Genomic DNA, 56,896 nt, shown 5'->3' with positions numbered 1-56,896 from the left:
GGTGGGCCGCCCCACAGTGCATCGACCGGCGGTGTCGGTTTCACGTGAAACATCGGCGAACGGCAAGCATCCGGCAATGACCCGGGGGAGCCAAACTGGGCGCCACTAGCCTCTGGAGCCATGGCGAGACTTCATCTCTTCGATCTCGACGGCACTTTGCTGCACGGCACGAGCGCGCCCGTGGAAATCTCGCGACAGCTCGGTCTGGAAACAGAGACGCTGGCTCTGGACGCGGCCGCTCTTGCGGGTCTGGTCACGCCGCCCCAGTACGCGGCACGGATACGGGAGCTCTGGACGGACCTCACCGACGCCCACGTGACGGCGGCCTTCGAGAGTGCGCCGTGGCTGGCTCGTATCCGCGAGGTGTGGGCGGAGATCGGACAGCAGGGCGACTACTGCGCGGTCGTGTCGCTTTCGCCGTCCTTCTTCGTGGAACGCCTGACCGGATGGGGTGCGCATGCCGCCTACGGGTCGCGGTTCCCCGCTGTGCCCTTCACCGAACCGGTGGACCCGTCGGGTGTCCTCAGCGCGGCGGCCAAGGTGCTGATCGCCGAACGGCTCTGTGCGGAGTTCGGAGTACGGCGGGCCGACTGTGTCGCTTACGGGGATTCATCGTCGGACAAGGATCTCTTCGGTGTCGTGCCCGTCTCCGTCGCGGTGAATGCCGACCATCATCTTTCCGACGTCGCCACTCATTCCTACCGGGGGACGGACCTGTGGGAAGCGTATGAACTGGTGCGTCAAGCGCAGGCCGGCTGACCTCGTGTTGGCCGGCGGCACGGTGTCTGAGGGACCTCGGCCGGGGTCATGGCAGGCACGGCACCGGTCGGCCCGCGTCAGCCGAGGTCCGGGGCGTGCAGCGCGCGCACACCCTCGATGTTTCCGTCCAGGTAGTGCCGCAAGGACAGCGGTACCAGGTGGACGGTGGCGATCCCGACACGGGTGAACGGCACCCGTACGATCTCGTACTCGCCGATGGGCTCGTCCACCTCGGGGCCGTGCCGCAGCCCGGCGTCCATGGACTCGAGGTGGCAGACGAAGAAGTGCTGCACCTTCACACCGGATGTGCCACTGTCCTCACCGATGTGCTCGACGGTGTCCACGAAGCAGGGCACCACATCGGTGATCTTGGCGCCGAGTTCCTCGTGGACCTCGCGGTGCAGGGCATGCACCACGGTCGGGTCCTCCGGCTCGACGCCGCCTCCGGGCGTGACCCAGTAAGGATCGACACCAGGCTTGGTGCGTTTGATCAGGATCAGGTTGTCGCCGTCCAGCAGAACGGCACGGGCGGTGCGCTTGACCACGGGTCGGACGGTCATGGGAGGAATGTGGCCCGGCTGGTTCCACGTGAAACATCGCGAGAGGTCACCGACCGGGATCGGGGCGCGATCGACAGGGGCCCGGCCCCTCCAGTCGTCCCCCGGAGCGCGGCTCAGCACCAGTCGGTGGCCGCGTGCAGCAGCCACTCGTGGGCCCGTGCGATGTGCGGCATCGCCAGCGTGCCGGTACGGACCACCAGGAAGTACGTCCGCAGGGGCGGCACCGCCGGATCGTGCAGCGCCAGCACGTCACCCCGCTCCAGCGCCTGGCCGCAGAGATAGCGGGGCAGTACGGCGAGGCCCGCACCCGCGACCGCGCACGCGAGGACGGCGCGCAGGTCGGGAACGATGACGGTGCCGGGAGCGGGCGGGCGGGAGTCGAAGACGGAGGCCCAGTAGCGGGAGACGAAGGGCAGGGACTCGTGCACCTCGATCAGCGGGACCTGCTCCAGCGCGAGCGCGCCCTTGCTGTGAGGATCCGCCGGGTCGAACTCCCCTGCCCAGCGCGGGGCGGCCACCAGCACGTGTTCCTCGTCGCACAGCGCAGTCGCCGTGAGCAGCGGCCCGCGCGGACGGGCCGTGCAGATGGCCAGATCATGATGTCCGGCGGCCAGCCCCTCCAAAGTCTCCTCGGCGTTCCCGAAGGACGCCCGCAGGGCGAATCCCTGGCCGTCCTCGCCGGTCAGCTCCGTCAGGGCGGGCAGCGCCCGCTCGGCGGTGAACTCGGGAGGCCCGGCGAGGTGCAGGGTCCGTACGGAGGACTCGTCGTCGAGACCGGTCTCGGCGATCTCCACCAGGGCGTCGAGATGCGGCGCGGCCTTGTGGGCGAGTTCGTCCCCGATGGTCGTCGGTGTCACACCGCGGGCCCGGCGCAGGAAGAGCGGGCGGCCCAACTGCCGCTCCAGCGTGCGGATCTGGGAGGTCACGGCGGGCTGGGAGAGGCCCAGCAGGGCGGCGGCGCGGGTGAAGGAACCGGCCCGGTGCACGGTCACGAAGGTGCGCAGCAAGGCCAGATCCATGAACGCCCTCCCCTTCCCTGCCCTTCCCCCGGCCCCCGGCCGCGCCCAACTATAAATAAGTCGATAGGGACCTGTCGCTACTGTGATTGGACACTGACACAGAGTCAACTAGCCTTGTGCGCGCGGTTCTTCGCGCGCAGAACCGGGACGGTCCGAGCCACGAGGGGGGAGGCTCGGACCGTCCGCCGTGCACAGCCGGACACGGCGGCGCGTGAGCGTGCCGACGGTTTCCCCTGCGCCCGGGCCGGTCAGTGCGCCGACTCGTCCAGCGCGCGCAGCACGTCTGCCACCAGGTCCTCGGGGTCCTCGGCTCCGACGGAGAGACGGACGAACCCCTCGGGCACCGCGTCCCCGCCCCAGCGGCCACGCCGTTCGGCGGTGGACCGCACCCCGCCGAAGCTGGTCGCGTCGTCCACGAGCCGCAACGCGTCGAGGAAACCGTCGGCCCGCTCGCGTGAGGGCAGCGTGAAGGACACCACGCATCCGTAGCGGCGCATCTGCTGCGAGGCGATCTTGTGCGAGGGGTCGTCGGGCAGTCCGGGATACCGCAGCCCGGTCACCTCCGGCCGGCTCCGCAGGGCCTCGGCGACGACGAGCGCGCTCGCGTTCTGCCGGTCGACCCGCAGCTGGATCGTGGCGATGGAACGGTGGGCGAGCCAGGCCTCCATGGGCCCCGGGATGGCCCCGACGATCTTCCGCCAGCGCCGTACGCCGGTCATCGTCCCGGCGTCGCGGCCGGTGACGTATCCGAGGAGCACGTCGCCGTGCCCGGTGAGCTGTTTGGTGCCGCTAGCGACCGAGAAGTCTGCGCCGAGTTCCAGCGGGCGCTGCCCCAGCGGTGTGGCGAGGGTGTTGTCGACGGCCACCAGCGCGCCGCGCGCGTGTGCTTCGGCGGCGAGCCTGCGGATGTCGCACACGTCCAGCCCGGGGTTCGACGGGCTCTCGATCCACAGCAGTTTCGCGCCGTCCAGGACGTCGAGTTGCGCGTCGCCGCCGGTGGGAGCGTTGCGCACCTCGATGCCGTACGCCTCCAGCTGGGCGCGTACGAGGGGCAGCACCTGGTAGCCGTCGCCCGGCAGGACGACCGCGTCCCCGGCGCTCAGCTGGGAGAAGAGCACCGAGGAGATCGCGGCCATGCCCGAGGCGAACACGAGCGTCTGGGCGTCCCCCCGTCCCGGCGCCTCCAGCTCGCTGATCGCCCGCTCCAGCAGGGTCCAGGTGGGGTTCTCGTCGCGGCCGTAGGTGTAGGGGCCGGTGGGATCGCCTGGCAGGTGGAAGTGGGCGGCGAAGACCGGCCCGGGCAAGGTCGGCTCGTGCTTGACCGGTTCGGGCAGCCCGGCCCGCACCGCGCGCGTGCCGTCACCGCCGCCGTCCGACAGCCCCCGTGTCTCCGTACCGCTCATGCCGCTCGTCCTCCCACGTGCTCACTCACCGCGGCGAGCAGACCGTCGCTCGCCGCCTCCACCATCTCAAGACACTCCTCGAAGCCGTCCGTCCCCCCGTAGTACGGGTCCGGAACGTCCAGGTCGTCCGGGTCGGCGGGGTCGTACGAGCGGAGCAGGCGCACCTTCTCCGCGTCCTGCCCGGTGGGCGCGAGGCGGCGCAGCGCCCGGAAGTGGCCGATGTCGAGGGCGACGACGAGGTCGAGCCGGGAGAACCAGGACGCCTGGAACCGCCGGGCGGTGTGGGCGCTCCCGTAGCCGTGGGCCTCCAGGACGGCGACGGTGCGCGGGTCGGCACCGTCGCCCTCGTGCCATCCGTCGGTGCCGGCGCTGTCGACTTCGACCAGGCCGTCGAGGCCGGCCTCCCGCACGCGGGCACGGAAGACGGATTCGGCCATGGGTGAGCGGCAGATGTTGCCCGTGCAGACGAAGCAGACGCGATAGGGCATGGCGGGCTCAGTCCCCGTCCGGCAGGACCACGTTGAGGGCCCAGGAGACGATCGAGATGATCAGGCCGCCCAGGACGGCGGTCCAGAAGCCCTCGACGTGGAAGCTGAGGTCGAGCTTGTCGGCCAGCCACGAGGTGAGCAGCAGCATCAGCGCGTTGACCACCAGGGTGATCAGACCGAGCGTCAAGACGAACAACGGGAAGGTCAGTACCTGCACAACCGGCTTGACCAGGACGTTCACCAGGCCGAAGACCAGGGCGACCAGTATCAGGGTGGCGACCTCCTTGCCCGTGCTGTCACCGGTCAGGGTGATCTTGTCGAGCAGCCACACCGCGACCGCCAGTGCGCCCGCGTTGGCGATCGTCTTGACTAGGAAATTCTTCATGTGTCTGATCGTGGCAGAAGAGATCGGTGACGAGTACGGCGAGGGCGGACGAAGTCGATGAAGGCATTCCGGCTGGACGAACTGGAGGCGGAGCGCGCCGCCAACGACGGCGCCTACCTGCAGTTCCTGCGTGAGCGGAACATGTCGGTCGGTCTGTACGCGCTGGACGCCGGCGAGCACGACCGGCAGCAGCCGCACAACCAGGACGAGGTGTACTTCGTGGTGAGCGGCCGCGCCGCGATCACCGTCGGCATGGAGACCACCCAGGTTTCGCGCGGCAGCGTCGTGTACGTACCGGCCGGGGTGGCCCACAAGTTCCACCACATCAGCGAGGACCTGCGGGTCATGGTGGTCTTCTCTCCGCCCGAGAGCTGAGCCGCGGCCTCAGGGTTCCCTAGGGGTTCGGTCAGGGGACGACAAGGGGTGCGAGGCCCCCGCCGGGGCCCCTCGCGGCTCTAGCATCGACCGCAGGACACAAGCAGGACCCGGCGGCGGACGTGCGGGGGTCGACAGGACCCGGCACCGCCCACGCGGGTCGTCGACAGGAACCCGGCACAGCGACGGGCGGAGAGGTAAGGACGAGAGCGATGCGAGAGATCTTCGCGGGACTGCCCTGGTGGGTGAAGTGGGTCGCGGTGCCGGTCATCGCCCTGGTCGTGTTCGGCGGACTGATAGCCAGCGTCGTGGGCTTCTTCATCGGTCTGCTCTTCAAGGCACTGGTCTTCGTGGCCCTGGTCGGCGGACTCATCTACGTCGTACGGAAGTTCACGGCGAGTTCTTCGTCGCGTGGCGACTGGTGAGCCTGCCGGGAAACCGGTGAGCGGTAACAGGAATCACCGGTTCCCTCGGGTGGGGGAAGTTTCCCGGACAGGCCGTCCGCAAGCGGTGGCAGGCGGTTAAAGTCCGGGAACTCGACGCGGGGACCATCCCCGCGAGGCGTACACCCCCTCCCGTGTCACCGGCACGGGCTGCCCCCTCGCTACGGGAGTGCCCCTTGGCCACGGTAGACACCGCCCCCGCGGAAGCCCACGCTCCGCCCACGGCGGCCCGCACCACCCTTTCCCCGCCGGGAGCCCGCACCGCCCTCCCGCGACCGGAAGCCGGCCGCCGGCCCCCCGAGCAGGCCGCGCCCCCACCACGGACGCGCCCCCAGGCAGCCGCGGCTCCGCGGCGCTCGCCGGTGCTGCCCGAGCAACCGCACACCTCCCCGTCCCTCCCCGCCGCACCGCACGCCGCCACGCTCATCGGCTCCGTGCAACGCGCGATGCGTCTGCTGGAATGCGTCGCCGAGCACACCCACGGGGCACCCGCCAAACAGCTGGCCCGCGAGACGGGACTGGCGCTCCCCACTGCCTACCACCTGCTGCGCACCCTCGTGCACGAGGGCTATCTGCGCCGCGACAAGGGGCTGTTCTTCCTGGGGGAGGCCGCCGAGCGGCTGTCCGGCGAGGGAGCCCGGCAGAAACGTCGCAGCACGGTCGCGGACACGCTCGCGCACTGGCGGGACGCCATCGGCGCACCCGTGTACTACGCGATGTACCGCGACGGTGAGATCGAGATCGTGTGCGTCTCCGACACTCCGGGCAATCCCGCGGTCGAGGAGTGGGCCGACTTCCGCGAGACCGGGCACGCGCACGCCATCGGGCAGTGCCTGCTCGCCCAGCTGGACGAGGACGCGCGGCGCGACCACCTCGACCGCCATCCTGTCCAGTCCGTCACGCCGTACACGGTGCGTGACGATCACACCCTCCTGCGGCGCCTCCACCACATGCGGCGTACCGATCCGGTGACCGAACAGCAGGAGTACGCATTGGGGACGGTGTGCGCGGCGATCCCCGTCACGGTGGGTGCCACAGCGGCGTCGGTGGCCATTTCTCTCCCCTCCCACCAGGCACATCGTCTCCTGGCGGCAGCCCGCCAACTGCAGGACGAGGCGGACCGGCTGCTCGGGTCACTGGCCCTCTCTATCAGTATCTGAAAACTCACTCCTTGTGATCTGTTGTGTACTTTCTGCAAGATGCCTTCAATGTCAGAGGGTTGATTCCCGGCCAGTCGACGGCATATGACGGGGTAGGCGATGCGAGAGTCCGTACAGGCAGAGGTCATGATGAGCTTCCTCGTCTCCGAGGAGCTCTCCTTCCGCATCCCGGTGCAGCTGCGTTACGAGGCCGGTGATCCCTACGCGGTCCGGCTTACCTTCCATCTCCCCGGTGACGCTCCCGTGACCTGGGCTTTCGGTCGCGAGTTGCTGATCGACGGCGTGGGCCGGCCGTGCGGAGAGGGGGACGTGCGGGTCTCACCCGCCGACCCCGAATCGCTGGGCGAGGTCCTGATCCGACTTCAGGTCAGTGGCGACCAGGCGTTGTTCCGTTCCTCGACGGCCCCGCTCATCGCCTTCCTGGACCGCACCGACAAGCTGGTCCCGCTGGGCCAGGAGGGTGCGATCGGCGACTTCGACGCCCACCTCGACGAGGCACTGGACCGCATCCTGGCCGAGGAACAGAGCGCGGGCTGAGGCGGTACGGCGACGAGGTGGCGGAACGCTTCAGCGCGTTGTCGGCGGAACGCTTCGCCACACCGCCCGCGACGGCGACCCGTGCGACGCGGACCGCTACCGGAGGGTTCGGCGGACCGGGCGCAGAGCCGTGCAGTAACGCTTCGCCCGCCCGACAGCCTCACGGCCGGGCGGGCGGAGGAACCGCGGCGAACGGGCCGAGGGGCCGACGGGCTCAGGGAAGCGGGCCGAGTGCATCGAACGGTCCGAGCGGATTGGGCGGCCCGAGCGGCCCGGACCCGACCGGGTGGGTCCGGCCGACCGACCGTCCCGCCCCGACTCCCCGCCCCCGTCCCGCCGTCACCGCGTCCTCAGCGCTTGCGTCGCCTGCCTCTGCCACCGTGTGGCGGCGCCGGCCGGGATTCCGCCGTCACCGCCTCGGTGTCGGGCCGGTCGGCGGCTACCACCAGGGCCGCGAGCGCCGTCGTGACGGGCACGGAGGCGACCAGCCCGATCGAGCCGACGAGCGTGCGCACGATCTCCTCCGCGACGAGTTCGCTGTTGGCGACCGCGCCGACGCTGCTCTGCGCGATGGAGAAGAGCAGCAGCAGAGGCAGCGCGGCGCCCGCGTAGGCGAGGACGAGGGTGTTGACGACGGAGGCGATGTGGTCGCGGCCGATGCGGATGCCCGCCCGGTACAGCCCGCGCCGGCCCATCGACGGATTGGCCTCGTGCAGCTCCCAGACCGCGGACGTCTGGGTGACCGTCACGTCGTCGAGGACACCGAGCGAACCGATGATGATGCCGGCGAGCAGCAGACCGCTCAGGTCGATCGACGGATACAGGCCGTGGATCAGACCGGTGTTGTCGTCCGTGTTGCCGGTGAGCGCGGCCCAGCCGTTGAACAGCGAGCCGAGCACACCGATCAGTACCAACGAGATGAGGGTGCCGAGCACGGCCACCGACGTACGGGCCGACAGACCGTGACACAGGTACAGGGCGATGAGCATGATGGCGCTCGCCCCGACCACCGCCACGACCAGGGGATTCGAGCCCTGCAGGATCGCCGGCAGGATGAAGAGGGTCAGCACCAGGAAGCTGGCGGCCAGTGCGACCAGCGCCATGACGCCACGCAGCCGGCCCACCACCACGACGGCCACCGCGAAGATGCCGGCGAGCAGGGCCATCGGGAACCTGCGGTTGACGTCGGTGACCGAGTACTGCAGTTCCTTCGGCGCGGAGGGCTCGTAGGCGACCACGACCTTCTCGTCCTCGTGCAACTGCCGTGACTGGTCCGGCTGGACGACCTCGGTGAAGGTACGGCCCTTGTCGTCGCCGCTGTCGACCCGGATCGTCGCCTTCTTGCAGGTGCCGCCGGACTGTTGCTGGGCGGCCGAGCCCCCGGCGGTGGGGGTGCCACCGGTGGAACTGCCCGCCGAGGCGTTCACCGACGCGCAGCTCACGCTCACGACCTCGGTGACGGTGGCGTGCTGGGTCTGCCGGTCGAAACCGACGCCGGTGCGCTGGTGCGGAGGGGCACCGCCCGGCCACAGCACCACGAGCCCGACCACCACCGCCATGCCGAACGGGATGAGGATCGCGGCGATGACCTTGCGCAGATGCTTCGACACGGGCGCGGCCGGCCCATGACTGTGTGAGTGTCCGTGCCCACCGGTGGACCCGTGCTCGTGCCCGCCGCCGGAGCCCGGGTCGTGGCCACCGGAGCCCGGCCGGTGGTCGTGACCGCCCCCGGACCCCGGTCCGGGCTGGTGCCCGCCACCGCCTCGGGAGCCCGGTCCATGGTCGTGCCCGTCACCGAAACCCGGCCCGTGCTCGCCGCCGGGACCCCGGCCGTAGCCGTTCCCGCCCCCGTCGCCATGGCCGTTGCCGTAGCCGTTGCCCTGGCCGGGCTCGCGGCGCGGCTCGTGCGGGGGGTAGGGAGGCTGGTGTGTCGTGGTCACCGCCCGATCATCGCAAGAACGCCGGGGGCCCTCTGTTCACCGCGCCCGAATTGACGCTAGCGTGGAGGCACCTTTGCACACGCGGGAGCTCGGAGCACCGGGCTGAGAGGGCGCTGACCTCCGTCTTCGCGGTGTTTCAGAGAGACGTCACCCGAACCGAGTGATGTTTCACATGAAACATCGGCAGACGGACATCGCTGCGTCGACCGCCGAACCTGTTACCGGGTAATGCCGGCGTAGGGAGTAGGTCTCATGACCAACAAGGACGCACGCACGCCTGCCTCCACACAGATTCCGACGGAGCCTCCGAAGGAGAGCGCGACGAGCGGAGAGAACGGCGAGAGCGGGAAGTCCATCGGCTGGCACAAGGGATACGTCGACGGTTCCCGCCCCGATCTGCGGGTGCCGGTCCGTCAGGTGCACCTGACCAACGGGCGGTCGGTCACGCTGTACGACACCTCGGGGCCGTACACCGATCCTCTCGTCGACACCGATGTCCGGCGGGGACTGCCCCCACTACGGGAGAACTGGATCGTCGCCCGCGGTGACACCGAGGAGTACCCGGGCCGGCCTGTCCGGCCCGAGGACGACGGCCTCAAGCACACCGCGCCGCGCGGCGGCCTGCGCAACCTCGACGCGGTCTTCCCCGGCCGGCCGCGCCAGCCGCGCCGCAGCCGGGACGGCGGGGCGGTCACGCAGCTCGCGTACGCGCGGCGCGGCGAGGTCACACCCGAGATGGAGTACGTGGCCATCCGGGAGAACATGTCGCCCGAGGTGGTTCGCGAAGAGATCGCGGCCGGGCGGGCGGTGCTGCCGGCCAACGTGAACCACCCGGAGATCGAGCCGATGATCATCGGCAAGCGGTTCCTGGTGAAGGTGAACGCCAACATCGGCAATTCGGCGGTGACTTCCTCCATCGAGGAGGAGGTCGAGAAGATGACGTGGGCGACCCGCTGGGGCGCCGACACGGTCATGGACCTGTCCACCGGCCGCAACATCCACACCACCCGCGAGTGGGTGCTGCGCAACTCCCCCGTCCCCATCGGGACGGTGCCGCTCTACCAGGCGTTGGAGAAGGTGGACGGCCGGGCCGAGGAGCTGACCTGGGAGATCTACAAGGACACGGTCGTCGAACAGGCCGAGCAGGGCGTGGACTACATGACGGTCCACGCGGGCGTGCGCCTGCCGTACGTACCGCTGACGGCCAACCGCAAGACCGGCATCGTCTCCCGTGGCGGCTCGATCATGGCCGCCTGGTGCCTCGCGCACCACAAGGAGAGCTTCCTGTACGAGAACTTCGAGGAACTCTGCGAGATCCTCGCGGCCTACGACGTCACGTACTCGCTGGGCGACGGCCTCAGGCCGGGCTCGATCGCGGACGCCAACGACGAGGCCCAGTTTGCGGAGTTGAGGACACTCGGGGAACTCAACCGGATCGCGAAGCGTTTTCATGTACAGACGATGATCGAAGGCCCGGGACACGTCCCGATGCACAAGATCAAGGAGAACATCGACCTTCAGCAGGAGATCTGCGATGAAGCTCCGTTCTATACCCTCGGCCCGCTGACCACGGACGTCGCGCCGGCGTACGACCACATCACCTCCGGCATCGGTGCCGCGATGATCGCCTGGTGGGGCACGGCCATGCTCTGCTACGTCACGCCCAAGGAGCACCTGGGCCTGCCCAACCGTGACGACGTCAAGACCGGTGTCATCACCTACAAGATCGCCGCCCACGCGGCCGACCTCGCCAAGGGTCACCCCGGTGCCCAGGAGTGGGACGACGCGCTGTCCGACGCCCGCTTCGAGTTCCGCTGGGAGGACCAGTTCAACCTGGCTCTCGACCCGGACACGGCAAGGGAGTTCCACGACGAGACCCTGCCCGCCGAACCCGCCAAGACGGCCCACTTCTGCTCCATGTGCGGGCCGAAGTTCTGCAGCATGAAGATCAGCCACAGCATCACGCGGCAGTTCGGCGGCGCGGCGGCAGAAGGGGCTTCGCCCGACGAGATCGCCGAGGGGATGCTGCAGAAGTCGAAGGAGTTCGCGGCGAGCGGGAGCCGGGTCTACCTGCCGATCGCCGACTGAGCCCCACCGCCGACCGGCCCGCGCACGCGGCGTCCAGGGCCGGCGGGTGCGGACCGGTTCTGGACGAGGGCCCGGTCCGCGACCCGGGACACCTCCGAAGCCGGGGAGGTGTCCCTCCGGCGTCCCGGCCCGCAGACTGGCCGTATGACAGCGAGATCAATGAGCAAGGGCGCCAACCTGCCGATCGGCTCCTCGTCCGTGCGCGCCGAGCTCGCCTGGTCCGAGGGGCCCGGCGTGCCGGACGCCGACGCCTCGGCGCTGCTGCTCACCGGCGCCGGACGCGTGCGTGACGACGGTGACTTCGTCTTCTACAACCAGCCGCAGCACGCGTCGGGTGCCGTACGGCATCTCGGGAAGCGGAAGGCTGCCGGCCTCACGACCGACACGGTCGAGGTGGACCTGCGGACGGTGGAACCCGCCGTGGAACGGGTCGTGTTGTGCGCGTCGGCCGACGGCGGCACGTTCGGTCAGATGCCCGGACTGACGCTGAGGCTGCTCGACTCCGGCACCGGGGAGGAGCTGGCCCGCTTCGATCCGCAGGCCACGACGGAGACTGCGTTCATCGGCGGCGAACTGTACCTGCGGCAGGGACAGTGGAAGTTCCGTGCGGTAGGGCAGGGGTACGCGTCGGGACTCGCGGGGCTGGCCACCGACTTCGGCATCTCCGTGGAGGCCGACTCCCCGGCCACGGCCGCGTCCCCCGTGCCGGCCGCGCCGCCCGTACCGGCCTCACCACCGGTACCGTCCGCGCCCCCGGTCCGCGCCTCGCCGCCCTCGCCGGCGGCACCCACAGCCAAGCCGGCCGGCCCCACCGCGCCGACGGCCGACACCCGCCCGGCGCGGGATGAGGCGCGCCTGCCCGTGGACATGCGCAAGCGGCTGTCCCTGCGCAAGGAGCAGGTGGCGGTCAGTCTGCGCAAGCACGGCGCCGCCGGTGTCACCGCGCGGATCGTGCTGGTCCTGGACGCCTCGGGCTCCATGTCCTTCCTGTACTCGAAGGGCGTGGTCGCCGACGTGGTGGAGCGGATGGCCGCGGTCGCCGCGCAGCTGGACGACGACGGGGAGATGCAGGCGTGGACGTTCGCCTCGCAGGCGGCCCGGCTGCCCGACCTGCGTCTGGGTGAGCTTCCCGACTGGCTGCGCCTCCATGTCCGGGTCGGAGAACTGAGTCTCTTCCGCCGCAACCGCAAACCGAGGAAGGGACTGGAGCCCGGGCAGGTGGACATGCGGGCGGTCGGTATCCAGAACGAGGAGCAGAAGGCGATCGCCCAGGTACGGCAGTACGTCCGTGAGAACCCGACCACGGCTCCCACGCTGGTGCTGTTCTTCTCCGACGGAGGCGTCTACCGCAACGCCGAGATCGAGCGGGAGCTCCGGGAGGCGGTGGAGGAGCCGATCTTCTGGCAGTTCGTGGGTCTCGGCCGGTCCAACTACGGCGTGCTGGAGCGACTCGACACCATGCCCGGCCGCAGGGTCGACAACGTCGGGTTCTTCGCCGTCGACGACATCAGCACCGTGCCCGACCCGGAACTCTACGACCGGCTGCTGTCCGAGTTCCCGGACTGGATGACCGCCGCCGGCCGGGCCGGCATCCTCTGATCCGGCTCCGCCGGGCCCCGCACGGTGCCGTGGACGGCCGGTCGTCGGCTTGCGCTCCCGAGGCGGGGCCCTCCGTGCGGAGGGATGCCCCGGGGCGGGGGCGCAAGCCGGCCGCTACTCCGGCTGGTGGTCCGGCCCTCCGAAGTCCGGGCTGGTGTAGTCCGGGCTCGAGAAGCTCGGACGCGGGCCCGCGGGACCGTCGTCGGGGCTGCTGAAGCCCGGTCGGCCGTAACCGAGGTGCGGCATGCGGCCGGTGGGTGCCGGCGGGGCCGCACGGTGCAGTGCGCCGCTGTCGGGGTCGGCCAGTGCCTCCCGCAGGAACGGCAGGAGGCCGCGCTCCAGGAGGGCCTCGCGCCAGGTGTCCCCGGCCCGGGCCACTTCCGCGCTCATCTCGCCGTACGGTCCGGCGCTGAGCGAGGGCCTGTTGCGCAGCGCCGTCAGCAGGAGCCCGACGGCGGCGACCAGGATCGCGGCCGCGGTGACGGCCCCGAACACCCAGCCTGCGGTGATCATGGTCTGGGCGAACGCCGGCTCGGGGTCCAGCATCTTCAGGATGTACCCCACGAGCAGGAAGATCGCCGCGGCGGTTCCGGCGAGGACGGGGGCGAGGACCGCGACGACGGCGACGGCGCCCGCGCCGGCGGTCTCGGCGACCTCCCCCATGGTGGTGGCGAGCCCCATCGCGGTCGCGCCCGGCTCCCCCGGGCCGGTTTCGCGAACGGCCGAGGGGGTGGACGGCGCCGGCTGGCGCAGTTCCTCGCGGACCTTGACGTAGTGCTGGTACTCGGTCGCCGCGGCCGCCGTGATGAGTGCGGTGGCGTTGAGCGCCATGGTGCGCAGCTGTTCGGTGTTGAGCCGCTGTCCGACAGCGGCCAGTTCCGGGCGGTGTGGGGCGGAGCGCAGCGCCTCATCGAGGATCCGCTCGTATTCCTGGCGGTCCTCGCTCAGCAGGTGCTGCGGAACGCTGTTCATCTGCATCCCCCGATGCTCCGTAGGGCTTGTGGCTCGCATGACGACGAGCCGTCGGGCAGAAACGGAGGGGAGCCTGCTACGGATAAGCCGATGGTAGAGCGGCGACGGCACTAGGTGACAGGGGGTTTGCAGAAATTGGCCCCCGGCCGGCGCCGCCGCCCGTGGGTCCGCCGCGGGGTGTTTGCCGGGTGAATACTCAGTTGTCCAGGGGAAGTTGCTGGACCAGCAGCTTTCCGGCCATGGTCACTCCGCCGTCCATCGCGATGGCGAGTCCGTCGGCGTAGACGTGCGGGCCCTCGACCAGGGGATCGGTCGTGTCCTCGTCGTCCTCGGAGCCCACCTCGCCCAGCAGGTACGGGATGGGGCTGTGGCCGTGAACGATGCGGGTACCGCCGTAGGTGTCCAGCAGGGAGCGCACCGCGTCGGCGCCGCCCTCGTCGCGGAAGGAGAAGCGCTTGGTGAACTTGCGGAACAGGTCCCACACCTCGTCCGCGTCGTTGCGGGTGATCGTCTCGCGGACCGTGTCGTTGACCGCCTCGATGGAGTCGCCGTAGTCGAGGTAGGCGGTGGTGTCCGAGTGGACGAGGAGATGGCCGTCGACCTCCTCCACGGCGTCGAGGCGGGCCATCCACTGGAGGTGGTGGTCCTGAAGGCGGTCCATGTCGGTCTTCTGGCCGCCGTTGAGGAGCCAGGCCGCCTGGAAGGTGGCGGTGCCCGCCCCGGAGTGGACGGGGGTGTCGCCGAACCGCTTGGCGCCGAGCAGCAGCAGTTCGTGATTGCCCATCAGGGCCTTGCAGTAGCCGCCCGCCGCGGCGGCCTCGGCGGACAGCCGCATCACGAGGTCGATGACCCCGATGCCGTCGGGGCCGCGGTCGGTGAAGTCGCCGAGGAACCACAGCCGGGCCGTGCCCGCGCACCAGTTCCCCTCGGCGTCGACGAGGCCCTTCTCCCGGAGCGCGGCCAGCAACTCGTCGATGTAGCCGTGCACGTCGCCGACGACGAACAGGGGCCCCGGCCCGTCGCTGGACTGCGGGGCCGCTGCGGGCGCCGGGTCGACCGGCACCTGAAGCGTGTCACCGCGGTTGATGACGGGCAGGTCGCGCTGTGTGGGCGTGTACCCGTCCGGATGCTCCACCGGCTCCTCCACGGGTCTGACGGCGCCCTCGGCGTGCGCGCTGTAGGAGTACGGCCCGGCCTCGTGGACGTACGCCGGTACCCGGAAGTCGCGCAACGTCGCCGTCCGCTCCGCCTCGGGTCCCTGACCGGCCCCCTGAGTCATCGACCCCTCCACCATCGCGCCGCATCTGCACCGCATCGGACTGCCTGGTCGCAGCGGCCCGCGGTGTCGTGGGCCCATCATAGGAATGCGGATCGCGCCGTGTGATGACCCAGGGGTGGTGAATCAGAGCGGGACTCCGGTTCACCGCGGCTTTCGCCCCGGTTGGGCAGGGCTTCGGCCGCCTCACGACCGCCCGTCTACTTCTCCTCGGGCGATCGCGGCGGGCTGACGGTCGTGCGCGGAGGACGTCGCTGGGACGAGGTACGCACGATCAGTTCGGTCGGTATCACCTGTTCGACCGGCTGGTCCGAGTCGACGCCCTCGATGGCGTCGATGAGGAGCTGGACCACCGCCGTGCCGATCCGGCGCGGCTTGAGGGAGAGCGTGGTGATGGGCGGTTCGGTGTTGGCGTACACGGTGGACTCGCTGCAGCAGACGAGCAGCAGTTCCTCGGGGACGCGCAGCCCGTAGCGGCGCGCGGCGGCGAGCAGGTCGGTGCCGTTCGGGTCGAACAGGCCGTAGACCGCGTCTGGCCGGTCGGGACGGGCGAGCAGCCGGTCGGCGGCGACGGCGCCCGCGCACGGATCGTGCGCCGGGTAGGACTCGTACACCGGGTCCTGGCCGACCCGCTCGCACCAGCGCAGGTAGGCGGTGGTCGACAGATGGGTGTAGGTGTCGGTGCTGGTCCCGGTCAGCAGGCCGATACGGCGGGCGCCCGCGTCGGCCAGGTGGTCGAGGATGCCGAGGACGGCGGCCTCGTGGTCGTTGTCGACCCAGGCGGTGACCGGGAGCGAGCCGGCCGGGCGGCCGTCGGAGACGACGGGTAACCCCTGCCGGACGAGCTCGCTGACCACCGGGTCGTGGTCGGACGGGTCGATGACCACGGTCCCGTCGAGGGCGACGTTCGACCACACGTCGTGGCGCGAGGTCGCCGGGAGGATGACGAGGGCGTAGCCGCGGGCGAGCGCGGCGGAGGTGGCGGCGCGCGCCATCTCGGCGAAGTACGCGAACTCGGTGAAGGTGAAAGGCTCGTCCCCGTACGTCGTCACGGTCAGGCCGATCAGTCCGGACTTGCCGGTACGGAGCGTGCGTGCCGCCGCCGACGGGCGGTACCCGAGCCGGTCGGCGACCTCCCGGACATGCCGGCGGGTGGCGTCCGGGAGCCTGCCCTTCCCGTTGAGGGCGTCGGAGACGGTCGTGATGGAGACTCCGGCGGCGGCGGCCACGTCCCTGATGCCCGCCCGGCCCGGCCGGCTGCCTCGGCGTGAGGTTTCCGCGCGGCTCACCTGGTGCTTCCCTGCTGCTGTCATGGCGAGCCGATAGTAGGGCTCATGCGGTGGGGTAGGGCGGACGCATATGCACGCGTTGACAGGCACGTTTCTGCAAGGCCACAGCTACCGAATTGCCTTTGATATCAAGGGACTTGAACGGTTCAATGCCAGGACGTGACGCGACGGCCCGCACCGGCCTGCCAAGTACCCCATGTCTCGAAGAGGTCTCAACTCACCTGCACGAGGGATGCGCGCCACGGCGTGAGCCACCCGCGCATAGATATATGTAGCCGCGCCCCCCGATTCGTGGGGCTTCGTACGGTGATGCCCCTGGTGCTGGTGTGACTCGTGAGGTTTCCGGCCCGGACCTGCGGGAGGCCGTCGCCCACCTGTACGCAGCGGAGCGGAATCCTCATAAGGTGAGCAGTATTGGAAGCCGGCGGTGGTGACGGTCCGCCGGTGGTCGCGAGGAGGACTGCGGTGAGCGAGACGAGCCCCAAGCTGCGTGCCGAGCTGGAGGGTATCCCCACCTACAAGCCGGGCAGGCCCGCCGCGTCCGGTGGTCCGGCCGCGTACAAGCTGTCCTCCAACGAGAACCCCTACCCTCCACTGCCGGGCGTGATGGAGACGGTGACGGGCGCCGCCTCCTCGTTCAACCGGTACCCGGACATGGCGTGCACGGGCCTGATGGACGAACTGGCCGAGCGGTTCGCGGTGCCCCTCTCCCATCTGGCGACCGGGACCGGCTCGGTCGGCGTCGCCCAGCAGCTGGTGCAGGCCACCTCCGGACCGGGCGACGAGGTGATCTACGCCTGGCGGTCCTTCGAGGCGTACCCGATCATCACGCAGGTCAGCGGCGCGACCGCGGTGCAGGTGCCGCTGACGCCGGGGGACGTGCACGACCTGGACGCGATGGCGGCCGCCATCACCGACCGGACGCGGCTGATCTTCGTCTGCAACCCCAACAACCCGACGGGCACGGTCGTGCGGCGGGCCGAGCTGGAACGGTTCCTCGACCGGGTGCCCGGCGACGTGCTGGTGGTGCTGGACGAGGCGTACCGCGAGTTCATCCGCGACATGGAGGTCCCGGACGGTGTGACGCTGTACCGGGACCGGCCCAACGTCTGCGTCCTGCGCACCTTCTCCAAGGCGTACGGCCTCGCCGGCCTGCGCGTGGGGTTCGCCATCGCCCACGAGCCGGTCGCGGCGGCGCTGCGCAAGACGGCCGTGCCGTTCGGTGTGAGCCAGCTCGCCCAGGACGCGGCCGTCGCCTCGCTGCGCGCCGAGGACGAGCTGCTCGGCCGGGTCGGCTCGCTGGTCTGCGAACGGACGCGGGTGGTCGACGCGCTGCGGGGCCAGGGCTGGACGGTTCCCGAGACGCAGGCCAACTTCGTGTGGCTGCGGCTGGGGGAGTCCACGGTCGCCTTCGCGGCCGCCTGTGAGCAGGCGGGCGTGGTGGTGCGGCCCTTCGCGGGCGAGGGCGTGCGGGTCACGATCGGCGAGAACGAGGCCAACGACATCTTCCTGCGCGTGGCGGAAGGTTTCCGCAAGGAGCTCTAGCGGCGGCGGCGCGGGCCCGAGCGGCCGACCGGGTCCGAGGTTCGAGGCTCCGGGCGGGGGCCCACCGGTGAACTCACCGGTGGGCCCCCGCCCGTTTCCGGTTTCCGGTGGACGTCGGGGACCTCCGGGGGACCTCGGGGACCCGTGCGAGGGCCGAAGGGCCCTAGAGGGACCCCCTGTCGATTGTCGAAAATCAGTGCGCCATAATGGCTTGTGAATGTGAACGCGTTCACAAGCGTGTCCCGGTTGCTCCCGTGATGCGTATGACAAAAGGGGCAGACTGCTGCCGTGTGGCGGCAACGTAAAGGAGACTGACGACGTGGACCTGGCTTTGGCGCCGGAGACTCTGGCGCGTTGGCAGTTCGGCATCACCACCGTCTACCACTTCCTGTTCGTCCCCCTGACGATCTCGCTTGCCGCTCTCACGGCCGGGCTGCAGACCGCCTGGGTGCGTACCGAGAACGAGAAGTACCTCAGGGCGACCAAGTTCTGGGGCAAGCTCTTCCTGATCAACATCGCGATGGGCGTGGTCACCGGCATCGTGCAGGAGTTCCAGTTCGGCATGAACTGGTCCGACTACTCCCGCTTCGTCGGTGACGTCTTCGGAGCCCCGCTCGCCTTCGAGGCCCTGATCGCCTTCTTCTTCGAGTCCACGTTCATCGGCCTGTGGATCTTCGGCTGGGACAAGCTGCCCAAGAAGATCCACCTGGCCTGCATCTGGATGGTCTCGATCGGCACGATCCTGTCGGCGTACTTCATCCTGGCGGCCAACTCCTGGATGCAGCACCCCGTCGGCTACCGGATCAACAAGGCCAGGGGGCGCGCCGAGCTCACGGACTTCTGGCAGGTGCTGACCCAGAACACCGCGCTGGCCCAGGCCTTCCACACGCTGGCCGCCTCCTTCCTGACCGGCGGCGCGTTCATGGTCGGCATCGCGGCCTTCCATCTGTTCCGCAAGAAGCACGTGCGGGTGATGAAGACGTCACTGCGGCTGGGCCTGGTCACCGTGGCGATCGCCGGCCTGCTCACCGCGGTCAGCGGGGACACGCTGGGCAAGGTCATGTTCAAGCAGCAGCCGATGAAGATGGCCGCCGCCGAGGCCTTGTGGGACGGCCAGAACGCCGCGCCCTTCTCGATCTTCGCGTACGGGGACGTCAGCAAGGGGCACAACTCCGTCGAACTGTCGGTCCCGGGAATACTGTCCTTCCTCGCCGACGACGACTTCAACTCCTACGTCCCCGGCATCAACGACACCAACAAGGCCGAGCAGCAGAAGTACGGTCCCGGCGACTACCGCCCGATCATCCCCGTCACCTTCTGGGCGTTCCGCTGGATGATCGGCTTCGGCATGGCGTCCTTCGCGATCGGCCTGGCCGGGCTGTGGCTGACCCGGGGGAAGTTCCTGCTGCCCCAGCACCTGAGGGTCGGCGAGGACGAGGTGCCGCACCTGGTCCTGTTCAGGAACAAGGCGCTCGGCCCGAAACTCACCAGGCTGTACTGGCTGGTCGCGATCTGGACCCTGGGCTTCCCGCTGATCGCCAACTCCTGGGGCTGGATCTTCACCGAGATGGGCCGCCAGCCGTGGGTCGTCTACGGCGTGCTGCAGACCAGGGACGCGGTCTCCCCCGGTGTCTCCCAGGGCGAGATCCTCACCTCGATGCTCGTCTTCACCGCGCTGTACGCCGTTCTCGCCGTCATCGAGGTCAAGCTGCTCGTGAAGTACGTCAAGGCCGGGCCGCCCGAGCTCACCGACGCCGACCTCAACCCGCCCACGAAGATCGGCGGCGACACCCGTGACGCCGACAAGCCGATGGCCTTCTCCTACTAGGCCCAGGGAGCTGCTGAGTCATGGAACTCCACGACGTCTGGTTCGTCCTCATCGCGGTCCTGTGGACCGGCTACTTCTTCCTGGAGGGCTTCGACTTCGGAGTCGGCATCCTCACCAGGCTGCTGGCCCGGGACCGTCCCGAGAAGCGGGTGTTGATCAACACGATCGGCCCGGTGTGGGACGGCAACGAGGTGTGGCTGCTCACGGCCGGCGGCGCGACCTTCGCCGCCTTCCCCGAGTGGTACGCCACTCTCTTCTCCGGGTTCTACCTCCCCCTGCTGGTCATCCTGGTCTGCCTGATCGTCCGGGGCGTCGCCTTCGAATACCGCGCGAAGCGGCCCGAGGAGAACTGGCAGCGCAACTGGGAGACCGCGATCTTCTGGACCTCGCTGATCCCGGCGTTCCTGTGGGGCGTGGCCTTCGGCAACATCGTGCACGGCGTGAAGATCGACCGGAACTTCGAGTACGTCGGCACCCTGTGGGACCTGCTCAACCCGTACGCGCTGCTCGGTGGACTGGTGACGCTGACGCTGTTCACCTTCCACGGTGCCGTGTTCACGGCGCTCAAGACGGTCGGTGACATCCGGGAGCGGGCCCGCAAGCTGGCCCTGCGGGTCGGCCTCCTCGCCGCCGTGGTCGCACTGGTCTTCCTGCTCTGGACGCAGGTGGACAGCGGGGACGGCAAGAGCCTGGTCGCGATGGCCGTGGCGGTCGCCGCACTGGTCGCGGCGCTGCTGGCCAACCAGGCCGGACGCGAGGGGTGGTCGTTCGCCCTGTCCGGGGTCACCATCGTGGCCGCTGTGGCGATGCTGTTCCTGACCCTCTTCCCGAACGTCATGCCGTCCTCGCTCAACGAGGACTGGAGCCTCACGGTCACCAACGCCTCGTCGAGCCCGTACACCCTCAGAATCATGACCTGGTGTGCGGGGATCGCCACGCCGCTCGTCCTGCTCTACCAGAGCTGGACCTACTGGGTGTTCCGCAAGCGGATCGGCACCCAGCACATCGCCGAAGCCGCACACTGAGTCCGACGTGGAGGGGTGTGTCCGGTGTTTCACGTGAAACACCCCTCTCTGGGCCGAAGGGCATGTTTCACGTGAAACCGATCGATCCCCGTCTTCTCCGGTACGCACACGCCACACGTCACTTCCTGGTGGCGGTCGTCGGGCTCGGAGTCGTCGGTGCGGGACTGGTCATCGCGCAGGCGATGCTCATCGCCGAGATCGTCGTGGGGGCGTTCCAGCACGGGATGTCGGCCACCGAACTGCGCTCTCCGCTGCTGCTGTTGGTGGCCGTGGCGGTCGGTCGTGCCCTGGTCTCCTGGCTCACCGGACTCGCCGCGCACCGGGCGAGCGCGGCGGTGAAGTCGGAGCTGCGCGGGAGGCTGCTGGAGCGCGCGGTGGCGCTCGGTCCCGGTTGGCTCGGCGGACAGCGCACCGGGTCGCTGGTCGCTCTCGCCACCCGAGGCGTGGACGCCCTCGACGACTACTTCTCGCGCTATCTGCCGCAGTTGGGGCTCGCGGTGGTCGTGCCGGTGGCGGTGCTGGCCAGGATCGTGACCGAGGACTGGGTCTCGGCCGCCCTCATCGTCGCGACCCTGCCGCTGATACCGGTCTTCATGGTGCTGATCGGCTGGGCCACGCAATCCCGGATGGATCGGCAGTGGCAACTGCTGTCCCGGCTGTCCGGGCACTTCCTGGACGTCGTCGCCGGGCTGCCGACCCTCAAGGTGTTCGGACGGGCCAAGGCGCAAGCGGAGTCGATCCGGCGGATCACCGACGAGTACCGGCAGGCGACGATGCGTACCCTGCGCATCGCCTTCATCTCGTCGTTCGCCCTGGAACTGCTCTCCACTCTCTCGGTGGCCCTGGTCGCCGTGACGATCGGGATGCGGCTCGTGCACGGCGAGATGGACCTGTACATCGGCCTCGTCATCCTCGTCCTCGCGCCCGAGGCCTATCTGCCTCTGCGTCAGGTGGGGGCGCAGTACCACGCGGCGGCGGAGGGGCTGGCCGCCGCCGAGGAGATCTTCGCGGTGCTCGAGACACCGGTGCCGGCCGCGGGGACCGGCGCCGTGCCGCGGGGCGCCCTGACCTTCGACGGCGTCACGGTCCGCTACCCGGGCAGGTCCGGGGACGCGGTGTCGGAGGTGTCCCTCGCCGTCGAGCCGGGGGAGACGGTCGCGCTCGTCGGACCGAGCGGTACGGGCAAGTCGACGCTGCTGAACGTACTGCTGGGGTTCGTACGGCCCAGTCGTGGGCGGGTCCTGGTCGGGGATACCGACCTCGCCGAGATCGATCTCGCGCAGTGGCACGCCCAGATCGCGTGGGTGCCGCAGCGGCCCCAGTTGTTCGCGGGGACGATCACCGAGAACGTACGGCTGGCCCGGCCCGACGCGGACCAGGCCGCCGTACGGCGTGCGCTCGCGGACGCGGGCGCGCTGGATTTCGTGGACGCGCTGCCCGAGGGCGCCGACACGCGGCTGGGTGAGGACGGGGCCGGGCTGTCCGCCGGGCAGCGGCAGCGGCTCGCGCTGGCCCGGGCGTTCCTCGCGGACCGGCCGGTGCTGCTGCTCGACGAGCCGACGGCCGCGCTGGACGGGGCGACGGAGGCCGAGGTCGTGGCCGCGGTGCGGCGACTGGCCGTCGGACGAACCGTGCTGCTGGTGGTCCACCGACCGGCGTTGCTGGCGGTGGCCGACCGGGTGGTGCGGCTGGAGGACGGCATGCACGACGGAACCGCCGTCCCCGTGCAGAGTCCCACCCTCGCGGAACGGCTCGCGGAGTCCGAGGCCCACCGGATCGAGGAGGGACCGGCCGCGGACGCGGGACACGCCCCGACCGGGACACCGCAGCCGGTCACCGGCGCACCCGGTGTCCTGGGCCGGGTGCGCGCCCTGTCCGGCGCCCGTCGCGGCCGCCTCGTCCTCGCCCTGCTGCTCGGAAGCCTCGCCCTGGGTAGTGCCGTCGGTCTCATGGCCACATCGGGATGGCTCATCTCCCGGGCCTCGCAGCAGCCACCGGTGCTGTACCTCATGGTGGCCGTGACGGCGACGCGGGCCTTCGGCATCGGACGGGCCGTCTTCCGCTATGGCGAGCGGCTCGTGTCGCACGACGCCGTCCTGCGGATGCTGGCCGACACCCGGGTCGCCGTGTACCGGCGGCTGGAGCGGCTGGCGCCCGCCGGACTGCGCCGCACCCGCCGGGGCGACCTGCTCTCCCGGCTGGTCTCCGACGTCGACGCCCTCCAGGACTACTGGCTGCGCTGGCTGCTGCCCGCCGGCGCCGCCGTGACGGTGTCCGCCGCGGCCGTCGCGTTCACGGCCTGGCTGCTGCCCCTGGCCGGCGTCGCGCTCGCGGCCGGACTGCTGGCCGCGGGCGCCGGGGTTCCGCTGGTCACGAGTGCCGTGGCACGGCGGGCCGAACGCCGGCTGGCCCCCGCCCGCGGGGCGCTGGCCACCCGGGTGACGGACCTGCTCACCGGCACCGCCGAACTGACCGTCGCCGGAGCCCTGCCCGCCCGCACCGCCGAGGCACGCAGGGCCGACGGCACCCTCACCCGCATCTCCTCACGCGCCGCGACCGCCGCCGCGCTCGGCGACGGACTCACGGCACTGCTCTGCGGCCTGACCGTCGCGGCCACGGCGCTCCTCGGCGCCCAGGCGGTCGCCGGTGGACGGCTGAGCGGGGTGGCCATGGCCGTCGTCGTTCTCACACCGCTGGCCGCGTTCGAGGCCGTCCTCGGGATGCCGCTCGCCGCGCAGCACCGGCAGCGGGTGGCCCGGAGCGCGGAGCGCGTGTTCGAGGTCCTGGACGCCCCCGAGCCCGTACGGGAGCCGGAGCAGCCTTGTCAGGCGCCCGGCTCACCGTTCCCGGTCGTGATCGAGGGCCTGGCCGCCCGCCACCCCGGACAGGACCGGGACGCCCTCTCCGGACTCGACCTCACGCTCGCGGAGGGCCGCAGGGTCGCCGTGGTGGGGACCTCCGGGTCCGGCAAGACCACCCTGGCCCAGGTGCTGCTGCGCTTCCTGGACGCCGACCGGGGCTCGTACACGCTGGGCGGGACGGACGCGAAGACCCTGGACGGCGACGACGTACGGCGGTTCGTGGGACTGTGCGCGCAGGACGCGCACCTCTTCGACAGCTCGGTGCGCCAGAACCTGCTGCTCGCGAAGAAAGCCGCGACCGAGGACGAACTGCGCTGCGCCCTCGCGCGGGCCCGGCTGCTCGACTGGGCCGACAGCCTGCCCGACGGACTCGACACCCTGGTCGGCGAGCACGGGGCCCGGCTGTCGGGCGGGCAGCGGCAGCGGCTGGCGCTGGCCCGCGCGCTGCTCGCCGACTTCCCCGTCCTCGTGCTCGACGAGCCCGCCGAGCACCTCGACCTGCCGACGGCCGACGCCCTGACCGCCGACCTGCTGGCCGCGACCGAGGGCCGCACGACCCTGCTCATCACCCACCGGCTGGCCGGTCTTGAGGCCGTGGACGAGGTGGTGGTGCTCGACGCGGGACACGTGGTGCAGCGCGGCACGCACGCCGAACTGAGCCTCGTGGAGGGCCCGCTGCGGGCCATGGCGGAGCGCGAGACGGAGTCCGGACTGCTCACGACGGCGCGCTGAGCGCTCCCGCGACAGACCCGGGGTCCGGTCGGCGGGTACGCCCGGCGGCCGGTCCGCGGGTATGGCCGGTGGCGCGGTACGGGGGCCCTCCGGGCGCCGCCGCGTCACCGCTTCTCGCCGGGCTTCGAGCGGGTCCCCGCGTGGACGGGTACTGGGCCGACCCGGGGACAGGTGTCCCCCAGGTGTACGCCTTGAACAGGACCGGAGTCACCTGGCGGGGTCACGATCGCTGACATGGGGTCATACCGTCGGCGCGCACTGCTCGTTGTGGCACCGCTGTGCGCGGTGGCGATGCTCGCGGCGGGACCCGCCGACGGCTCGGACGCGAGCGACGGCGACACGGGCCGCGACGTCAGCGGCCAGGTGGTGCGGCTGTACGAGGACGCCGCCCTGGCCACTCAGCGGTACGAGGCGGGGCGGGCGGAGGCCGAGACACAACGGGTGACGGCGCTGCGGGCCGAGGCGCCACTGGAACGCGAACGGCGGGAGATCACCGGCCTGCGTGCCGACCTCGGGCGTATCGTCCGGGCCCAGTACCGCACGGGGGGCCTCCCCCTGGTCGCCCAGTTGCTCCTCGCCGACGACCCCGCGGGGCTGTTGGAGGGGCAGCACGCCTTCTCGCGGGCGGACCTCGCCGTCCGCAACGCCATCGGCAGGAGACAGCGCGCCGAGACCCGGCTGGCCGCGGACGAGGCGAGGGCCACGGCGGCCTGGCGGAAGCTGGAGCGGCACAACACCGAACTCGCCGCCCTCAAGGACACCGTCGAGCGGAAACTCGAGGACGCGCGAGGGCGGTTGCAGGGACTGGCGGACGCCTCGGTCGCCGCGGGCTCCTGTCGAGGCGCGGTCCGGCTGGACCAGCCCCAGGCCCCTGCCACCGCTGCGTGGGTAGCCCCCGTCGAGAGGTACACGCTGTCCGCCGGGTTCGGCAGCGACGGCGCGCGCTGGGCGAACCGGCACACCGGGCAGGACTTCGCGGTACCGATCGGCAGCCCGGTTCGCGCGGCAGGCGCCGGCCGGGTGGTGACCGTCTCCTGCGGGGGCCCCTTCGGCATCGAGGTGGTGATCGAGCACGCGGGCGGCTACTACACGCAGTACGCCCACCTCGCGGCCGTCGCCGTCGACCAGGGGGAACGCGTGGCCACCGGGCAGTGGATCGGGCAGTCGGGCACCAGCGGCAACTCCACCGGCCCGCACCTGCACTTCGAGGTACGGATCACCCCCGAGGCGGGCTCGGCCCTGGACCCGGTGCCTTGGCTGGCTCAGCGGGGGGTGCCGCTCGGGTAGGCCGCCCGCCGGCTACTGGTCCGCCGGACCGCCCGGCTGTCGACCACCCGCCGAGGGGGCGGCTCGGCAACAGGCCGCTCGGCACCCGGGCCGTCCGCCGACAGGGCCGCCCGGTGCCTGAGCCGCCCCCCGTGTCAGCGTCGCACCAGCATCCGCTCGATGACGACCGCCACCCCGTCCTCGTTGTTGGCGACCGTGCGCCCCGAGGCGGCGGCGATGACGTCCGGGTGCGCGTTGCCCATGGCGTACGACTGGCCGGCCCAGGTGAGCATCTCCACGTCGTTCGGCATGTCCCCGAAGGCGACGACCTCCTCGTGCGAGATGCCGCGCTCGGCACAGGCCAGAGCGAGGGTGCTGGCCTTGGAGACACCCGGCCCGCTGATCTCCAGCAGGGCGCTCGGGCTGGAGCGGGTGACGTTGGCGCGCTCACCGATGGCGAGCCGGGCCAGCGTCAGGAAGGCGTCCGGGTCGATCTCGGGGTGGTACGCGAGGATCTTGAGAACGGGCTCGCCGGCGCCCGGCGCGTCCGGCGCGAGAAGCCGCTCGGCGGGCGCGAGGGTGTCCGGGGTCTCCATGTGCAGCTTGGGGTAGTCCGGCTCCTGGTAGAAGCCGTACGTCTGCTCCACCGCGTACACCGTGCCCGGCGCCGCCTCCCGCAGCAGACCGACGGCGTCCAGCGCGTTCTCCCGGGCCAGCTCCCGCACCTTCACGAACCGGTGCGCGCCGGGACCGCCGTGCAGGTCGACCACGGCGGCACCGTTCCCGCAGATCGCCAGCCCGTGGCCGTGGACGTGCTCGCTGACCACGTCCATCCAGCGGGCCGGGCGGCCGGTGACGAAGAAGACCTCGATGCCCGCCTCCTCCGCGGCCGCGAGAGCCGCGACCGTGCGCGGAGAGACCGACTTGTCGTCGCGCAGCAGCGTGCCGTCGAGGTCGGTGGCGATCAGCCGCGGCGGGGTGGTGGCGGGCGGGGTCTCGGGCTGTCGGGTAGCTGAGGTCACCGGGCCATTCTCCCGTATATGCGCCCACGCCCGTGCGGCAGTCCGCACACGTGAGTGGATACCGCCCCCACCAGCACCGTCGCGGCCCTGGGGGATCAGCCCAGCTGGGAGGGCGCCTCCATGGCGATCTGCTCGAACACCTTCTCGTCCGCGGCGAAGTCGGAGCCGGGGATGGGCCAGTGGATCACGATGTCGGTGAAGCCCAGCTCCCGGTGGCGGCCCGCGAAGTCCACGAAGGCGTTGAGCGACTCCAGCGGGCGGCCGCGGTCCGGGGTGAACCCCGTCAGCAGGATCTTGTCCAGGCCGGCCACGTCACGCCCGATCTCGGCGCAGGCGTCGGAGAGCTTCCCGATCTGGCCGCGCAGGGCATGCACCGACTGTTCGGGGGTGCCGTCCTCGAACAGCTTGGGGTCACCGGTGGTCACCCACGCCTGTCCGTGCCGGGCGGCGAGCCGCAACCCGCGCGGGCCGGTCGCGGCCACCGCGAAGGGCAGCCGGGGCCGCTGCACACAGCCCGGGATGTTGCGCGCCTCGTGAGCCGAGTAGTAGTCGCCCTCGTAGGAGACCGAGTCCTCGGTCAGCAGCCGGTCCAGCAGCGGCACGAACTCACCGAAACGGGCGGCACGCTCGCGGGGGGTCCACGGGTCCTGTCCGAGCGCGGTCGCGTCGAAACCAGTACCGCCCGCGCCGATGCCGAGCGTCACCCGGCCGCCGGAGATGTCGTCGAGGGAGATCAGTTCCTTGGCGAGGGTCACCGGGTGCCGGAAGTTCGGCGAGGTCACCAGGGTGCCCAGGCGCAGTTGGTCGGTGACGCCGGCGGCAGCGGTCAGCGTCGGCACGGCGCCGAACCAGGGGCCGTCCCGGAAGGTGCGCCAGGACAGGTGGTCGTAGGTGAACGCGGTGTGGAAGCCGAGCTGCTCCGCGCGCTGCCACGACGAACGGCCCCCTTCGTGCCAGCGGAGGTGGGGGAGGATCACGGTGCTCAGGCGCAGGCTCATGATTCGAGCGTATGCGGCGAGCGCGTTTCACGTGAAACAGTCACCGCCGGTCATCGCACGCGCCCGCTCAGCCACGGGGTGAGAGAGGTCAGCGGCACGTACTCCTTGTACGTCCGGTCGCCGGGCAGCGGCACGACCAGGGTGCGGGCCGGCGGGAAACGGCGGGCCTTGACGTAGGCGAGGCCGTCGAAGACGGAGCGGAGGAAGGCCGGTACGTCGTCGCGCGGTATGTCGGGGCACTCGACGCCCTCCACGGTGATCAGCGCGTCGTCCTCGGGGTAGAGCCGCACGCTGACCCGGGGCAGGCCGCCGAACTCGGCGAATGCCTCGTGCGGCAGGGAGCCGTCCGGGTCGGTGGTGACACCGACACCCGCCGCGCTGCGCCGGGACGTCCGGTCGGCGCCGATGTCGTGGGTGACCTCGATCTCGCGGGAGTGGTCCGCGGCGATCGCGCGCAGGGCGTTGACGGCGGCCTCAGTGGTGGGAAGGTGCTCCATACCGCCGATCATGGCGTAAGCGGGCTCAGTGCGACTCGGGGAACCGCAGGTAGCGCGGCGGTACGGCCTTGGTCAGCCACACCCCGTTGGTGCTCCGGTGGAAGATGTGGCCGTCGCGGTGCATGGCCGCCGTGTCCACGGACAGCACGACGGGGCGCCCGCGGCGCGCGCCCACCCGGGTGGCCGTCTCCCGGTCGTGCGAGAGGTGCACGTCGTGCCGGTTCATGGGACGCAGGCCCTCGGCGCGGATCGCGTCAAGGAAGCGCCCCACCGTCCCGTGGTAGAGGTACGACGGCGGGACAGCCGTGGGCAGCCCGAGGTCGACCTCGACGCTGTGGCCCTGGCTGGCGCGGATCCGGGCGCCCTCGACGGCGAAGCGTTGTTTGTCGTTGGCGGCGACCACGTGGTCCAGCTCGTCGCGGGTGAACGTGAATCCGTGCGCGCCGGCCGCGGCGATCAGCGCGTCGATCTCGACCCAGCCGGCCTCGTCCAGCGTCAGCCCGATCCGTTCCGGCTGGTGGCGCAGATGCTTCGAGAGGTACTTCGACACCTTCACGGTGCGTCTTTCATCCATCTCCACAGCGTGCCGGGAGAGACGTGAATCACGCGAACGATTTTGACCCCGATGTTTGATCCACAGCCAAGTGCGGTTATCCACAGACCAATTGGCGATCCTGTGGACAACCACCCTCGGATTCACGGTGATTCGTCAACATCATCTGACGGCACGTGGCTTGCGGCGAGATGGTCCAAGGCCCTGGCCCGCACCTCTCGTTCGACGGCCAGCGTCACGAACTCGGCAGCCCGCTGCGGACCAACAAGGTGATGCACGGCCTTCATCGCCTTCTCGGGCAGCGCCACGAGACGGGTCCGGTCCGCCAAAGTCACCGGTTCGTCCGCGCCCAGGTGCCGGCGCAGTCGGCGGACCGCGAACAGGCGCATCGCGCGGGCCAGTTCGGCGTCCACCGTCTGCTGGGCGAGAGGCCGCAGCCGGCGTACGAGCGAGGCCGCTTCGGCCGCTTCCGCGTCCGTCGGGCGGTGCGAGCCGTCCAGGTAGCGGGCGAAGACATGCTCGGTGGTGAACTCCAGGAACCTGGAGGCGATGTGCTCGACCTGGACTCGCAACTCCCGTAGATGGCCCGCGATCGCGGACAGCGGAACCCCGGCGGAGTGCAACTCGACCGCGACAGCGAGCTCTTGCGGGCTGGGGACGAGGAAATGGTCGTCGTCACCCGGAACGGGCTTCAGCACGCCGAGCTCCATGGCCTCGGTCACTGCCGCGTCGTCGGAGATGCCGCCGAACCGGGCCGCGAGTTCGGAGCGCGAGACGCGTACCGCCTCCTCGTCGGTCCACGGCCCGTCCACCTCGGCGACCAGTCCGAGCACTCCGCCGAGGCCGCGCCCCGAGTCCCACGCCTCCAGGAGTTCCTTGATGGAGGCCAGGGTGTAGCCGCGGTCGAGGAGGCCGGCGATCCGGTGCAGCCTTTCGAGGTGCGCGTCGGTGTACACGTTGGCCCGGCCGCGGCGCTCCGGGCGGGGGAGCAGGCCGCGGTCCTGGTAGGCGCGGATCGTGCGGACCGTGGCGCCGCTGCGGTGGGCCAGGTCCTCTATCCGGTAGGCGGGCGGGTCCGGGGAGTCGGTCATCTGCGCGGTCCTGGTGGTGCACGGCGTCGGAGGCGGGTTGGTGCGGGGTCCGGCCGGCCCACCGCCCGGGGGCGGGCGGTGGGCCGGCGGCGGGCGAAACCGGCGGCCGGCGGACAGCCCGGGGGCGGGCGAAAACCGGCCGCGGGGACGGGCGAAACCGGAGGGCGGGGCCGGCCGAAACCGGCGGGCGGGGACGGGCCGCGGTTCACCGGCTCACAGCGGTGGGTCCAGCCTCGCCAGCGCCCGCAGCGCGCCCGGCATGAGCCGCGACAGGAGACGGGCGCCACGGGCCTCTGGGGTGACCGCGACCACGGCGTCGTCGCGCACGACGGCGCGCAGGATCGCGTCGGCGACCTTCTCCGGCGGATAGTTCCGCAGCCCGTAAAGCCGCGCGCTCCGCTTCTGGCGCCGCTTCTCCTCCTCGGCGTCCACGCCCGCGAAGCGCGCGGTCGAGGTGATGCCCGTGTTGACGATGCCGGGGCATATCGCGGTCACGCCGATCCCCCGGCCGGCCAGTTCGGCGCGCAGGCACTCGCTCAGCATCAGCACGGCCGCCTTGGACGTGCTGTACGCGGGCAGCGCCCTCGACGGCTGGAAGGCCGCCGCCGACGCGGTGTTGACGATGTGACCGCCCTGCCCGCGCTCCGCCATCTGCCGGCCGAAGAGGCGGCAACCGTGGATGACCCCCCACAGGTTGACGTCGAGGACCTTCCTCCAGTCCTCGGCGGTGGTGTCGAGGAAGGAGCCCGACAGACCGATCCCGGCGTTGTTGACCAGGACGTCCACCACGCCGTACTCGGCGGCGACCTTGGCGGCGAGCTTCTCCATGGCCTGCTCGTCGGAGACGTCGACCGTCTCCGCCCATGCCTCGGGGGCGCCCACCAGGCGGGACAGCTCGGCCGTGCGGGCCGCGGACTCGGCGTCCCGGTCGACGGCCACCACGCGGGCACCCGCCTCGGCGAACGCGAACGCCGTGGCCCGCCCGATACCGCTGCCCGCGCCGGTGACCAGGACGAGCTGCCCACCGAAGCGCTCGGCGTACTTCCCGGTGGCCGTCGCCGGCTTCGGCCGGCCGCTCTCCACCGAGGTGACGAACTCCGCGATCCAGCCCGACACCTGGTCGGGGCGGGTGCGGGGGATCCAGTGCTTGGCGGGCAGGGTGCGGCGCACCAACCGGGGCGCCCACGTCTCCAGTTCGTCGTAGAGCCGCTCCGACAGGAACGCGTCCTCGAGCGGGGTGACGAGCTGCACCGGCACGTGGGCGTACGCGTCCGCGCGGGGCCTGCGCAGCCGCGCGCGGACGTTGTCCCGGTACAGCCAGGCGCCGTGCGCCGCGTCCGAGGGCAGCGACGAGGTGGGGTAGTCGCCGGCGGGGACCTTCTCGACCCGCTGGAGGATCTTCGGCCAGTGCCGGCCCAGCGGTCCGCGCCAGGCCAGTTCGGGCAGTGCCGGAGTGTGCAGCAGATAGACGTACCAGGACTTCGCGCCCTGGCCGAGGAGCTGGCCGACCCGGCGCGGGGTGGGCCGCCGCAGCCGGCTGTTGATCCAGTGCCCGAAGTGGTCGAGGGAGGGACCGGACATCGAGGTGAAGGAGGCGATGCGCCCCTCGGTGCGCTTGACCGTGACGAACTCCCAGGCCTGCACCGAACCCCAGTCGTGGCCCACCAGGTGCACCGGCCGGCCCGGGCTGACCGCGTCCGCCACCGCCAGGAAGTCGTCCGTCAGCTTCTCCAGCGTGAACCCGCCGCGCAGTGGCCGAGGCGCCGTGGACCGGCCGTGTCCGCGGACGTCGTAGACGACGACGTGGAAGCGGTCCGCCAGTCGCGCGGCTACCTCGGACCACACTTCCTTGCTGTCCGGGTAGCCGTGCACGAGGACGACCGTCGGCCGCGAGGTGTCTCCCAGCTCGGCCACGCACAGCTCGACCCCGCCGGTCCGCACCCGGCGCTCCCGCGCGCCCCGGAGACTCACCTCTGTCACTTCTCCTCCGCCCAGCGCCGCACGTGCGGCAGATCGTCGTCCAGCCAGAAGGCGCTCTGCTCGGGGTCCCGGGAGTCGGTGACGACGAGGATCTCCTCGAACTTGGCGCCGGTGCCCCGGAAACCGAGGTGCGGTTCGACCGCCCACAGGCCCGGCCGCGGTGGGTGGTCGGAGAACCGGTACGGCGACCAGAGCGGCGACCAGCCCTCGCGGTGACCGCGCAGCGCGTCGGCGGCCAGGCCGCGCAGCGCCTGGGTGCCGAACCCGAACACCGTCGGTGACCAGCGGCGCCGCGCCACCCGGTCCACCTTGTGCGCGATCACCCCGAAGGGATACGCGCGGTGCCGGTTGGCGTAGCCCTGGCGGACCATGAGGCGGTCCACGTCCTCGTAGATCTCGCGCAGCGGCCGGCGCTCGCGCACCTCGCGCAGGATCAGCTCGCGGTGCGCCGCCAGGTCGTCCATCAGTCTGTCCTGCACCACATTGGGCCCGAGGGAACCCGAGTACCCGATGTCGGCCGTGTATCCGTCGAGCACGGGCGCCATGTCCAGGATGAAGGGCATCCCGGGCTCCAGCCTGCGGTCGGTGGGGAAGAACTGCAGGGGCAGGCGGAAGTTCACGAACGCCGTGCGGTCCCCGAACCAGGCGAAGGGCAGATGGAACCAGTCCCGCACGCCCCGCTCGCGCAGCCAGACGCGCTGCATGCGGGCCGCCTCCCGCTCGGTCACGCCGGGCGCCAGCCGCGCCGCGACCGCCTCGGCGCACGCGTACGCCAGGCGCTGCACCTTCCCGAACCCCCGCAGCTCCGCGGAGAGTTCACCCGGCACTGCCGTCGTCATGTCCTCGCCCCACCCTCGTGCCCGCCGACCGCGGTACGTGTCCGTAACGTGACACCGGTGAATGTGACAGTTGTTAGAGGCTGCGTCAATAGAGCGGTCGCGGCCTGTGGACAACCTCGCGGATGTGGACAACCAGGGGTGCGTTGTTCGACTTCAGGGGGACCCCTAGGGTCCCGTACGACTCGAGGCTGACCCCAAGACGACCCTGCGGTCTGACGACCGGAGTGGTCCGCGTCACTACTGTCGACGACGTGACTGTGATCGTGACCGAAAGCCTGAGCAAGCGGTTCCCCCGGGTGACCGCGCTTGACCGGCTCTCCGTGGACGTCGGGCCCGGTGTGACCGGACTCGTCGGAGCCAACGGAGCCGGCAAGTCCACACTGATCAAGATCCTGCTGGGTCTGTCCCCCGCCACCGAGGGCCGCGCCGAAGTGCTCGGACTCGATGTCGCCACCAAGGGCGCCGACATCCGCGAGCGGGTCGGCTACATGCCGGAGCACGACTGCCTGCCGCCCGACGTCTCGGCCACCGAGTTCGTCGTCCACATGGCGCGCATGTCCGGCCTGCCGCCCACCGCCGCCCGCGAACGCACCGCGGACACCCTGCGCCACGTCGGTCTCTACGAGGAGCGCTACCGCCCCATCGGCGGCTACTCGACCGGCATGAAGCAGCGCGTGAAGCTGGCGCAGGCCCTCGTGCACGACCCCCAGCTGGTCTTCCTGGACGAGCCGACCAACGGCCTCGACCCGGTCGGCCGCGACGAGATGCTCGGCCTGATCCGCCGTATCCACACCGACTTCGGCATCTCGGTCCTGGTCACCTCGCACCTGCTGGGCGAACTGGAACGCACCTGCGACCACGTCGTCGTGGTCGACGGCGGCAAGCTCCTGCGCTCCAGCTCCACCACCGACTTCACCCAGATCACCACGACCCTCGCGATCGAGGTCACCGACACCGACGAGCACCCGGACGGCACCCGCGCGGTGCGCGACGCGCTGCACGCGCGCGGGGTGGAGGTCCACGACGGCACCGGACTGCCGGGCGCCGGCCACGTCCTGCTGCTGACGGCCGACGGCGAGGAGACGTACGACCTCGTGCGCGACCTGGTCGCCGACCTCGGACTCGGCCTGGTGCGCATGGAGCAGCGCCGGCACCACATCGCGGAGGTCTTCACCGACAGCGACGAGCAGCGGAAGGAGGCGGTCGGCCATGGCGGTTGAGCAGCCCCTGCGGAGCCCGGCCACGACGCCGGGTGAACAGACCCGGATCCACAACATCGGCTACCGCACCTACGACGGCCCGCGCCTGGGCCGTGCCTACGCCCGCCGCTCGCTGTACTCGCAGTCCCTGCGCGGCGCCTACGGCCTCGGCCGCTCGGTGAAGTCCAAGGTGCTGCCGATGCTGCTGTTCGTGGTGATGTGCGTGCCCGCGGCCATCATGGTCGCCGTCGCCGTCGCCACCAAGGCGAAGGACCTGCCCGTCGACTACACGCGCTACGCGATCATCATGCAGGCCGTCATCAGCCTGTACGTCGCCTCGCAGGCGCCCCAGTCCGTCTCGCGCGACCTGCGTTTCAAGACCGTACCGCTGTACTTCTCCCGCCCCATCGAGACCGCCGACTACGTGCGCGCGAAGTACGCGGCGCTGGCCTCCGCCCTGTTCGTCCTCACCGCGGCCCCGCTCCTCGTGCTCTACGCGGGCGCGCTGCTGGCGAAACTCGACTTCACCGACCAGACCAAGGGATTCGCACAGGGGCTGGTCTCCGTGGCACTGCTCTCGCTGCTCTTCGCCGGCCTGGGGCTGGTCATCGCGGCGCTCACGCCCCGCCGCGGCTTCGGCATCGCGGCCGTGATCGCCGTCCTGACCATCTCCTACGGCGCGGTCTCCACGCTGCAGGCCATCGCCGACTCCCAGGGCAGCACCTCGGCCATCCCCTGGATCGGCCTCTTCTCGCCCGTCACGCTCATCGACGGCGTGCAGTCCGCGTTCCTCGGCGCCGCCTCGGCGGCCCCCGGCGCAATCGCCCCCTCCCACGGCGAGGGAGCGGTGTACGTCCTGGTCACCCTCGGCCTGATCGCCGCCGCCTACGGCCTCCTGACGCGCCGCTACCGAAAGGTCGGACTGTGACCACGCTCTCCATCGACCACGTCTCCCGCTGGTTCGGCAACGTGGTCGCCGTCAACGACATCACCATGACCATCGGTCCCGGCGTCACCGGCCTCCTCGGCCCCAACGGTGCCGGAAAGTCCACGCTGATCAACATGATGGGCGGCTTCCTGGCGCCCTCCACCGGCACCGTCACGCTCGACGGACAGCCGACCTGGCGCAACGAGCAGATCTACAAGCACATCGGCATCGTCCCCGAGCGCGAGGCGATGTACGACTTCCTCACCGGCCGCGAGTTCGTCGTCGCCAACGCCGAGCTGCACGGCCTCGGCGACAGGGCGGCGCAGAAGGCCCTCGCCACGGTCGAGATGGAGTACGCGCAGGACCGCAAGATCGACACCTACTCCAAGGGCATGCGCCAGCGCGTGAAAATGGCGTCCGCGCTGGTCCACGACCCGTCGCTGTTCCTGCTCGACGAGCCGTTCAACGGCATGGACCCGCGCCAGCGCATGCAGCTCATGAACCTGCTCCGGCGCATGGGCGACGAGGGCCGCACCGTGCTGTTCTCGTCCCACATCCTCGAGGAGGTCGAGCAGCTCGCCCGGCACATCGAGGTCGTCGTCGCCGGACGGCACGCGGCCAGCGGCGACTTCCGCAAGATCCGCCGCCTGATGACCGACCGACCGCACCGCTACCTGGTGCGCTCCAGCGACGACCGCGCGCTCGCGGCCGCGCTGATCGCCGACCCGTCCACGTCCGGTATCGAGGTCGACCTGGCGGAGGGCGCGCTGCGCGTCCAGGCCGTCGACTTCGGCCGCTTCACGGCGCTGCTGCCCCGGGTCGCCCGGGACAACGGCATCCGGCTGCTCACGGTCTCGCCGTCCGACGAGTCCCTCGAGTCCGTCTTCTCGTATCTCGTCGCGGCGTAGGAGGCCGAACAATGTACGACCCCACAGTCGCCCGGCTCACCTACCGGGCCCTGCTCGGCCGCCGCCGGGCCCTCATCCTCAGCGCGCTGCCCCTGCTGCTGATCGCCATCTCCATCGTGGTGCGCGGCCTCGCCGGCGCCGACGACCAGACGGCGTCGGACCTGCTGGGCGGCCTCGCGCTCGCCACGATGGTGCCGATCATCGGCGTCATCGCGGGCACCGGCGCGATCGGACCGGAGATCGACGACGGTTCCGTGGTGTACCTGCTGTCCAAGCCGTTGAAACGGCCGACGATCATCTTCACCAAGCTGATCGTCGCCGTCGCCGTGACGATGGTGTTCTCGGCGGTGCCGACGTTCATCGCGGGCCTCATCCTCAACGGCAACGGGCAGCAGATCGCCGTCGCCTACACGGTCGCCGCGCTGGTCGCCTCCATCGCGTACGCGGCGCTGTTCCTGCTGCTGGGCACGGTGTCGCGGCACGCGGTGGTCTTCGGGCTCGTCTACGCCCTCGTCTGGGAGGCCCTGTTCGGCTCCCTGGTGCCGGGCGCGCGCACGCTGAGCGTCCAGCAGTGGTCGCTGGCCGTCGCTCACAAGGTCGCCGGCGGAGACCTGGTCACCTCGGACGTAGGCCTCACCACGGCTACGGTGCTGCTGGTCGCGGTCACCGTGCTCGCCACCTGGTACGCGGGCCAGAAGCTGCGGTCGCTGAAGCTGGCGGGCGAGGAGTAGCCGCCGCCCTTGACGGGGGCTTCACGTCCGTACGGGGACACTGAACCGGACAACGCGCAGCGGGGAGGACGGGGATGGCAGGCGAGACGCCACAGGAGGACGGCCGCGGCCGGTCCGGCGACACCGTCTGGGACGAACTGGTCCTGGACGAGACGTTCATACGCTCCGCAGAGCAGTCGGAACCCTCCGCGCGGGCCCGGATGCTCGCCGCGCGCTGGCGCGCAGAGGCGCCCGAGCCGCAGCCCTGGCGCTCCGAGGAGCCACCCGCGGGCTGGTTCTTCAGCAAGGCACGTCGCCGCAGGTGGCGCCGCGGCTAGGAGCCGTCCGGCCGGTCGTGGTGGAGGAAGGCGCCGGAGCCTGTGGGGCGCCGGTGAGCGGGGCGGGGTGCGTGCGGCCGCAAGGCGGACCGGCGGAGACCGACGACGACGCCGCGGACGCGCGTGCCACACCCCGCGTCCGCGCCCTGATCGGCCGGACGGCTCCCAGGGCGGACGGCTCCCAGGGCGGACGGCTCCAGGGCGGACGGCTCCAGGGCGGACAGCTCCAGGGCGGACAGCTCCCAGGGCGGACGCCATCCGCCCCGAAATGGGTGGCGCCCCTTCCCGCCACCACGGCACAGTGGTGGGGACCCCGACGCCGGATCGCACCGGCGGCGGGTGCCGGGGCAGGAGCGGGGTGACGTCCGAGCGGGACGCCACGCCGAACTCCACTCGGCGCGGCCCCCGTCGGGCTCCGGAGCGCACACCTCCGTCGAGCGCGCAGGGGCTGCAGGGGGGCGGCCGCTTCGAGCACGCGACACGTTTCGCGTGGGCCGCTTCTCCCGCGCCGGGGCGGGCGGGTGGATCACGCGGCGCGGCACCACGCGACCCACCGCGCCACCCGCCCCGCCCCAGCGACCCGGTGTCACGGCCGCGAAGCCGGCCGGTGCGGCAGAGCGGCCAGCCCGGCGCAGCCATCCCCACGCTCGCCCTACGCGAAGTAACCCGCGCTCGCCCTACGCGGAGTCGGTCCCCGCCCGGCGGTCCGAGTCGCACGGCCGTCTACGCCAGCAGGCGTTCCAGGACCGTCGCGATCCCGTCCTCCTCGTGCGAGGACGTCACCTCGTCCGCGACCGCCTTGAGGTCCTCGTGGGCGTTCGCCATGGCCACGCCCCGGGCCGACCAGGCGAACATCGGGATGTCGTTGGGCATGTCGCCGAACGCGAGGGTGTCGGCCGCCCTCAGCCCGAGCCGACGGGCCGCTATGGACAGCCCCGTCGCCTTCGACAGGCCGAGGGGGAGCAGCTCGACGATGCCCTCGCCGGCCATCGCGACGGTGACGAAACCGCCCGCGGCACGCCGGGCCGCCTCGGCGAGCTGGTCGTCCGTCAGCGTCGGATGCTGGATGTAGATCTTGTTGAGCGGGGCGCTCCACAGGTCCGACACGTCGGTGAACGGCGTTGCCGGCAGGGCGCCGGTGAGCGCGTAGCCGGGACCCACCAGCACGTCGCCGTCCAGCCCGTCACGGCTCGCCGCGAGGAACAGCGGACCGACCTCCGCCTCGATCTTGGCCAGCGCCACCCCCGCCAGCTGACGGTCCAGGGTCACCGACGTCAGCAGGCGGTGCTCCCCGGCGTCGTACACCTGCGCCCCCTGACCGCAGACCGCGAGGCCCCGGTAGCCGAGGTCGTCGAGGATGTGCCGGGTCCAGGGCACGCCGCGCCCCGTCACCACGATGTGGGCCGCGCCCGCCGCGGTGGCCGCGGCGAGCGCCTCACGGGTGCGGAGGGAGACCGACCCGTCGGAGCGCAGCAGCGTTCCGTCGAGGTCGGTGGCGACGAGTCGGTAGGGGAAGACCGTGCTCACTTGGCGATCGGCTCCAGGACCTCTCGGCCGCCCAGGTAGGGGCGCAGCACCTCGGGCACCCGGACCGAACCGTCGGCCTGCTGGTGGTTCTCCAGGATCGCCACGATCGTGCGCGGTACGGCGCACAGCGTGCCGTTGAGCGTGGCCAGGGGCTGCACCTTCTTGCCGTCGCGCAGACGCACCGAAAGGCGGCGGGCCTGGAAGCTGTCGCAGTTGGAGGCCGAGGTCAGCTCGCGGTACTTGCCCTGGGTCGGGATCCACGCCTCGCAGTCGAACTTGCGGGAGGCCGACGCGCCGAGGTCGCCCGAGGCCACGTCGATCACCTGGAAGGGGAGTTCGAGGCCGGTCAGCCACTGCTTCTCCCACTCCAGGAGCCGCAGGTGCTCGTTCTCCGCGTCCGCCGGGTCGACGTAGGAGAACATCTCGACCTTGTCGAACTGGTGCACGCGGAAGATGCCGCGGGTGTCCTTGCCGTACGTCCCTGCCTCGCGGCGGAAGCAGGGCGAGAAGCCGGCGTAGCGCAGCGGCAGCTTGTCGGCGTCGAGGATCTCGTCCATGTGGTAGGCGGCGAGGGGGACCTCGGAGGTGCCGACCAGGTAGTAGTCGTCCTTCTCCAGGTGGTACACGTTCTCCGCGGCCTGGCCGAGGAAGCCGGTGCCCTCCATGGCGCGCGGGCGGACCAGCGCGGGGGTCAGCATCGGGACGAAGCCGGCCTCGGTGGCCTGCGCGATCGCTGCGTTGACGAGGGCGAGTTCCAGGAGCGCGCCCACGCCGGTGAGGTAGTAGAAGCGCGAGCCGGACACCTTGGCGCCACGCTCGACGTCGATGGCGCCCAGCGCCTCGCCGAGCTCGAGGTGGTCCTTGGGCTCGAAGCCCTCGGCGCCGAAGTCGCGGATGGTGCCGTGCGTCTCCAGGACGACGAAGTCCTCCTCGCCGCCGACCGGGACGTCGGGGTGCACGAGGTTGCCGAGCTGGAGCAGGAGACGCTTGGTCTCCTCGTCCGCCTCGTGCTGTTCGGCGTCGGCGGCCTTGACGGCGGCGGAGAGCTCGCCCGTGCGCCTCAGCAACTCGGCCTTCTCGTCCCCGGAGGCCTTGGGGATCAGCTTTCCGAGCGCCTTCTGCTCGGAACGGAGTTCGTCGAAGCGGACGCCGGACGACCTGCGCCGCTCGTCGGCGGACAGGAGAGCGTCGACGAGCGCGACGTCCTCTCCACGGGCGCGCTGCGACGCACGCACACGGTCGGGGTCCTCACGGAGCAGGCGAAGGTCAATCACGCGCTCAAGGCTACCGGTGCGGGGTGAGCCCTCACGACTCACTATTCCGAACTGCGGCTTACGTTGGGTTATGGGGGAGTTGCCGGGAGTGTTCGCACGCGTCAATAATGAGCGTCTCACTCCCTGGGACGGGGCAGCGGCCGGGCGCCCGGTTGACTCGATTTCCTTGGGCGGGGCGGGAATTGGCGAGTCGGTTGTCCACAGGAATCCACCCCTCCGAAGAGTTATCCACAGGCTGTGCGAAAGATCTGTGGACTTCGGAATTGATCATTCCGAGCGGGTGCGGTACATGATCAATTGCCGCCCGAAATCGTCCCGACGTCCACTTTCGAGTGGAAATGCGTCGCCCCAAAGGATTGACCGAAGGAAACAGGTGGACGAAGAGTGATGTGCTCCGCCGTGAACGTGATGAGTGGCTGCAGGGCGATTTGTCGACCAGATCGCCGTTCGTTGTCGACTTGTCCCCAGGTCGAGAAGCTTGCCTGTGGATAACTCCTGTGGATAGCGAAAATCTGCAGGTAGGACTGGCCGAAACCTGATGGAAACACGGACGGCGCCACTGGCACCGGCGATCCGCTCAGAACCGCCCGTCCTGGCAGCGCGCCACCCAGTCCGACGCCGCCACGAACTCCTCGTCCGAGGTCCCCGGCACGAGTGCCCGCATGCCCTCGGCCCCCACGTCGGCGCGCGGATACGAGCCGAGGAAGCGCACCTGGTGGCAGATCCGCTTGAGGCCCATCAGCGCCTCGGCGACCCGGCGGTCGGAGATGTGCCCCTCGGCGTCGACGCAGAAGCAGTAGTTGCCGATGCCCGCGCCGGTCGGCCGGGACTGCAGCAGCATCAGGTTGATGCCCCGGGCGGCGAACTCGCCGAGCAGGTCGCGCAGTCCACCGGGGTGGTCGTCGCGCTGCCACAGCACGACGGAGGTCTTGTCCGCACCGGTGGGCGCCGCGGGCCGGGCGGGCCGGCCGACCAGCACGAACCGCGTCTGCGCGTTCTCCGCGTCGTGGATGTCGGTCTCCAGGGGCACCAGACCGTACCGGGCGGCCGCGAACTCGCCGGCGAAGGCGGCGTCGTAGCGGCCTTCCTGGACCAGGCGGGCGCCGTCCGCGTTCGAGGCGGCCGACTCCCAGAGCACGTCCGGGAGGTTGGCCCGGAGCCAGTTGCGGACCTGTGGCTGGGCCGCCGGATGTGCGGTGACCGTCTTGATCTCCGACAGCTTGGTGCCGGGCCTGACCAGCAACGCGAAGGTGATCGACAGCAGCACCTCGCGGTAGATCATCAGCGGCGCGCCCGCCACCAGCTCGTCCAGGGTGGTGGTGATGCCGCCCTCGACGGAGTTCTCGATCGGCACGAACGCGGCCTCGGCCTCACCGGCCCGCACCGCGTCGAGTGCGGACTGCACGGACACGTACGGGATCAGTTCCCGGGTGGCCGTCTCCGGAAGTGTGCGCAGGGCGACTTCGGTGAAGGTGCCTTCGGGACCGAGATACGCATAGCTCGCTGGCATGGACTCACCCTAATGGGCCTGTGGAAGCCCGGCTCCCGCATCTCACGACAGACCCTCCCCCGGGTGAACCGGGACCCGGGGCGGTACCCGCGCGGGACCCCGGCGCGGCGCCGCGCGGCTCCCTCAGCTCTCCAGCAGCCGCTGTCCCACGTACTCCCCCGGCGCGGCCCCGCCCGGCACCGCGAACAGACCGCTCGCCTCGTGCCGTACGTACTGCGAGAGCGCGTCGCCCCGGTCGAGCTTGCGCTGGATGGGCACGAAGCCGCGCACTGGGTCGGCCTGCCAGCAGACGAAGAGGAGACCGGCGTCGGGCGTGCCGTCCGCGTCGATGCCGTCGTGGTAGGAGAACGGGCGCCGCAGCATCGCGGCCCCGCCGTTCTGGTCGGGCCGGGTGATCCGGGCGTGCGCGTTGACGGGGACGACCAGGTTTCCCCGCGCGTCCGTCTTCTCCAGGTCCATCGGGGTCGTCTCGGTGCCCCCGGACAGCGGCGCCCCGTCGGCCTTGCGGCGGCCGATGACGTTCTCCTGGGCGCCGGTCGAGAGCTTCTCCCAGTCGTCGAGGAGCATGCGGATACGGCGTACGACCGCGTAGGAGCCGTCGGCCATCCACGCGGGGTCGGCCGCACCGGAGGCCGGAACGAAGATCCGCGTGTCGAAGTCGGGCTCGGCCGGCTTCGGGTTGCGGGTGCCGTCCAGCTGGCCCATGAGGTTGCGGGCGGTCATGCGGTGGGCCGTGGCGCCGGGGGTGCGGTTGAAGCCGTTCATCTGCCAGCGGACGCGGGCCGCGCCGCCCGCGTCCTTCTGGATCGCGCGCAGGGCGTGGAAGGCGACGAGCGCGTCGTCGGCGCCGATCTGCACCCACAGGTCACCGTCGCTGCGGGCCTTGTCGAGGTGGTCGGAGGAGAAGCCGGGCAGCGGGTCGAGCGCGGCCGGGCGCTGCTTGTCCAGGCCGGTGCGGGCGAAGAAACCGTGCCCGAAGCCGAAGGTGAGCGTCAGCGAGGAGGGGCCGGCGTCCCGGGCGACATCCGTGTCGTCCTGGGCCGCCGCCTCGCCCGCCATCAGTCGCCGGGCCGTCTGCGACCAGCGGCGCAGCAGCGCGGCCGCCTCCTTGCGGCCCGCGCCCGCCGCCAGGTCGAAGGCGAGGAGGTGGCCGCGTGCCTGCAGGGGGTCGGTGATGCCGGGCTGATGTTTCCCGTGAAACATCACCTCGCCGGTGCCCAGGGAGGCAAGGGGTGCGGCCTCGGCGGGCCGGGCCGCGTATCCGGCGGCGGCGCCCGCCGCACCGAGCGCCAGCCCGGTGGCCCCGGCGGTTCCCAGCAGCCGCCGGCGCGAGACGCCTTCCTTGACGGCGGACGCATCACGCGGGGCGGTCGGCGAGGCCGGGTCGGTCCGCTCGGCCTGGTCGGTCCGGCCGTCGGTGGCGTTCTTCCGGCCGGGGCCGTCCTTGCGGCCGGTTCGGCCGGACCGGCCGGTGCGGGTGCTGGTCCCGGCCTCGGGAAGGGGCTGGTCAGGCATGGTTCAGTTCAGCCGATCTGCGCGTTCTTGGAGACGGTCGCCTGGTCGATGTCGGAGGTGCGCACGGTCACGGCGATCTTCCAGTCGCCGGCCAGCGGGATCTGCACCCCGCTCGCCGACCAGTGTCCGGTGGTGATGTGGTCGGGGACGACGGGCAGCGGTCCGATGTCCTTGGCGGCGAGGGTGAAGGCGACCTTGACCTCGGGGACGTCGAAGGCGCGGCCGTTGGGCCGCTGCACGTAGACGTGCATCTCGTTGCCGCCCACCCGTGCGGGGTCGAAGTCGACCCTGACGACGCCCTTGCCGTCCTCGCCGCCCGTGTCGAAGGACATGTCGAGGGTCAGTGCCCCGGCCGAGGAGTCCGACGAGCCCGTCGAGCCCGAAGAGGAGGAGGAAGAGGCGGACGAGGCGGCGGTGGCCGCCTTGGCGTCCTGCTCGGTGCGGCCGGGCTCGGTCTGGGTGAGCACGGTGGTGACGGCGAGCAGCACGACGGCGACGCCCGCCTCGGCGAGCACCGAGCGGCGCAGCCCGAACCGGGTGGGGTCCGCGTCCCGCAGCCGCTTGGTGCGGGTGGCGTCGACGGCGGCCCGCTGCCGGGCGAGCTGGGCGGCGCGCCGGGGGTCACCGGTGGTGGCGTCCGCGCCGGGCCGCCCCTTCCCACGGCCGGCGGAGCGTGCTCCGGCGTGCTCCTTCACCCGCCCCTCGACCAGCTCCCGTTCGACGGCCGACGTCTGCTTCCGGGCCCCGTCCTCTGCCCGCGCCTCCTCGTCCGGCTCGGCCGACTTCCGCGACCGCTTCCCGGCCGGCTCCGCCGCTCGTGTCCCGGAGTCCGTCTCCGCCCGGTCCTTCGCGGGCCGGCGGGCCGCCTCGGCGGCCGGTGCCGGCTGCGTCAGCCGGGCCGTCCAGCGCCGCGAGATCCACGCGATGCCGACCAGCAGCGTCACGAGTCCGATCTTGACGAGCAGCAGCTGTCCGTACCGCGTGTCGGTGAACGCCGACCAGGAGCCGAGCTGGCGCCACGACTGGTAGATCCCGGTCGCGACGAGGGCGACGACGCTGCCGAAGGCGAGGCGCGAGAAGCGCCGTACGGCGGCGCCGTCGACCGGGGTCTCCTCGGGGGCCCGGTAGAGCGCGACCAGCAGTGCGGTCAGTCCGCCGAGCCAGGTGGCGACGGCCAGCAGGTGGACGATGTCGACGGGCATCGCGATGCCGGGCTGGAGGCCGGTCGAGGCGTGCTCGGCCATGGCCCAGCTCGCGGCGAGCCCGGCGGCCACCACGGTTCCGCCGACGGCCAGCCCGAAGGTCAGGTCGCGCTTCTCCTCGTCCTCACGTTTGTCGTAGGCGCCGAAGAGCACGGCGATGAACAGGGCGCCGGCGGCGAGCAGCAGCAGCCGGGACACCAGGGCCGCGCCGGTCTTGGTCTGCAGGACCTGGCTGAGCAGGCTCAGGTCGAAGATGTCGCCGAACGACCCGCTGCCGGTGTAGGAGCCGCGCAGCAGCAGCAGCCACAGGGTGGCCGCGGTGAGCGCGACCCAGCCGGAGACGACGAGCCGTTGCATGGCCCGTACGCCGGAGCCGCGCTGCCAGCAGGCCAGCACGAAGGCGGCGCCGCCGACCAGGACGATGAAGCCGGCGTACGACATGTACCGGCCGAAGCCGTACAGCCAGCCGACGACCCCGCCGCCCGCGGCCTGCGAGGACACCGACACGGAGGTGGTCGAGGGGGCGCCGATGGAGAAGGTGTAGGCGCCCGCGACCGGATGGCTGTCCGCGGACACCACCTGGTAGGTGACGGTGTACGTGCCGTCGGACAGGCCGCTGTGCAGGCGTACGGCGTACGACGTGCCGCTCACGTCGGACGGTTTGCCGGTGTCGACGCGCTTGCCCTTGGGGTCGAGCACGCGCAGTGAGTCGTCGGACGTGGCGACCTTCTCGGAGAAGGTCAGCGTGACCTGGGTGGGTGCCTTGTCGACCACCACCCCCTGCTGGGGGTCGCTGCCGGTGAGTGCGGCGTGCGCGGAGGCCGGCCCGGCGCCGGCGAGGAGCATGCCGGTGGCGGCCAGGAGCAGCAGCACCAGCATCCGCACGCGGGGGGCGATGGTCTGGGTCAAGGTGGTCCCTCCCTCAGTGCCCGGTCTTCGGGGTGTACGTCGCCGGTTCGACCGGCATCGTCACGCGGACCGGGTCGGACGTGGCGAAGTGCAGCTCGACCGACACCGTCTGGCCCTGTTTCGGTTGGCGCTTCAGCTTCTCGAACATCAGATGGTTGCCGCCGCTTTTGAACACGAGTTGACCGTGGGCGGGCACGGTGAGGCGGTCGACCTGCTCCATCGCGCCGCCGACGGTCCGGTGCACGGTGACCGCGCCGGCCTCCGCGCTGGTGACCGAGGTCAGCTCGTCCTTCGTACCGCCGTCGTTGACGATCGTCAGGAAGCCGGCGGCCATGGAGTCCGAGACGGGCTGCGGCATGTAGGCGGAGACGACGGAGAGCGCGGCGGAGGAGCCGTCCGATCCGCAGCCCGCGAGGGCCAGGGTGCCGGCCACGGCCACCGCCGCAAGGGCGAGCCGTCTCACGGCCTGGCCCCCTTGATGATCTTGGGCAGGTCCTTGGTGTAGTCCTGGACGGTGGCGTCCTCGCCGTAGAGGAGGTAGCCGGCGTCGGTCTTCGGCGAGAAGGCGATGACCTGGGTGCCGTGGACGGAGACGAGCTTGCCGTTCTTGTCCTTGTGCGTCGGCTCGATGGTGATGCCGAGGGTGCGCGCGCCGGCCTGGATGGTGGCGAAGTCGCCGGTCAGGCCGATGATCTGGCTGTCGATGCCCTTCAGCCACTTGCCGAGTTCGGCGGGGGTGTCCCGGCCCGGGTCGGTGGTGACGAACACGATGCGCAGCCGGTCCTGCTGGGCCTTCGGCAGCTGCTTCTTGGCGACGGCGAGGTTGTTCATCGTCAGCGGGCAGATGTCGGGGCAGTGCGTGTAGCCGAAGTAGACGAGGGTCGGCCTGCCCGCGGTCTCCGCGCGGAGGTCGTACTTCTTGCCGTGGGTGTCGGTGAGGACGAGGTCCGGCTTCTCGAACGGCTGGTCGAGGACGGTGGCGGCCCCGTCCGCGCCGGCGTCCTCGGAGACCACGGCGACGGGTGACGTGCCGTCGTCACCGCTGCCGCAGGCGGAGAGGGTCAGTGTGGCGGCGGCGAGGACCGCGGCCACGGCGAACGTCTTCTTGCGCATACTGCATTCTCCTGGGAGGAGGCCCCCGGACCCCGGCCGGAAGACCGTGAGCCGGGACACGGGGGCGTCCCTGTGATGGTTCCTGTGGTGCGGGTCGGGTCTCAGGCGTCGGTGCGGCGGCGGCCGGCGAGCACGCCGTACGCCACGCCCAGCAGGCCGACGACGATGCCCACCGCGCCCAGCACCCGGGCGGTGGTGTCGCTGCCGTCGGCGGACGAGGTGGTGTCCGCGGCGGTCGCCTTCGCGTCGTCGGAGGTCTTCTCCGCGGCGTTCTCCGCGGTGGCGCCGTGGGCGTGCTCGTCGCCGGCGGCGGACAGGGTCAGGACCGGGGCCGGGTTCTCGGGCTCCTCCTTGCCGTCCTCCTGCGCCTCGATCCAGCGCACGACCTCCTTGTCGGAGTACGTCTGGAGGGCCTTGAAGACCAGTTCGTCGGCGTCCTCGGGCAGGGCGCCGACGGAGACCGGGAACTTCTGGAAGAAGCCGGGCTGGATGCCCTTGCCATCGGCGGTCCAGGTGATCTTCGAGACGGCCTCGGTGATCTTCTCGCCGTGCATCTCCAGCGGTTCGGCGAGCTTGGCCTTGGTGACCTTGATGGTCCAGCCGTCGATCGGTTCCGGCATCGCCGAGGCCAGCGGGTGGTCGGTCGGGAAGCTGACCTCGAGCTTGGTGGTGGAGGCGTTGTCGCGCTCGTTGGGGACCTTGAAGTCGACGACCGCGTAACCGCCCTTGGCGGCGGCTCCCTCGGGCTGCACGGAGACGTGCGCGAAGGCGGGCGTGGACAGGACGGCGACGGCGGTGGCGGCGACGGCGCCGGTGGCGGCGACACGAGAGGCCTTCATGCAGAGCACTCCACTTCGAGTGGGAACCCGCGGGATCCCGGCGGGTGCCGGGGTGTGCGGCGGGTTCGGTCGGTTCGGCGGATTCCGGTGATGACGAGGGGTACGCGCGCGGGGGCGTGACCGGTCACGGGAGTGCGAACGGCACGCGGGTGCGCGGGTGTGCGCGCCGCACGGCGGCGGCCCCTCGGCCACCGGGCGTGGATCCACGGGAAGTGGGTCCACGGCAGGTGGGTGCACCGGAGCGGGTCCACGGGAGGTGGGTCCGCCGGGAGTAGAGAGGTGGTCGCGTCGCGTCAGGCGGCGAGCAGGAGCGTGGCGGCGGCGGGCGGGCCGCGCCTGATCACCGTGTGCTGGAGTGCGGTGGTGCGCGGGCCGGGCGGCGCGAGCAGGGTGGTGCGGGGGCGGCGCGGGCCGAGTTCGGGGGCGCCCGGGAGCCCGGCACGCAGGGCGCGCACCAGCGCGAGCGCCCCGCGCAGGGACCGCATGAGCGCCCCCTCGGTGACCGCGTGGGCGGAGTGCGCCGAGAGTTCGGCCAGCCGCAGCAGGGCCAGATCGCCGCGGCGCAGCAGCCATCCGGTGGCGAGTGCCGCGAGCAGGTGCGCGAGCAGCATCGGCAGGGACGGCAGCAGCGACATGGAGCCCGCGGGGGCGGGCACGGCGTCCGCCGGGTGGTTCATGGCGCTCATGCCGGTGGCCGGATAGATCCGGGCGTCGACCAGCATCCGGTAGGCGTGGGCGGGGCTGATCGCGGCCGCCGTGGTCCCGCAGGCGATCCGGGCCGCCTGCTGGACGAGCGAGGCGTCGGACAGCACGGCACCGGACGCGGGCGAGCCGGAGCCCATCGGCATCGTCGCGGTGGCCGCGGTGGCCGCCGTCGCGTGCGAGCCCAGTCCGAACAGGGTGTGCAGCACGGCCTGGCCGAGCGCGAGCAGCGTGACGATCCCCGGCAGCGACCGCGTGCGTCCGGCGAGCGGCACCGCCACCAGGAGGACCCCCAGGAAGGCCGCGCCCAGCGTCCACAGCGGAACCGCGGCGCAGGAGGCGAGGGTGTGCCCGGCCGCGGCCAGCACGACACAGACCGCGGCGAACACCGCGGCCCGCAGGAGCCGGAGAACCGGTCCGGAGCGTGCCGTGCGTGGGTGGGGGGCAGTCATGGCGGGCTCATCATCGCACCGGCCCCTCGGCCGCCGTACGGCAGGTCCGCAAGATGAGGTACGACCGGAAGGTCACCCTCTGGTACCGGCCGCCCCACATACACCGCCGGTTGCGCGTGGCGCATCGCCCGTATGGGCGGCGTCACGTCAACTCTGTGCTTACACACGGGCACGGGCGGCAATACGTAACGGTATGTCGAGCCGCGGCCGGGAGGCTGGAGCATGAGCATCTGGTGGTCACTCCATTTGCGGCGCGAGGCTGCGAGCGTTCCGCTCGCCCGGCGCCTGCTGCTCGGCACGATGGAGTCGGCGGGGGTCGATCCCGACATCTCCTACGACCTGTCCGTCGCCCTGAGCGAGGCGTGCGCGAACGCCGTCGAGCACGGCGGGCGCACCGGGCAGCGCGGAGACTCCTCGGAGGCCTACCGCGTCACCGCCTACCTCGACGGCGAGAAGTGCCGGATCGAAGTGGCCGACTCGGGTCCCGGGTTCGCCCGCGCCCAGGCCGTCGTGCGGCCCGCGCCCGCCCCCGTCGGCGCCGAGCACGGGCGCGGTCTCTGTCTCATCCAGGAGCTCGCCGACCACGTCCACATCGGCAACGAGCCGGGCCGGGGCGGCGCCGTGGTGCGCTTCGACAAGATCCTCAAGTGGAAGACGGATCCGTCACTGCTGACGGCCTGACCCGTACGAAGGGCTCTGGGCGGCACCGCGGTCCCGTGCGCCGCACACCGCACCCCCAGGGGGAGCGACGGGTTCCGGACTTTCCGGCATTCTCAGCCCGCGCACAGCACACGCTCACGCGTCTGACTGGCTCCCTTCCTACCTTCATGTCCATGACGGGAAAGCACAGCAACACCACCATCACCCGGCGCCGCGCGCTCGCGGTCACCGGGGGCACGGTCGCGGCCGGCGGCCTGGCCGTCGCCGGCTACCAGTCGGCCTTCGCGGACGACGCGACCGCCGCAGACGCCTCCCCCACCTCCACCGCCGGCACCTGCATGACCCTGATGTCGAGCGTCACCGAAGGGCCCTACCACCTCGACGGCGCCCTCGTGCGGAAGGACATCACCGAGGGCAAGAGCGGAGTCCCGCTGACGCTGCGCCTCACCGTCGTCGACGCCACCGACGGCTGCACCCCGGTGCCCGGCGCGGCCGTGGAGATCTGGCACTGCGACGCCTGGGGCTACTACTCCGGCTACACCACGGCCAACCCCGGCGGCTCGGCCCCGGCCGAGAGCGAGGACGGCTCGACCGCCGACGACCAGACCTATCTGCGCGGCTACCAGATCGCCGGCGCGGGCGGGGTCGTCAAGTTCGAGACGATCTTCCCGGGCTGGTACACCCCGCGCACCTGCCACATCCACGTCAAGGTGCACACCGGCGGCGAGAAGGCGGACGGCACCTACGAGGGCGGCAAGGTCAACTACACCGGCCAGCTGTTCTTCGCCGACGACATCGCCGAGGAGATCTTCACCCTGCAGCCGTACGCGAAGCACTCCGGGAGCTACACCACCCTCGACGACGACATGGTGTACGACGGCGGCGGCGCCGCCAGTGGCCTCCTGACCCTCAAGGCCGTCCACAAGAAGGACCCCTCCAAGGGCTACAAGGGCTCCCTGACCCTCGCCGTCGACCCCGACGCCGAGAACACCGGCGCGGGCAGCGGCGGCGGCACCCCGCCGAGCGGTTCCCCCGGTGACGCCCCGACCGGGACCCCGCCCGGTGGCGCCCCGAGCGGCAGCGCCTCCCCGTCGGCCTCGGCGTCCTCGTGAGGCACGGGCCATGAGCAGTCCCGAGGACGGGACGCTCGCGCGGGCCGCCGTGGACGCGCTGACCGGGCAGCTGGCCCTGCTGCCCAAGCCCGGCCTGCCGGACCCGCGCGACCTCAGGGCCCGCGCGAGCGGGGCGGACCACTGTGCGCTGCGCTGGTCGGCCAAGGCGCTCACCCCGGGTCTGGTGGCGATGGCGGCCGCCGCCCGCCGTACGGGGGAGGCCACCCCCCGGCTCCGGGAGGAGCTCGGCGCGATCGGGCGGTGCACCGAGCACTCGGTTGCCCTCGCGGGCGGCGGCCACCGGGGTGCCCTGTGGGCGCTCGGCCTGCTGGTCGCGGCGACCGCCCTCGAGCCCGGCGCGGCACCGGCGGACGTCGCCGCGGCCGCCAAGCGCATCGCCGCGCACCCCGACAGACGGGCCCCGCGGCGGCCCTCACGGGGGTCCTCGGTGTCGGCGAAGTACGGCGCCGCCGGAGCCCGCGGCGAGGCGCGGGCCGGATTCCCGCACGTACGGCGGGCGTTGGGCGCGCTCGCCGCGACCCGCTCGGCCGGGGCGACCGAACCGCAGGCCCGGCTGGACGCCCTGCTCACCGTGATGTCCACCCTCCAGGACACCGAACTCCTGCACACCATCGGCCCGTTGGGGCTGCGGCTCGTCCAGGCGGGGGCCCGCGGGGTCCTGGAAGCGGGCGGCACGGCGACGGAGGCGGGCCGGCAGGCGCTGTCCGCGTTCGACGCCGACCTGCACGTGCGCGCGTGGAGTCCGCGGGGCAGCGCGGGCCTGCTGGCCGGCGCCCTGTTCCTCGACTCGCTGTCCGCGCCGGTCAGTTCGCGGGCACGGGCCGCCTGATCTCCTCGCACGCCCGGCCGGCGGCGGCCCTCCGCGCCGCCGGCCCCATCGCGTACGAGGCCGCGAGCGTGACCGCGCCCAGCAGCAGCCAGCCCGGTGTTCCCCACTCCACCAGCAGCGAGGTCAGCACGAGCGGGCCGAGGGTGCGGGCCACCGTGACGCCCGTCCCGAAGAAGCCCTGGTACTCGCCGACGCGGCCGGCCGGGGCCAGGTCGAACGACAGTTGCCAGGACCCCGCCGACTGCCCCATCTCGGCGGCCACCTGAAGCACCGCCCCCACCACCAGGACGCCCACGGCCGTCCAGGGGGAGACCCCGGCCGACAGCGCGAACACCGCGCACGCGCCGAGCATCACCCAGCCCGACCGCCGCACCGCGCGCGTGGCCGACGCGAGCCCGGTCACCCCGCGCGCGGTCCGCACCTGGAAGGCCATCACCGCACCGGTGTTGAGCACGAACAGCGCGGAGACCAGCCAGGTCGGCGCGGCGGTCCGCTCGGCGATCCACAGCGGCAGCCCGAGACTCAGCAACGGCATCCGCAGCAGCAACACCGTGTTGAGCAGGGTCAACGCGACGTACGGCCGATCCCGCAGGACACCGGAACGGCGCGGGTCCCGCACCGCGCCGGACCCGCCCACGCGCGCTGCCCCGACGGCCGCCCCGGCCCCGCCCGCGCCCACCGCCCCGACGGCCGCCCCGGACGCGCCCACGCCCGCTGGTCCGCCGGGCACGCCCGCCGACCCGACATCCGCCCCGGACGTACCCGCGCCCGCCGCCCCGACACCCGCCTCGGACATACCCGCGCCCGCCACCCCGACATCCGCCCCGGCCGTACCCGCGCCCGCCGGCCCACCCGCCGCACTGCCCCGCACCGCCGCCCCCGCCGGCGGCAGCCGCAGCAGCACCCCCGCGCAGACCAGGAAACTCACCGCGTCCAGTGCGAACACCCCGAGGTAGGCCGCCCGTGTCCCGGTGTGCAGGGCGAGACCGCCCACCCCGGCGCCCAGCGCCAGACCGGCGTTGAACGTCGCCTGGAGGTGGGCCAGCAGCCCGGTGCGTTCCCCGGCGGACACCAGCCCGGCGAGCAGCGCCTGCCGGGCCGCGGCCAGTCCCGACTGGGCGGACGCGTAGGCGCAGGCCGCCGCCACGAAGGGCAGGAAGCTCCGCACGACCAGGAAGGACGCCACCGCCAGTCCGGTGGCCAGGGCCAGCAGCACCGCCGTGCCGCGCGCCCCGCGCCGGTCCGCGAGCCGTCCCAGCGGCACGCCCACCAGGGAACCGACCGCCCACGCGAGGGTCAGCCCGAGGCCCACGCGCGCGGGGGCGAGGCCCACGACGTGGGTGAAGTAGAGCGCGGAGGTCACGTAGTAGGCGCCGTCGCCGACGGAGTTGGTCAACTGGGCCAGCGCCAGGACGCGTCGGGGGCCCGGAGGCGGGACGAGCGGGTTCGTCATGGCACCGAGCCTAGGAGCGGAGTGGGTCTCCCAGTAGGCCCAATACAGAGCCCATTCAGTGGTCCAATCCGGGTGCCCGGCCGCGTCGACTCAGTCGCTCTCCAGCACCTTGACCAGCACGTCCAGCGCCTCCGGGAACATCCGCTCCCGAGGTGTCCCGTACCCCACGACGAGTCCCTGCGGCCGGTTCGCGCCGCCCGGTGCGTGCCAGTGGTCGCCCAGCTGCCCGACGGCGAGGCCCTCCTCCTCGGCCCGCGCCAGCACCGCCGCCTCGTCGGCGACCTCCACCAGGGCGTGCAGCCCGGCCGCGATCCCGCGCACGGGCCGGCGCGGGCCCAGCCGGTGCAGCAACTGGTCCCGGCGGCGCCGGTAGCGCAGCCGGCACGCGCGCACGTGACGGTCGTAGGCATGGCTGTCGATCAGTTCGGCGAGCGCCAACTGCCCGATGGTCTCGGTGTGGTGGTCGCTGTGCAGCTTGGCGTCGGCGACCGGGTCGACCAGGTGCGGGGGCAGCACCATCCAGCCGAGCCGCAGCGCGGGTCCCAGGGTCTTGGAGGCGGTGCCGAGGTAGGCGACCTGCCCCGGCGCCATTCCCTGGAGGGCGCCGACGGGCTGCCGGTCGTAGCGGAACTCCCCGTCGTAGTCGTCCTCGACGATCAGTCCGTCCCGCGCGCGGGCCCAGTCGGTGAGCGCCCGCCGTCGCTCGGGGTGCAGGGTCACGCCCGTCGGGTACTGGTGGGCGGGCGTGAGGACCACCGCCGCCGCCCCGTCCAACCCCTCGGGCACGGCGCCCAGTTCGTCGACCCGCACCGGCAGCACGCGCCCGCCGCCCTGGCGCACCACCTCCCGGTGGAAGGGCAGGCCCGGGTCCTCCATGGCGATCCCGGCCCCGCCCAGGACGCGCGTGAGCAGCGACAGACCCTGCACGTATCCGGAGGTGATCACGATCCGTTCCGGCGGCGCGACCACTCCGCGCGCCCGCCCCAGGTACCCCGACAGCGCGGTGCGCAGTTCGAGCCGGCCGCGCGGGTCCCCGTAGTCGTACGCCAGCGAGGGCGCCGTCGCGATCGCGCGGCGCAGCGCCCGCAGCCAGGCGGCGGCCGGGAACGTCCCGACGTCGGGACTGCCGGGCCGCAGGTCGAGCCGGGGCACCCGGGCGCGGGCCGCCGCTCCCGGCAGCCGCTCGTCCGAGGACGGCAGGGCGGCGACCTGGGTGCCCGAGCCCTGCCGCGCCGTGAGGTATCCCTCGGCGACCAACTGGTCGTAGGCCGCCTTCGCGGTCCCGCGCGAGACGCCCAGCTCGGTCGCCAGCCGCCGGGTCGCCGGCAACCGGGCCCCCGGCGTCAGCCGGCCGTCCCGCACGGCCTCGCGCAGCGCCCGTTCGAGCCCGGCCCGGCGTCCGTCCGCCGCGTCCGGTTCCAGATGCAGATCGACACCGACACCCGACCAGAAGTCGTCCACGAACCCCCCACGTGAGTACCGCTCCCCCTCGGGGACGCGGAGTTGCAACCGACCACGGCCCCGCCACACCGGCGGGACCGGACTCCGGGTACCCGCGGACACCCCACCGTCCACCCGCGACCGGAGGACCGCCGCCCCGCCCGCCGGCGCGCCACCCCCGCGCCCTCCGGCGGCCGCACCGGTGGCCGGGCACTGTCGAAGTACCCGGCCACCCGTACCCGCTCATGCGGTTTTCGTCTCAGCCCGTCAGCGAGGCCATCCAGGACTCGACCTCGGCCGACCGGCGGGGCAGGCCGTCGGACAGGTTCCGGTTGCCGTCGTCCGTCACCAGGATGTCGTCCTCGATCCGCACCCCGATGCCGCGGTACTCCTCGGGCACGGTCAGGTCGTCGGCCTGGAAGTACAGGCCGGGCTCCACGGTGAGCACCATGCCGGGCTCCAGCGTGCCGTCGACGTACGACTCCACGCGCGCGGCGGCGCAGTCGTGGACGTCCATGCCGAGCATGTGGCCGGTGCCGTGCAGCGTCCAGCGGCGCTGCAGACCCAGTTCCAGCACCCGCTCGACCGGGCCCTCGACCAGGCCCCACTCGACGAGCCGCTCGGCCAGCACGCGCTGCGCCGCGTCGTGGAAGTCGCGGTACTTGGCGCCGGGCCGCACGGCCGCGATGCCGGCTTCCTGGGCGTCGTACACGGCGTCGTAGATCTTCTTCTGGATCTCGCTGAAGCGGCCGTCGACCGGCAGCGTGCGCGTGACGTCGGCGGTGTAGTACGTGTGCGTCTCCACCCCCGCGTCCAGCAGCAGCAGGTCGCCCGCGCGCACCGGCCCGTCGTTGCGGACCCAGTGCAGGGTGCAGGCGTGCGGGCCGGAGGCGGCGATGGTGCCGTAGCCGACGTCGTTGCCCTCCACCCGGGCGCGCAGGAAGAACGTGCCCTCGATGTAGCGCTCGCTGGTGGCCTGCGCCCGGTCGAGGATGCGGACCACGTCCTCGAAGCCGCGGACCGTCGAGTCGACGGCCTTCTGGAGCTCGCCGATCTCGAACGCGTCCTTGACCAGACGGGCCTCGGACAGGAAGACGCGCAGTTCCTCGTCCCGCTCGGCGGTGACCTTGTCGGTCAGCGCGGCCTCGATGCCGGCGTCGTGACCGCGCACCACGCGGACCGGGCCGGTGGCCTCGCGCAGGGCGTCGGCCAGCTCGCGCACGTCGGAGGCGGGGATGCCGTACAGCTGTTCCGCCTCGCCGAGGGAGTGCCGGCGGCCGACCCACAGCTCGCCCTGGCCGGACAGCCAGAACTCGCCGTTCTCGCGGTCGGAGCGCGGCAGCAGGTAGATCGTGGCCCGGTGGCCGTCGGCCGTGGGCTCCAGGACGAGGACGCCGTCCTCGGTCTGGTTGCCGGTGAGGTAGGCGTACTCGACGGACGCGCGGAAGGCGTACTCGGTGTCGTTCGAGCGGGTCTTCAGGTTGCCCGCGGGGATCACCAGACGCTCGCCCGGGAAGCGCGCGGAGAGCGCGGCACGGCGGGCGGCGCACTCGGCGGCCTGGGGGAGCGGCCGCAGGTCGCGCAGCTCGGTGTCCGCCCAGCCGGACTTCATGCTCTCCGCCAGCTCGTCGGACACGCCCGGGTACAGGCCGTTCTTGCGCTGCTTGACGGGCTCTTCCTCGGCAGTCTCCTGACCGGCTGCGGTAGCAGCGTCATCAGATACTGCCGGGAGCTGTTCTGCCACGGTCATCCTCCTCGATACGGCACTGGACCCCCTCCATCGTACGGTCGTACGGAAGGGGGCCCAGGGGGTCAGGACCTGTTACCGATGGCTCACCGGTGCTCACCGTCGGCTCGCCGGTGCTCTCCCGGCGCCGACGCGGTGGTCGTGCGGGGCCGGCGCCGCGCTCCTGCGCCGCTCACTCGAAGTGCGCCGCCAGCAGGACCACGTCCTCCGCGGAGTCCGCCGCGTCCAGCCCGTCCGGCAGCACCGTCCGCAGGACGTGGTCGGCGACCGCGGCCGGGTCCTGCCGCAGGGCCCTCGGAACGCCGGCCGCCGCCGCGTGCAGCCGGGCGAAGGCGCGGTCGGTGGAGTCGCCGGTGCGGTGCAGCAGCCCGTCGGTGTAGAGCAGGACCGTCTCCCCCGGCTCCGCCTGGATCTCCACGCTCGGTGCCTCCCAGCAGGCGAGCATGCCCAGCGGCGCGGACACGGACGTCTCCACGAACTCCGTGCGCCGCTCGCCGATCAGCAGCGGCGGACTGTGCCCGGCACCGGCCAGCGTGATCTTGCGCAGGGCCGGTTCGCAGTAGGCGAACAGGGCGGTCGCGGACCGGGCGGGCTCGGTGAGCCGCAGCAGCAGCTCCAGGTCCGACAGCACGGCGACCGGGTCCTCGCCCTCCATCACGGCGTACGCCCGCAGACTCGCCCGCAGCCGGCCCATCGCGGCCACCGCGCTCGGCCCCGAGCCGGTCACCGAGCCCACCGCCAGACCCAGCGCCGCGTCGGGCAGCGGCAGCGCGTCGTACCAGTCGCCGCCGCCCCGCGGCCCGGTGCGGTGCCGGGCGGCGAGCCGGACACCGGCCACCCGGGGCAGCCGCGAGGGCAGCAGCTCCTCGGACATCGTCGCCATGGACGCGCGGGTGCGCTCCACCTCCACGAGCCGGGCCAGGTGCTCGGTGGCGTAACGGGCGTAGAGGCCGACGAGATGGCGCTGGCGCTCGCCCGGTTCGGCGGGCTCGTCGTACAGCCACACGGCGGCGCCGAGCCGGCCGGCGGCCTCGGCGGACAGCGGGAGCGCGTAACTGGCCGCGTAGCCGAGGCGGGCGGCGACCTCACGGTGCCGGGGGTCGAGGGCGTCCCCGGCGAACAGGTCGGGCTCGGCGATCTCGCGGTCCGCGCCGGGCAGCCCGTCGAGGATCCGGCCGTACGACAGCGAGCTGCGCGGCACCGTCTCGATGTGCCCGAGGTCGGAGCGGGCGAGACCCAGGCCGATGGTGGTGTCGGGGCCCAGTCCGTCGCCCGGCTCCAGCACCACCAGGCCCCGCCGGGCCCCCACCAGGGCGGCCCCGGCGCGCAGCAGTTCCTGCAGGGCGTCGGCGAGTGTGTCGGTGCGGACCAGGCGTTCGGTGAGTTCGTGGAGTGTCGTGAGGTCCGAGACCCAGGCCGCGAGACGGTCCTGCAGCAGGGCGCCCGGGGCGTGCGGCGGTGGCACCGCGGCGGTGCCCGGGGAGGCGGGCGCGGGCGCGACAGTGTGTGCTGGTGCGGGAACCGTTGAATCGATTCCAGCCACTTTCGGAGGGTGAGGGGCGTTCATGGCGTCCGGCTTTCCGACCGGTGCGTTTTGCTCAAAAGCATCGCAAACCCCCATGTCATTCTGCGCCGCTAGCGGTGTCTCCACATGTACACGCACTCGTGAGGGGATGTCCAGCATTGTCCTGCCGGGATTCCTGGTGTCCGTGGGCAACCAGGGCACTTCGTGCAGAATGGCAAAGTTGGCTTAAAACTGACTCGGGTTACGGCCTATTGCGGTCGACTGGGCTTGCTCGACGGAGCGTCACAGCGGTCGTGATGGGTACGTACTCGGAGAAGGCCAGGGGTGGTTGACAGTCGCCCGGAACCTGGCGACGGACCCGGGCGTCTTAGCCACCGACGACCGTGCCCCATCCTCCCGCGTCGGAGGCGAAGAGAAATACGCGCGACAGCAAAACGCCAGACTTCGCCACCC

Annotated in this window: 49 protein-coding genes and 1 riboswitch; of the genes, 20 read left to right on the top strand and 29 right to left on the bottom strand. The window is 71.8% G+C overall.

Annotated features, from left to right (window positions below; genetic code table 11):
• The first annotated feature begins 120 nt into the window (after positions 1-120).
• Positions 121-759: a haloacid dehalogenase-like hydrolase gene (locus ABZT03_RS00830; RefSeq protein ID WP_356031614.1), complete on the top strand. Its 639-nt coding sequence runs from the start codon at positions 121-123 to the stop codon at positions 757-759.
• Between the two features lie 77 nt (positions 760-836).
• Here ABZT03_RS00830 and ABZT03_RS00825 read toward each other — a convergent pair whose 3' ends face one another.
• From ABZT03_RS00825 to ABZT03_RS00805, 5 genes are all read right to left on the bottom strand, one after another.
• Positions 837-1,319 (bottom strand): NUDIX hydrolase, encoded by a 483-nt coding sequence (locus ABZT03_RS00825; RefSeq protein ID WP_356031613.1) that lies wholly within the window; start codon positions 1,317-1,319, stop codon positions 837-839.
• A gap of 113 nt (positions 1,320-1,432) precedes the next feature.
• The gene (locus ABZT03_RS00820) at positions 1,433-2,338 is read right to left on the bottom strand and encodes a LysR family transcriptional regulator (protein ID WP_356031611.1); all 906 of its coding nucleotides are present in this window, start codon (positions 2,336-2,338) and stop codon (positions 1,433-1,435) included.
• Positions 2,339-2,586: 248 nt separating this feature from the next.
• The gene (locus ABZT03_RS00815) at positions 2,587-3,741 is read right to left on the bottom strand and encodes a cystathionine gamma-lyase (protein WP_356031609.1); all 1,155 of its coding nucleotides are present in this window, start codon (positions 3,739-3,741) and stop codon (positions 2,587-2,589) included.
• Positions 3,738-4,229 (bottom strand): low molecular weight protein-tyrosine-phosphatase, encoded by a 492-nt coding sequence (locus ABZT03_RS00810; protein ID WP_356031607.1) that lies wholly within the window; start codon positions 4,227-4,229, stop codon positions 3,738-3,740. The genes ABZT03_RS00815 and ABZT03_RS00810 overlap by 4 nt, the downstream gene beginning before the upstream one ends.
• 7 nt (positions 4,230-4,236) lie before the next feature.
• Positions 4,237-4,614: a phage holin family protein gene (locus ABZT03_RS00805; RefSeq protein WP_356031605.1), complete on the bottom strand. Its 378-nt coding sequence runs from the start codon at positions 4,612-4,614 to the stop codon at positions 4,237-4,239.
• A 57-nt stretch (positions 4,615-4,671) separates the two neighbouring features.
• On the opposite strand from ABZT03_RS00805, the gene ABZT03_RS00800 reads away from it, so the two are divergent.
• From ABZT03_RS00800 to ABZT03_RS00785, 4 genes are all read left to right on the top strand, one after another.
• Positions 4,672-4,989: a cupin domain-containing protein gene (locus ABZT03_RS00800; protein ID WP_356031603.1), complete on the top strand. Its 318-nt coding sequence runs from the start codon at positions 4,672-4,674 to the stop codon at positions 4,987-4,989.
• 212 nt (positions 4,990-5,201) lie between these two features.
• Positions 5,202-5,414, top strand: a complete 213-nt coding sequence (locus ABZT03_RS00795; RefSeq protein ID WP_356031601.1) for a DUF5326 family protein — start codon at positions 5,202-5,204, stop codon at positions 5,412-5,414.
• Between the two features lie 383 nt (positions 5,415-5,797).
• Positions 5,798-6,592 carry a helix-turn-helix domain-containing protein gene (locus ABZT03_RS00790; protein WP_356031953.1) on the top strand — a complete coding sequence of 265 codons (795 nt, stop codon included), beginning with the start codon at positions 5,798-5,800 and terminating at the stop codon, positions 6,590-6,592.
• A gap of 99 nt (positions 6,593-6,691) precedes the next feature.
• On the top strand, positions 6,692-7,129 hold the full coding sequence (locus tag ABZT03_RS00785; RefSeq protein WP_356031599.1) for an SsgA family sporulation/cell division regulator: 438 nt from the start codon (positions 6,692-6,694) through the stop codon (positions 7,127-7,129).
• A gap of 350 nt (positions 7,130-7,479) precedes the next feature.
• On the opposite strand, the gene ABZT03_RS00780 is transcribed toward ABZT03_RS00785, so the two are convergent.
• Positions 7,480-9,069: a YibE/F family protein gene (locus ABZT03_RS00780; RefSeq protein ID WP_356031597.1), complete on the bottom strand. Its 1,590-nt coding sequence runs from the start codon at positions 9,067-9,069 to the stop codon at positions 7,480-7,482.
• Between the two features lie 71 nt (positions 9,070-9,140).
• Positions 9,141-9,329, top strand: a riboswitch (TPP riboswitch).
• On the opposite strand from ABZT03_RS00780, the gene thiC reads away from it, so the two are divergent.
• Both thiC and ABZT03_RS00770 read left to right on the top strand, forming a co-directional pair.
• Positions 9,322-11,157: a phosphomethylpyrimidine synthase ThiC gene (thiC, locus tag ABZT03_RS00775; protein WP_356031595.1), complete on the top strand. Its 1,836-nt coding sequence runs from the start codon at positions 9,322-9,324 to the stop codon at positions 11,155-11,157. (Overlaps the previous riboswitch by 8 nt.)
• Positions 11,158-11,301: 144 nt before the next feature.
• Complete coding sequence (locus ABZT03_RS00770) at positions 11,302-12,756, top strand: VWA domain-containing protein (RefSeq protein ID WP_356031593.1); 1,455 nt, start codon at positions 11,302-11,304, stop codon at positions 12,754-12,756.
• Positions 12,757-12,870: 114 nt separating this feature from the next.
• Here ABZT03_RS00770 and ABZT03_RS00765 read toward each other — a convergent pair whose 3' ends face one another.
• The 3 genes from ABZT03_RS00765 to ABZT03_RS00755 all read right to left on the bottom strand — a co-directional run bounded on the left by ABZT03_RS00765 (position 12,871) and on the right by ABZT03_RS00755 (position 16,317).
• A complete protein-coding gene (locus tag ABZT03_RS00765) occupies positions 12,871-13,734 on the bottom strand; it encodes a hypothetical protein (protein ID WP_356031591.1) in 864 nt (287 codons plus the stop codon).
• 190 nt (positions 13,735-13,924) lie between these two features.
• On the bottom strand, positions 13,925-15,022 hold the full coding sequence (locus tag ABZT03_RS00760) for a metallophosphoesterase (protein WP_356031589.1): 1,098 nt from the start codon (positions 15,020-15,022) through the stop codon (positions 13,925-13,927).
• Positions 15,023-15,204: 182 nt separating this feature from the next.
• The gene (locus ABZT03_RS00755; RefSeq protein ID WP_356031587.1) at positions 15,205-16,317 is read right to left on the bottom strand and encodes a LacI family DNA-binding transcriptional regulator; all 1,113 of its coding nucleotides are present in this window, start codon (positions 16,315-16,317) and stop codon (positions 15,205-15,207) included.
• A gap of 441 nt (positions 16,318-16,758) precedes the next feature.
• Here ABZT03_RS00755 and hisC point away from each other — a divergent pair, with 441 nt between their 5' ends.
• The 5 genes from hisC (at position 16,759) to ABZT03_RS00730 (ending at position 25,571) form a co-directional block, all read left to right on the top strand.
• Positions 16,759-17,838 (top strand): histidinol-phosphate transaminase, encoded by a 1,080-nt coding sequence (gene hisC, locus ABZT03_RS00750; protein ID WP_356031585.1) that lies wholly within the window; start codon positions 16,759-16,761, stop codon positions 17,836-17,838.
• A gap of 319 nt (positions 17,839-18,157) precedes the next feature.
• Positions 18,158-19,666 (top strand): cytochrome ubiquinol oxidase subunit I, encoded by a 1,509-nt coding sequence (locus tag ABZT03_RS00745; RefSeq protein ID WP_356031583.1) that lies wholly within the window; start codon positions 18,158-18,160, stop codon positions 19,664-19,666.
• A 20-nt stretch (positions 19,667-19,686) separates the two neighbouring features.
• Complete coding sequence (gene cydB / locus ABZT03_RS00740) at positions 19,687-20,691, top strand: cytochrome d ubiquinol oxidase subunit II (RefSeq protein ID WP_356031581.1); 1,005 nt, start codon at positions 19,687-19,689, stop codon at positions 20,689-20,691.
• Between the two features lie 62 nt (positions 20,692-20,753).
• Positions 20,754-24,284 (top strand): thiol reductant ABC exporter subunit CydD, encoded by a 3,531-nt coding sequence (gene cydD, locus ABZT03_RS00735; RefSeq protein ID WP_356031579.1) that lies wholly within the window; start codon positions 20,754-20,756, stop codon positions 24,282-24,284.
• 234 nt (positions 24,285-24,518) lie between these two features.
• On the top strand, positions 24,519-25,571 hold the full coding sequence (locus ABZT03_RS00730) for a M23 family metallopeptidase (RefSeq protein WP_356031577.1): 1,053 nt from the start codon (positions 24,519-24,521) through the stop codon (positions 25,569-25,571).
• 134 nt (positions 25,572-25,705) lie between these two features.
• Here the strand turns inward: ABZT03_RS00730 and ABZT03_RS00725 are convergent, their stop codons facing one another.
• The 7 genes from ABZT03_RS00725 to ABZT03_RS00695 all read right to left on the bottom strand — a co-directional run bounded on the left by ABZT03_RS00725 (position 25,706) and on the right by ABZT03_RS00695 (position 32,530).
• Positions 25,706-26,572, bottom strand: coding sequence for a Cof-type HAD-IIB family hydrolase (locus tag ABZT03_RS00725; protein ID WP_356031574.1), 867 nt, complete (start codon positions 26,570-26,572; stop codon positions 25,706-25,708).
• A gap of 95 nt (positions 26,573-26,667) precedes the next feature.
• Positions 26,668-27,570: an LLM class flavin-dependent oxidoreductase gene (locus ABZT03_RS00720; RefSeq protein ID WP_356031572.1), complete on the bottom strand. Its 903-nt coding sequence runs from the start codon at positions 27,568-27,570 to the stop codon at positions 26,668-26,670.
• 50 nt (positions 27,571-27,620) lie between these two features.
• Positions 27,621-28,079 (bottom strand): hypothetical protein, encoded by a 459-nt coding sequence (locus tag ABZT03_RS00715; protein ID WP_356031570.1) that lies wholly within the window; start codon positions 28,077-28,079, stop codon positions 27,621-27,623.
• Between the two features lie 13 nt (positions 28,080-28,092).
• On the bottom strand, positions 28,093-28,641 hold the full coding sequence (locus ABZT03_RS00710; protein WP_356031568.1) for an RNA 2'-phosphotransferase: 549 nt from the start codon (positions 28,639-28,641) through the stop codon (positions 28,093-28,095).
• A gap of 122 nt (positions 28,642-28,763) precedes the next feature.
• Positions 28,764-29,711 carry a MerR family transcriptional regulator gene (locus tag ABZT03_RS00705; protein WP_356031566.1) on the bottom strand — a complete coding sequence of 316 codons (948 nt, stop codon included), beginning with the start codon at positions 29,709-29,711 and terminating at the stop codon, positions 28,764-28,766.
• Positions 29,712-29,924: 213 nt separating this feature from the next.
• Complete coding sequence (locus tag ABZT03_RS00700; protein ID WP_356031564.1) at positions 29,925-31,682, bottom strand: SDR family oxidoreductase; 1,758 nt, start codon at positions 31,680-31,682, stop codon at positions 29,925-29,927.
• 5 nt (positions 31,683-31,687) lie between these two features.
• Entirely contained in the window at positions 31,688-32,530 is an 843-nt protein-coding gene (locus ABZT03_RS00695) for a M24 family metallopeptidase (RefSeq protein ID WP_356031562.1), read from the bottom strand.
• 257 nt (positions 32,531-32,787) lie between these two features.
• Between ABZT03_RS00695 and ABZT03_RS00690 the strand changes: the two genes are divergently transcribed.
• The 5 genes from ABZT03_RS00690 (at position 32,788) to ABZT03_RS00670 (ending at position 36,613) form a co-directional block, all read left to right on the top strand.
• Entirely contained in the window at positions 32,788-33,750 is a 963-nt protein-coding gene (locus ABZT03_RS00690; RefSeq protein ID WP_356031950.1) for an ABC transporter ATP-binding protein, read from the top strand.
• On the top strand, positions 33,740-34,657 hold the full coding sequence (locus ABZT03_RS00685; RefSeq protein WP_356031560.1) for an ABC transporter permease: 918 nt from the start codon (positions 33,740-33,742) through the stop codon (positions 34,655-34,657). Before ABZT03_RS00690 ends, ABZT03_RS00685 begins: the two co-directional genes overlap by 11 nt.
• Positions 34,654-35,565, top strand: a complete 912-nt coding sequence (locus ABZT03_RS00680; protein WP_356031558.1) for an ABC transporter ATP-binding protein — start codon at positions 34,654-34,656, stop codon at positions 35,563-35,565. Before ABZT03_RS00685 ends, ABZT03_RS00680 begins: the two co-directional genes overlap by 4 nt.
• 11 nt (positions 35,566-35,576) lie before the next feature.
• Positions 35,577-36,296: an ABC transporter permease gene (locus tag ABZT03_RS00675; RefSeq protein WP_356031556.1), complete on the top strand. Its 720-nt coding sequence runs from the start codon at positions 35,577-35,579 to the stop codon at positions 36,294-36,296.
• Between the two features lie 74 nt (positions 36,297-36,370).
• Positions 36,371-36,613: a hypothetical protein gene (locus tag ABZT03_RS00670; RefSeq protein WP_356031554.1), complete on the top strand. Its 243-nt coding sequence runs from the start codon at positions 36,371-36,373 to the stop codon at positions 36,611-36,613.
• Positions 36,614-37,336: 723 nt separating this feature from the next.
• Here the strand turns inward: ABZT03_RS00670 and ABZT03_RS00665 are convergent.
• The 9 genes from ABZT03_RS00665 to ABZT03_RS00625 form a co-directional block, all read right to left on the bottom strand.
• A complete protein-coding gene (locus ABZT03_RS00665) occupies positions 37,337-38,140 on the bottom strand; it encodes an HAD family hydrolase (protein ID WP_356031551.1) in 804 nt (267 codons plus the stop codon).
• Positions 38,137-39,414 (bottom strand): serine--tRNA ligase, encoded by a 1,278-nt coding sequence (serS, locus tag ABZT03_RS00660; RefSeq protein ID WP_356031548.1) that lies wholly within the window; start codon positions 39,412-39,414, stop codon positions 38,137-38,139. The genes ABZT03_RS00665 and serS overlap by 4 nt, the downstream gene beginning before the upstream one ends.
• Positions 39,415-39,991: 577 nt before the next feature.
• The gene (gene pheA / locus ABZT03_RS00655; RefSeq protein ID WP_356031546.1) at positions 39,992-40,924 is read right to left on the bottom strand and encodes a prephenate dehydratase; all 933 of its coding nucleotides are present in this window, start codon (positions 40,922-40,924) and stop codon (positions 39,992-39,994) included.
• Between the two features lie 123 nt (positions 40,925-41,047).
• Positions 41,048-42,439: an iron uptake transporter deferrochelatase/peroxidase subunit gene (efeB, locus tag ABZT03_RS00650; protein ID WP_356031543.1), complete on the bottom strand. Its 1,392-nt coding sequence runs from the start codon at positions 42,437-42,439 to the stop codon at positions 41,048-41,050.
• An 8-nt stretch (positions 42,440-42,447) separates the two neighbouring features.
• Complete coding sequence (locus ABZT03_RS00645; RefSeq protein ID WP_356031540.1) at positions 42,448-44,550, bottom strand: copper resistance protein CopC; 2,103 nt, start codon at positions 44,548-44,550, stop codon at positions 42,448-42,450.
• A 13-nt stretch (positions 44,551-44,563) separates the two neighbouring features.
• Positions 44,564-45,013 (bottom strand): copper chaperone PCu(A)C, encoded by a 450-nt coding sequence (locus ABZT03_RS00640; RefSeq protein WP_356031538.1) that lies wholly within the window; start codon positions 45,011-45,013, stop codon positions 44,564-44,566.
• The gene (locus tag ABZT03_RS00635; RefSeq protein WP_356031535.1) at positions 45,010-45,663 is read right to left on the bottom strand and encodes an SCO family protein; all 654 of its coding nucleotides are present in this window, start codon (positions 45,661-45,663) and stop codon (positions 45,010-45,012) included. Before ABZT03_RS00635 ends, ABZT03_RS00640 begins: the two co-directional genes overlap by 4 nt.
• A gap of 101 nt (positions 45,664-45,764) precedes the next feature.
• Positions 45,765-46,502, bottom strand: coding sequence for a YcnI family protein (locus ABZT03_RS00630; protein ID WP_356031533.1), 738 nt, complete (start codon positions 46,500-46,502; stop codon positions 45,765-45,767).
• Between the two features lie 293 nt (positions 46,503-46,795).
• Entirely contained in the window at positions 46,796-47,656 is an 861-nt protein-coding gene (locus tag ABZT03_RS00625; RefSeq protein ID WP_356031529.1) for a hypothetical protein, read from the bottom strand.
• Between the two features lie 222 nt (positions 47,657-47,878).
• Here ABZT03_RS00625 and ABZT03_RS00620 point away from each other — a divergent pair, with 222 nt between their 5' ends.
• The 3 genes from ABZT03_RS00620 (at position 47,879) to ABZT03_RS00610 (ending at position 50,278) form a co-directional block, all read left to right on the top strand.
• Positions 47,879-48,337: an ATP-binding protein gene (locus ABZT03_RS00620; protein WP_356031527.1), complete on the top strand. Its 459-nt coding sequence runs from the start codon at positions 47,879-47,881 to the stop codon at positions 48,335-48,337.
• A gap of 152 nt (positions 48,338-48,489) precedes the next feature.
• Entirely contained in the window at positions 48,490-49,428 is a 939-nt protein-coding gene (locus ABZT03_RS00615; RefSeq protein WP_356031524.1) for an intradiol ring-cleavage dioxygenase, read from the top strand.
• A 10-nt stretch (positions 49,429-49,438) separates the two neighbouring features.
• Entirely contained in the window at positions 49,439-50,278 is an 840-nt protein-coding gene (locus ABZT03_RS00610) for a triphosphoribosyl-dephospho-CoA synthase (protein WP_356031521.1), read from the top strand.
• Here the strand turns inward: ABZT03_RS00610 and ABZT03_RS00605 are convergent.
• The 4 genes from ABZT03_RS00605 to ABZT03_RS00590 all read right to left on the bottom strand — a co-directional run bounded on the left by ABZT03_RS00605 (position 50,253) and on the right by ABZT03_RS00590 (position 56,602).
• Positions 50,253-51,731, bottom strand: coding sequence for an MFS transporter (locus ABZT03_RS00605; protein WP_356031519.1), 1,479 nt, complete (start codon positions 51,729-51,731; stop codon positions 50,253-50,255). The genes ABZT03_RS00610 and ABZT03_RS00605 overlap by 26 nt on opposite strands.
• Positions 51,732-51,821: 90 nt before the next feature.
• The gene (locus tag ABZT03_RS00600) at positions 51,822-53,192 is read right to left on the bottom strand and encodes a PLP-dependent aminotransferase family protein (RefSeq protein WP_356031516.1); all 1,371 of its coding nucleotides are present in this window, start codon (positions 53,190-53,192) and stop codon (positions 51,822-51,824) included.
• Positions 53,193-53,430: 238 nt separating this feature from the next.
• Positions 53,431-54,921, bottom strand: coding sequence for an aminopeptidase P family protein (locus ABZT03_RS00595; RefSeq protein WP_356031513.1), 1,491 nt, complete (start codon positions 54,919-54,921; stop codon positions 53,431-53,433).
• Between the two features lie 169 nt (positions 54,922-55,090).
• Entirely contained in the window at positions 55,091-56,602 is a 1,512-nt protein-coding gene (locus ABZT03_RS00590; RefSeq protein ID WP_356031948.1) for a PP2C family protein-serine/threonine phosphatase, read from the bottom strand.
• Between the last annotated feature and the right edge of the window lie 294 nt (positions 56,603-56,896).

This window comes from Streptomyces sp. NPDC005574 (assembly GCF_040605435.1).
Lineage (GTDB): Bacteria > Actinomycetota > Actinomycetes > Streptomycetales > Streptomycetaceae > Streptomyces.
The sequence above is the reverse complement of the archived record's forward strand: the minus strand, read 5'-3'. Positions and strand labels throughout refer to the sequence as shown.

What these genes read in the sequence shown, in the direction of transcription:
- ABZT03_RS00625 (WP_356031529.1), bottom strand. Translation starts at nt 47,656, where the DNA reads ATGACTGCCCCCCACCCACGCACGGCACGCTCCGGACCGGTTCTCCGG.
- cydB (WP_356031581.1), top strand. Translation starts at nt 19,687, where the DNA reads ATGGAACTCCACGACGTCTGGTTCGTCCTCATCGCGGTCCTGTGGACC.
- ABZT03_RS00800 (WP_356031603.1), top strand. Translation starts at nt 4,672, where the DNA reads ATGAAGGCATTCCGGCTGGACGAACTGGAGGCGGAGCGCGCCGCCAAC.
- ABZT03_RS00685 (WP_356031560.1), top strand. Translation starts at nt 33,740, where the DNA reads ATGGCGGTTGAGCAGCCCCTGCGGAGCCCGGCCACGACGCCGGGTGAA.
- ABZT03_RS00605 (WP_356031519.1), bottom strand. Translation starts at nt 51,731, where the DNA reads ATGACGAACCCGCTCGTCCCGCCTCCGGGCCCCCGACGCGTCCTGGCG.
- ABZT03_RS00610 (WP_356031521.1), top strand. Translation starts at nt 49,439, where the DNA reads ATGAGCAGTCCCGAGGACGGGACGCTCGCGCGGGCCGCCGTGGACGCG.
- ABZT03_RS00755 (WP_356031587.1), bottom strand. Translation starts at nt 16,317, where the DNA reads ATGACAGCAGCAGGGAAGCACCAGGTGAGCCGCGCGGAAACCTCACGC.
- pheA (WP_356031546.1), bottom strand. Translation starts at nt 40,924, where the DNA reads ATGCCAGCGAGCTATGCGTATCTCGGTCCCGAAGGCACCTTCACCGAA.
- ABZT03_RS00675 (WP_356031556.1), top strand. Translation starts at nt 35,577, where the DNA reads ATGTACGACCCCACAGTCGCCCGGCTCACCTACCGGGCCCTGCTCGGC.
- thiC (WP_356031595.1), top strand. Translation starts at nt 9,322, where the DNA reads ATGACCAACAAGGACGCACGCACGCCTGCCTCCACACAGATTCCGACG.
- ABZT03_RS00715 (WP_356031570.1), bottom strand. Translation starts at nt 28,079, where the DNA reads ATGATCGGCGGTATGGAGCACCTTCCCACCACTGAGGCCGCCGTCAAC.
- ABZT03_RS00830 (WP_356031614.1), top strand. Translation starts at nt 121, where the DNA reads ATGGCGAGACTTCATCTCTTCGATCTCGACGGCACTTTGCTGCACGGC.
- ABZT03_RS00670 (WP_356031554.1), top strand. Translation starts at nt 36,371, where the DNA reads ATGGCAGGCGAGACGCCACAGGAGGACGGCCGCGGCCGGTCCGGCGAC.
- ABZT03_RS00590 (WP_356031948.1), bottom strand. Translation starts at nt 56,602, where the DNA reads ATGCTGGACATCCCCTCACGAGTGCGTGTACATGTGGAGACACCGCTA.
- ABZT03_RS00815 (WP_356031609.1), bottom strand. Translation starts at nt 3,741, where the DNA reads ATGAGCGGTACGGAGACACGGGGGCTGTCGGACGGCGGCGGTGACGGC.
- efeB (WP_356031543.1), bottom strand. Translation starts at nt 42,439, where the DNA reads ATGCCTGACCAGCCCCTTCCCGAGGCCGGGACCAGCACCCGCACCGGC.
- ABZT03_RS00720 (WP_356031572.1), bottom strand. Translation starts at nt 27,570, where the DNA reads ATGAGCCTGCGCCTGAGCACCGTGATCCTCCCCCACCTCCGCTGGCAC.
- ABZT03_RS00825 (WP_356031613.1), bottom strand. Translation starts at nt 1,319, where the DNA reads ATGACCGTCCGACCCGTGGTCAAGCGCACCGCCCGTGCCGTTCTGCTG.
- ABZT03_RS00765 (WP_356031591.1), bottom strand. Translation starts at nt 13,734, where the DNA reads ATGCAGATGAACAGCGTTCCGCAGCACCTGCTGAGCGAGGACCGCCAG.
- ABZT03_RS00820 (WP_356031611.1), bottom strand. Translation starts at nt 2,338, where the DNA reads ATGGATCTGGCCTTGCTGCGCACCTTCGTGACCGTGCACCGGGCCGGT.
- ABZT03_RS00630 (WP_356031533.1), bottom strand. Translation starts at nt 46,502, where the DNA reads ATGAAGGCCTCTCGTGTCGCCGCCACCGGCGCCGTCGCCGCCACCGCC.
- ABZT03_RS00805 (WP_356031605.1), bottom strand. Translation starts at nt 4,614, where the DNA reads ATGAAGAATTTCCTAGTCAAGACGATCGCCAACGCGGGCGCACTGGCG.
- ABZT03_RS00760 (WP_356031589.1), bottom strand. Translation starts at nt 15,022, where the DNA reads ATGGTGGAGGGGTCGATGACTCAGGGGGCCGGTCAGGGACCCGAGGCG.
- cydD (WP_356031579.1), top strand. Translation starts at nt 20,754, where the DNA reads ATGTTTCACGTGAAACCGATCGATCCCCGTCTTCTCCGGTACGCACAC.
- ABZT03_RS00785 (WP_356031599.1), top strand. Translation starts at nt 6,692, where the DNA reads ATGCGAGAGTCCGTACAGGCAGAGGTCATGATGAGCTTCCTCGTCTCC.
- ABZT03_RS00710 (WP_356031568.1), bottom strand. Translation starts at nt 28,641, where the DNA reads ATGGATGAAAGACGCACCGTGAAGGTGTCGAAGTACCTCTCGAAGCAT.
- ABZT03_RS00695 (WP_356031562.1), bottom strand. Translation starts at nt 32,530, where the DNA reads ATGACGACGGCAGTGCCGGGTGAACTCTCCGCGGAGCTGCGGGGGTTC.
- ABZT03_RS00730 (WP_356031577.1), top strand. Translation starts at nt 24,519, where the DNA reads ATGGGGTCATACCGTCGGCGCGCACTGCTCGTTGTGGCACCGCTGTGC.
- ABZT03_RS00615 (WP_356031524.1), top strand. Translation starts at nt 48,490, where the DNA reads ATGACGGGAAAGCACAGCAACACCACCATCACCCGGCGCCGCGCGCTC.
- ABZT03_RS00795 (WP_356031601.1), top strand. Translation starts at nt 5,202, where the DNA reads ATGCGAGAGATCTTCGCGGGACTGCCCTGGTGGGTGAAGTGGGTCGCG.
- ABZT03_RS00705 (WP_356031566.1), bottom strand. Translation starts at nt 29,711, where the DNA reads ATGACCGACTCCCCGGACCCGCCCGCCTACCGGATAGAGGACCTGGCC.
- ABZT03_RS00770 (WP_356031593.1), top strand. Translation starts at nt 11,302, where the DNA reads ATGACAGCGAGATCAATGAGCAAGGGCGCCAACCTGCCGATCGGCTCC.
- ABZT03_RS00810 (WP_356031607.1), bottom strand. Translation starts at nt 4,229, where the DNA reads ATGCCCTATCGCGTCTGCTTCGTCTGCACGGGCAACATCTGCCGCTCA.
- ABZT03_RS00620 (WP_356031527.1), top strand. Translation starts at nt 47,879, where the DNA reads ATGAGCATCTGGTGGTCACTCCATTTGCGGCGCGAGGCTGCGAGCGTT.
- ABZT03_RS00595 (WP_356031513.1), bottom strand. Translation starts at nt 54,921, where the DNA reads ATGACCGTGGCAGAACAGCTCCCGGCAGTATCTGATGACGCTGCTACC.
- ABZT03_RS00635 (WP_356031535.1), bottom strand. Translation starts at nt 45,663, where the DNA reads ATGCGCAAGAAGACGTTCGCCGTGGCCGCGGTCCTCGCCGCCGCCACA.